Annotated in this window: 53 protein-coding genes (2 of these 53 cut by a window edge); 21 read left to right on the top strand and 32 right to left on the bottom strand. The window is 59.5% G+C overall.

The window, feature by feature from the left end:
* The 5 genes from choW to ACR0KL_RS11270 form a co-directional block, all read right to left on the bottom strand.
* Positions 1–786, bottom strand: the 5' portion of a protein-coding gene (gene choW / locus ACR0KL_RS11290; RefSeq protein ID WP_170378502.1) for a choline ABC transporter permease subunit. The gene continues 45 nt to the left of window position 1, outside the view; the window shows 786 of its 831 coding nt (coding positions 1–786); it begins with the start codon at positions 784–786; the stop codon falls past the left edge of the window.
* An 86-nt stretch (positions 787–872) separates the two neighbouring features.
* Positions 873–1,799: a choline ABC transporter substrate-binding protein gene (gene choX, locus ACR0KL_RS11285; protein WP_170675872.1), complete on the bottom strand. Its 927-nt coding sequence runs from the start codon at positions 1,797–1,799 to the stop codon at positions 873–875.
* A gap of 340 nt (positions 1,800–2,139) precedes the next feature.
* Positions 2,140–2,919: a carnitinyl-CoA dehydratase gene (locus tag ACR0KL_RS11280; RefSeq protein ID WP_480777036.1), complete on the bottom strand. Its 780-nt coding sequence runs from the start codon at positions 2,917–2,919 to the stop codon at positions 2,140–2,142.
* 3 nt (positions 2,920–2,922) lie between these two features.
* Positions 2,923–4,938 (bottom strand): acetate--CoA ligase family protein, encoded by a 2,016-nt coding sequence (locus ACR0KL_RS11275; protein WP_170675874.1) that lies wholly within the window; start codon positions 4,936–4,938, stop codon positions 2,923–2,925.
* Between the two features lie 2 nt (positions 4,939–4,940).
* On the bottom strand, positions 4,941–6,101 hold the full coding sequence (locus ACR0KL_RS11270; protein ID WP_170675875.1) for an acyl-CoA dehydrogenase family protein: 1,161 nt from the start codon (positions 6,099–6,101) through the stop codon (positions 4,941–4,943).
* A 99-nt stretch (positions 6,102–6,200) separates the two neighbouring features.
* Here ACR0KL_RS11270 and ACR0KL_RS11265 point away from each other — a divergent pair, with 99 nt between their 5' ends.
* Positions 6,201–7,118: a GlxA family transcriptional regulator gene (locus ACR0KL_RS11265; RefSeq protein WP_480777035.1), complete on the top strand. Its 918-nt coding sequence runs from the start codon at positions 6,201–6,203 to the stop codon at positions 7,116–7,118.
* Between the two features lie 45 nt (positions 7,119–7,163).
* Here ACR0KL_RS11265 and ACR0KL_RS11260 read toward each other — a convergent pair whose 3' ends face one another.
* Positions 7,164–8,213, bottom strand: a complete 1,050-nt coding sequence (locus ACR0KL_RS11260; protein ID WP_480554974.1) for a TauD/TfdA family dioxygenase — start codon at positions 8,211–8,213, stop codon at positions 7,164–7,166.
* Positions 8,214–8,685: 472 nt separating this feature from the next.
* On the opposite strand from ACR0KL_RS11260, the gene ACR0KL_RS11255 reads away from it, so the two are divergent.
* Positions 8,686–9,720 (top strand): MDR family NADP-dependent oxidoreductase, encoded by a 1,035-nt coding sequence (locus ACR0KL_RS11255; protein ID WP_170675878.1) that lies wholly within the window; start codon positions 8,686–8,688, stop codon positions 9,718–9,720.
* An 83-nt stretch (positions 9,721–9,803) separates the two neighbouring features.
* Here ACR0KL_RS11255 and ureG read toward each other — a convergent pair whose 3' ends face one another.
* The 8 genes from ureG to ACR0KL_RS11215 are packed head-to-tail and all read right to left on the bottom strand — an operon-like array spanning position 9,804 to position 14,846.
* On the bottom strand, positions 9,804–10,424 hold the full coding sequence (ureG, locus tag ACR0KL_RS11250) for an urease accessory protein UreG (RefSeq protein WP_170675879.1): 621 nt from the start codon (positions 10,422–10,424) through the stop codon (positions 9,804–9,806).
* A complete protein-coding gene (locus ACR0KL_RS11245; protein WP_170675880.1) occupies positions 10,421–11,074 on the bottom strand; it encodes an urease accessory UreF family protein in 654 nt (217 codons plus the stop codon). The genes ureG and ACR0KL_RS11245 overlap by 4 nt, the downstream gene beginning before the upstream one ends.
* Positions 11,058–11,510, bottom strand: coding sequence for an urease accessory protein UreE (gene ureE / locus ACR0KL_RS11240; RefSeq protein WP_170378524.1), 453 nt, complete (start codon positions 11,508–11,510; stop codon positions 11,058–11,060). Before ureE ends, ACR0KL_RS11245 begins: the two co-directional genes overlap by 17 nt.
* Positions 11,511–11,529: 19 nt before the next feature.
* Positions 11,530–13,290: an urease subunit alpha gene (ureC, locus tag ACR0KL_RS11235; RefSeq protein WP_170675881.1), complete on the bottom strand. Its 1,761-nt coding sequence runs from the start codon at positions 13,288–13,290 to the stop codon at positions 11,530–11,532.
* The gene (locus ACR0KL_RS11230; RefSeq protein WP_170643278.1) at positions 13,290–13,595 is read right to left on the bottom strand and encodes an urease subunit beta; all 306 of its coding nucleotides are present in this window, start codon (positions 13,593–13,595) and stop codon (positions 13,290–13,292) included. Before ACR0KL_RS11230 ends, ureC begins: the two co-directional genes overlap by 1 nt.
* Positions 13,592–13,753 (bottom strand): hypothetical protein, encoded by a 162-nt coding sequence (locus tag ACR0KL_RS11225; protein ID WP_480777034.1) that lies wholly within the window; start codon positions 13,751–13,753, stop codon positions 13,592–13,594. The genes ACR0KL_RS11230 and ACR0KL_RS11225 overlap by 4 nt, the downstream gene beginning before the upstream one ends.
* Positions 13,754–13,768: 15 nt before the next feature.
* Positions 13,769–14,071: an urease subunit gamma gene (locus ACR0KL_RS11220; RefSeq protein WP_170378531.1), complete on the bottom strand. Its 303-nt coding sequence runs from the start codon at positions 14,069–14,071 to the stop codon at positions 13,769–13,771.
* A gap of 1 nt (position 14,072) precedes the next feature.
* Positions 14,073–14,846 carry an urease accessory protein UreD gene (locus tag ACR0KL_RS11215; RefSeq protein ID WP_170675883.1) on the bottom strand — a complete coding sequence of 258 codons (774 nt, stop codon included), beginning with the start codon at positions 14,844–14,846 and terminating at the stop codon, positions 14,073–14,075.
* A 443-nt stretch (positions 14,847–15,289) separates the two neighbouring features.
* Here ACR0KL_RS11215 and urtA point away from each other — a divergent pair, with 443 nt between their 5' ends.
* The 5 genes from urtA (at position 15,290) to urtE (ending at position 21,253) form a co-directional block, all read left to right on the top strand.
* Positions 15,290–16,570 (top strand): urea ABC transporter substrate-binding protein, encoded by a 1,281-nt coding sequence (urtA, locus tag ACR0KL_RS11210; RefSeq protein WP_170675884.1) that lies wholly within the window; start codon positions 15,290–15,292, stop codon positions 16,568–16,570.
* 61 nt (positions 16,571–16,631) lie between these two features.
* Positions 16,632–18,584, top strand: a complete 1,953-nt coding sequence (gene urtB, locus ACR0KL_RS11205) for an urea ABC transporter permease subunit UrtB (protein ID WP_170675885.1) — start codon at positions 16,632–16,634, stop codon at positions 18,582–18,584.
* A 3-nt stretch (positions 18,585–18,587) separates the two neighbouring features.
* Positions 18,588–19,817 (top strand): urea ABC transporter permease subunit UrtC, encoded by a 1,230-nt coding sequence (gene urtC, locus ACR0KL_RS11200; RefSeq protein WP_170675886.1) that lies wholly within the window; start codon positions 18,588–18,590, stop codon positions 19,815–19,817.
* On the top strand, positions 19,814–20,554 hold the full coding sequence (gene urtD, locus ACR0KL_RS11195; protein ID WP_170675887.1) for an urea ABC transporter ATP-binding protein UrtD: 741 nt from the start codon (positions 19,814–19,816) through the stop codon (positions 20,552–20,554). Before urtC ends, urtD begins: the two co-directional genes overlap by 4 nt.
* Positions 20,555–20,557: 3 nt before the next feature.
* Complete coding sequence (urtE, locus tag ACR0KL_RS11190) at positions 20,558–21,253, top strand: urea ABC transporter ATP-binding subunit UrtE (RefSeq protein WP_170643272.1); 696 nt, start codon at positions 20,558–20,560, stop codon at positions 21,251–21,253.
* 15 nt (positions 21,254–21,268) lie between these two features.
* On the opposite strand, the gene ACR0KL_RS11185 is transcribed toward urtE, so the two are convergent.
* The 10 genes from ACR0KL_RS11185 to ACR0KL_RS11140 all read right to left on the bottom strand — a co-directional run bounded on the left by ACR0KL_RS11185 (position 21,269) and on the right by ACR0KL_RS11140 (position 30,715).
* Entirely contained in the window at positions 21,269–22,366 is a 1,098-nt protein-coding gene (locus ACR0KL_RS11185; RefSeq protein ID WP_480777033.1) for a M56 family metallopeptidase, read from the bottom strand.
* Positions 22,353–22,748 (bottom strand): BlaI/MecI/CopY family transcriptional regulator, encoded by a 396-nt coding sequence (locus ACR0KL_RS11180; protein WP_170378547.1) that lies wholly within the window; start codon positions 22,746–22,748, stop codon positions 22,353–22,355. The genes ACR0KL_RS11185 and ACR0KL_RS11180 overlap by 14 nt, the downstream gene beginning before the upstream one ends.
* A gap of 65 nt (positions 22,749–22,813) precedes the next feature.
* A complete protein-coding gene (locus tag ACR0KL_RS11175; RefSeq protein WP_480777032.1) occupies positions 22,814–23,215 on the bottom strand; it encodes a DUF2160 domain-containing protein in 402 nt (133 codons plus the stop codon).
* A gap of 8 nt (positions 23,216–23,223) precedes the next feature.
* Entirely contained in the window at positions 23,224–24,021 is a 798-nt protein-coding gene (locus tag ACR0KL_RS11170) for a carbohydrate ABC transporter permease (protein ID WP_480777031.1), read from the bottom strand.
* The gene (locus ACR0KL_RS11165; RefSeq protein ID WP_085807799.1) at positions 24,018–24,881 is read right to left on the bottom strand and encodes a carbohydrate ABC transporter permease; all 864 of its coding nucleotides are present in this window, start codon (positions 24,879–24,881) and stop codon (positions 24,018–24,020) included. Before ACR0KL_RS11165 ends, ACR0KL_RS11170 begins: the two co-directional genes overlap by 4 nt.
* Complete coding sequence (locus ACR0KL_RS11160) at positions 24,881–25,954, bottom strand: ABC transporter ATP-binding protein (RefSeq protein ID WP_480777030.1); 1,074 nt, start codon at positions 25,952–25,954, stop codon at positions 24,881–24,883. The genes ACR0KL_RS11165 and ACR0KL_RS11160 overlap by 1 nt, the downstream gene beginning before the upstream one ends.
* 1 nt (position 25,955) lies before the next feature.
* Complete coding sequence (locus ACR0KL_RS11155) at positions 25,956–27,005, bottom strand: ABC transporter ATP-binding protein (RefSeq protein ID WP_170461603.1); 1,050 nt, start codon at positions 27,003–27,005, stop codon at positions 25,956–25,958.
* Positions 27,006–27,091: 86 nt separating this feature from the next.
* Entirely contained in the window at positions 27,092–28,831 is a 1,740-nt protein-coding gene (locus ACR0KL_RS11150) for an ABC transporter substrate-binding protein (RefSeq protein ID WP_170378557.1), read from the bottom strand.
* 172 nt (positions 28,832–29,003) lie between these two features.
* Complete coding sequence (locus ACR0KL_RS11145) at positions 29,004–29,714, bottom strand: aspartate/glutamate racemase family protein (RefSeq protein WP_170675890.1); 711 nt, start codon at positions 29,712–29,714, stop codon at positions 29,004–29,006.
* Between the two features lie 74 nt (positions 29,715–29,788).
* Positions 29,789–30,715: a LysR family transcriptional regulator gene (locus ACR0KL_RS11140; RefSeq protein WP_170675891.1), complete on the bottom strand. Its 927-nt coding sequence runs from the start codon at positions 30,713–30,715 to the stop codon at positions 29,789–29,791.
* Positions 30,716–30,806: 91 nt separating this feature from the next.
* Here ACR0KL_RS11140 and ACR0KL_RS11135 point away from each other — a divergent pair, with 91 nt between their 5' ends.
* The 14 genes from ACR0KL_RS11135 to ACR0KL_RS11070 all read left to right on the top strand — a co-directional run bounded on the left by ACR0KL_RS11135 (position 30,807) and on the right by ACR0KL_RS11070 (position 48,862).
* Positions 30,807–31,940, top strand: a complete 1,134-nt coding sequence (locus tag ACR0KL_RS11135) for an enolase C-terminal domain-like protein (protein ID WP_480777029.1) — start codon at positions 30,807–30,809, stop codon at positions 31,938–31,940.
* Positions 31,937–33,187 (top strand): NAD(P)/FAD-dependent oxidoreductase, encoded by a 1,251-nt coding sequence (locus ACR0KL_RS11130; protein WP_170643265.1) that lies wholly within the window; start codon positions 31,937–31,939, stop codon positions 33,185–33,187. Before ACR0KL_RS11135 ends, ACR0KL_RS11130 begins: the two co-directional genes overlap by 4 nt.
* A 50-nt stretch (positions 33,188–33,237) precedes the next feature.
* The gene (locus tag ACR0KL_RS11125; protein ID WP_170378565.1) at positions 33,238–34,218 is read left to right on the top strand and encodes a TRAP transporter substrate-binding protein; all 981 of its coding nucleotides are present in this window, start codon (positions 33,238–33,240) and stop codon (positions 34,216–34,218) included.
* A 79-nt stretch (positions 34,219–34,297) separates the two neighbouring features.
* Positions 34,298–34,822 carry a TRAP transporter small permease gene (locus tag ACR0KL_RS11120; protein ID WP_419738744.1) on the top strand — a complete coding sequence of 175 codons (525 nt, stop codon included), beginning with the start codon at positions 34,298–34,300 and terminating at the stop codon, positions 34,820–34,822.
* Positions 34,823–34,826: 4 nt separating this feature from the next.
* Positions 34,827–36,140: a TRAP transporter large permease subunit gene (locus ACR0KL_RS11115; RefSeq protein ID WP_170549260.1), complete on the top strand. Its 1,314-nt coding sequence runs from the start codon at positions 34,827–34,829 to the stop codon at positions 36,138–36,140.
* 6 nt (positions 36,141–36,146) lie between these two features.
* Positions 36,147–37,079, top strand: coding sequence for a hypothetical protein (locus ACR0KL_RS11110; RefSeq protein WP_170675893.1), 933 nt, complete (start codon positions 36,147–36,149; stop codon positions 37,077–37,079).
* A gap of 148 nt (positions 37,080–37,227) precedes the next feature.
* On the top strand, positions 37,228–37,812 hold the full coding sequence (locus ACR0KL_RS11105; RefSeq protein WP_170467312.1) for an ANTAR domain-containing response regulator: 585 nt from the start codon (positions 37,228–37,230) through the stop codon (positions 37,810–37,812).
* The gene (locus ACR0KL_RS11100; protein ID WP_170675894.1) at positions 37,809–38,978 is read left to right on the top strand and encodes an ABC transporter substrate-binding protein; all 1,170 of its coding nucleotides are present in this window, start codon (positions 37,809–37,811) and stop codon (positions 38,976–38,978) included. Before ACR0KL_RS11105 ends, ACR0KL_RS11100 begins: the two co-directional genes overlap by 4 nt.
* A gap of 270 nt (positions 38,979–39,248) precedes the next feature.
* Positions 39,249–40,613 (top strand): CmpA/NrtA family ABC transporter substrate-binding protein, encoded by a 1,365-nt coding sequence (locus tag ACR0KL_RS11095; RefSeq protein WP_170675895.1) that lies wholly within the window; start codon positions 39,249–39,251, stop codon positions 40,611–40,613.
* Positions 40,614–40,686: 73 nt separating this feature from the next.
* Positions 40,687–41,769: an ABC transporter permease gene (locus ACR0KL_RS11090; protein WP_170675896.1), complete on the top strand. Its 1,083-nt coding sequence runs from the start codon at positions 40,687–40,689 to the stop codon at positions 41,767–41,769.
* A 5-nt stretch (positions 41,770–41,774) separates the two neighbouring features.
* A complete protein-coding gene (locus tag ACR0KL_RS11085; protein ID WP_480777028.1) occupies positions 41,775–43,454 on the top strand; it encodes an ABC transporter ATP-binding protein in 1,680 nt (559 codons plus the stop codon).
* Between the two features lie 4 nt (positions 43,455–43,458).
* Positions 43,459–45,894, top strand: coding sequence for a nitrite reductase large subunit NirB (nirB, locus tag ACR0KL_RS11080; protein ID WP_170675898.1), 2,436 nt, complete (start codon positions 43,459–43,461; stop codon positions 45,892–45,894).
* Positions 45,891–46,223, top strand: a complete 333-nt coding sequence (gene nirD / locus ACR0KL_RS11075) for a nitrite reductase small subunit NirD (protein WP_170675899.1) — start codon at positions 45,891–45,893, stop codon at positions 46,221–46,223. Before nirB ends, nirD begins: the two co-directional genes overlap by 4 nt.
* Positions 46,223–48,862 (top strand): nitrate reductase, encoded by a 2,640-nt coding sequence (locus ACR0KL_RS11070; RefSeq protein WP_170675900.1) that lies wholly within the window; start codon positions 46,223–46,225, stop codon positions 48,860–48,862. The genes nirD and ACR0KL_RS11070 overlap by 1 nt, the downstream gene beginning before the upstream one ends.
* 128 nt (positions 48,863–48,990) lie before the next feature.
* On the opposite strand, the gene glnT is transcribed toward ACR0KL_RS11070, so the two are convergent.
* From glnT to ACR0KL_RS11030, 8 genes are all read right to left on the bottom strand, one after another.
* Entirely contained in the window at positions 48,991–50,319 is a 1,329-nt protein-coding gene (gene glnT / locus ACR0KL_RS11065; RefSeq protein WP_170675901.1) for a type III glutamate--ammonia ligase, read from the bottom strand.
* Positions 50,320–50,400: 81 nt separating this feature from the next.
* Positions 50,401–51,729 (bottom strand): FMN-binding glutamate synthase family protein, encoded by a 1,329-nt coding sequence (locus ACR0KL_RS11060; protein ID WP_170676138.1) that lies wholly within the window; start codon positions 51,727–51,729, stop codon positions 50,401–50,403.
* Between the two features lie 20 nt (positions 51,730–51,749).
* Complete coding sequence (locus ACR0KL_RS11055; RefSeq protein WP_170675902.1) at positions 51,750–52,433, bottom strand: GltB/FmdC/FwdC-like GXGXG domain-containing protein; 684 nt, start codon at positions 52,431–52,433, stop codon at positions 51,750–51,752.
* Position 52,434: 1 nt separating this feature from the next.
* The gene (locus ACR0KL_RS11050) at positions 52,435–53,358 is read right to left on the bottom strand and encodes a class II glutamine amidotransferase (protein ID WP_480777027.1); all 924 of its coding nucleotides are present in this window, start codon (positions 53,356–53,358) and stop codon (positions 52,435–52,437) included.
* A 206-nt stretch (positions 53,359–53,564) separates the two neighbouring features.
* The gene (locus ACR0KL_RS11045) at positions 53,565–54,191 is read right to left on the bottom strand and encodes a helix-turn-helix domain-containing protein (RefSeq protein ID WP_480554933.1); all 627 of its coding nucleotides are present in this window, start codon (positions 54,189–54,191) and stop codon (positions 53,565–53,567) included.
* 257 nt (positions 54,192–54,448) lie between these two features.
* Complete coding sequence (mvaD, locus tag ACR0KL_RS11040; RefSeq protein ID WP_480554931.1) at positions 54,449–55,453, bottom strand: diphosphomevalonate decarboxylase; 1,005 nt, start codon at positions 55,451–55,453, stop codon at positions 54,449–54,451.
* The gene (locus ACR0KL_RS11035) at positions 55,446–56,348 is read right to left on the bottom strand and encodes a GHMP family kinase ATP-binding protein (RefSeq protein WP_170675905.1); all 903 of its coding nucleotides are present in this window, start codon (positions 56,346–56,348) and stop codon (positions 55,446–55,448) included. Before ACR0KL_RS11035 ends, mvaD begins: the two co-directional genes overlap by 8 nt.
* Positions 56,345–57,394 carry the 3' portion of a GHMP family kinase ATP-binding protein gene (locus ACR0KL_RS11030; RefSeq protein WP_170675906.1) on the bottom strand. 81 nt of this gene lie beyond the right edge of the window, so only the last 1,050 of its 1,131 coding nucleotides appear in the window; its start codon lies beyond the right edge, outside the window; it ends in the stop codon at positions 56,345–56,347. Before ACR0KL_RS11030 ends, ACR0KL_RS11035 begins: the two co-directional genes overlap by 4 nt.

Below are 57,394 nucleotides of genomic sequence, written 5' to 3'. Positions count from 1 at the left end.
AACGATGACAAAGCCGGATTCGAAACCAAGGGCCGTGTTCACCTGATTGAGCGCCCGCACGACCGGCACACCCAAGCCGTCAGCGCCAACCAGAGCGGCGATGACAACCATCGACAGCGACAACATGATGGTCTGGTTCAGCCCTGTCATGATCTGCGGCAGCGCGTAAGGCAGTTCGACCTTCCACAGGGTCTGGGATTTGGTCGCACCAAAGGCCTCGGCCGCTTCAAGCAGAGGGGTCGGGGTTGAGGACACACCCAGATGGGTCAGGCGGATCGGAGCGGGCAAAACGAAAATCACGGTCGCGATCAGGCCCGGCACCATGCCGATACCAAAGAACACGATCGCGGGGATCAGATAGACGAAGGTCGGCAGGGTTTGCATCAGGTCCAGCACCGGCCGCATCGCCACGTAAAGCTTGGGCCTGTGCGCCGCCGCGATGCCAATAGGCACGCCAATCGCCATACAGACCAGACAGGAGGATAGAACCAGAGTCAGGCTTTCCGTCGTTTCTTCCCAATAACCCTGATTGAGAATGAACAGGAACCCCAGCGCCACGAACAGGCAAACCTTCCAATTGCGCTGCAACAGCCACGTGATACCCACGAAGACGCCCACAACGATCAAAGGATGCGGGGTTTGCAGCACCCACAATATGCCATCAATCAGCGCCTCAAGAACCCAGGACAACCAATCGAAAAATGGCTCCCCTATCTCTTGGAGCCATTCAAAAACCGCTCGGGCCGTCTTGCCGACGGGTATCTTGTTGTCGGTCAGCCAATCCATCTGTCTGCCTTTCAGAGTATTCCGGGCCTGAGATCAGGCCACAAAAAAGCCCTCCGCCACAGACGCGCGGCGAAGGGCGTTTAAGGTTATTGACCCAGTGCTGCGCTTACTGCGGCGACTGCGTCACCACCGTCGCGGGTCGTGACACCGTCCAGCCATGGGGTATAGGCATCCGGGTTGGCTTTCAGCCATGCGCTGGCTGCGTCCGCCGGATCTTCGCCACCATCCAGAATCGCGGCCATGATCTCGTTTTCCATTGCCAGCGAGAATTCCAGGTTGTTCAGTAGCGCGCCAACATTCGGGCACTCTTCTGCATAGCCTTTGCGGGTGTTGGTGAACACGGTCGCGCCGCCGAAGTTGGGGCCAAAGAACTCATCGCCACCGGTCAGGTAGGACATCTCGAAATTGGCGTTCATTGGATGGGGTTCCCAACCCAGGAACACGATCGGATCGCCCTTGCGCGAAGCGCGGTCCACCTGCGCCAGCATGCCTTGCTCGGAGCTTTCAGCGACTTCGAAACCAGAGAGGCCAAACGAATCGCCATCGATCATGGATTGAATCAGACGGTTGCCGTCATTGCCCGGCTCGATTCCGAAGATTTTGCCGTCCAGAGCATCGGAGTGTGTTGAAATATCAGCGAAATCCTTGATGCCCAGCTCGGCGGCTGCAGCGTTGACGGCCAGAGTGTACTTGGCGCCTTCCAGGTTCGCGCGCACTGTTTCAACCGTTCCCGCCTCGCGATACGGCGCGATATCGCCTTCCATGGTCGGCATCCAGTTGCCCAGGAACACGTCGATATCGCCTTCAGCCATCGAAGTGTAAGTCACTGGAACGGAAAGGATCTTGATCTCGGTATCATAGCCCAGAGCGTCAAGAATCGTTGTCGTTGCGGCAGTGGTCGCCGTGATATCGGTCCAGCCGACATCCGAGAATACGACCTCGTCGCAATTGGCCAATGCCGCCCCGGCAGATGCCAGAATGGCAAGGGTTGAAATGGTTGTTAGGGCTTTCACTGGAGCCTCCCTGTTTTTTTGATTGACTGGTTAGTTAGGAAAAATAAATGGCACATAGTCAAGTCTAATTGTTCACATGCAGCCGGATTCAGGCAACAGTTTCTGTCGCACGCTGAACAATTCATGGATTAGGTGGCATGGATTTCGGTTTGGCTGCGTGCGGTTTGTGGCGCAGGTTTGAGTTGCAGACGCCCCATGGGGCAGGCGTGTCCTAATTCAATATGACACAAGCATGCAATCCGTTAGCAGGCCTACCCGGGAACCGTTGGGCGCAGCTACTTAGGTGTTGCGGCCCCATCAAAGACGGAGCCGCGGAGAGGCGTCAGACCCCCAGTTTTGCTTACTTGCCCTTCCAGACAGGATCACGCTTCTCCGCAAACGCGCGCGCGCCTTCCATCTGGTCCTCACTGGCATAGAGAGTATCGACGCTGCGCAGCTGCCTTTTGGTAATTCGGTTCATGGCGTCCTGAAACTTGCTGTCTTCAGCATCGCGAACAACCTCTTTGATCGCGGCATAAACCAGCGGTGGGCCCGAGGCCAACAGGCGGGCGAGTTCCCACGCGCGATCCATCAGTTGATCCGCGGCCACGATCTCATTCACCAAACCCCAGCGGTTGGCTTCCTCCGCGTCGAACCAGCGGCCCGTCAGCAGCAGCTCCATCGCGATGTGGTACGGGATGCGTTTTGGTAATTTGACGCTGGCCGCATCCGCCACGGTGCCCGAGCGGATTTCCGGCAGGGCAAAACTCGCATGGTTTGCGGCGAGGATCATGTCGGCCGACAGCGCAAGCTCCAACCCTCCCCCGCAGGCAATGCCGTTTACAGCTGCGATGACGGGTTTATTCATGTCGCGCAATTCCTGCAGACCGCCAAAACCGCCAACGCCATAGTCCCCATCGACCGCATCTCCATCGGCTGCGGCTTTCAGGTCCCATCCGGGGCAAAAGAACTTCTTTCCGGCACCTGTCAGGATCGCGACGCGCAGGTCCGGGTCGTCGCGGAACTCGGCAAAGACGTCGCCCATGATGCGGCTGGTGGCAAGATCAATGGCATTGGCCTTGGGCCGGTCCAATGTGACCTCAAGGATCGCGCCGTCGCGGCGGGTTTTGATCGGGTCCATATCTCAGGCCTTTCTGATGAGGGCATCCACGGCCACCGCCTTGTCGGGCGTGCAGAGGAGCGGGTTAATTTCGACCTCGCCAAGCGTGTCGGCGTTTCGCATGACATAGGCCTGAACGGCCTCAACAGCGGCCACGATGGCATCCATATCAGCCGCCGGTTGACCACGATAGCCTGCCAGAAGCGGTGCAATCTTCAATTTACCCAAGGCGTTGCGGATGTCATCAGCAGAACTGGGCGCCAGCAAGGAGGCGGTATCGCACAGCACTTCGGTCAGAACACCGCCTGCACCCAGGGTCAGGACAAACCCGTGTGCTGGATCGCGCACCACGCCTACAAGAAGCTCGGCCACTGTTCCGGTGATCATCTCTTCGATCAGAATTTCAGGGGTGCCGATATCTGCGGCGACGTCGGCCACGTCTTCGGCAAGAACACCCAATCGCACAGCCGCGTGTTCTGACTTATGAGCCAGCCCCACGCCCTTGACCGCAAATGGCGCGTCCATGTCCTGAGCGGCAGCGCGCGCCTGGTCGGCACCTGCGACTGTGCGGTTCTGCGGGATGCGCAGTCCACACTCGGCCAGAACGCGTTTGGACTCGCCTTCGGTGAGTGTCCTTTTGGCCTCAGCCGTTCCGGGCAATGTGACCGGTTTGTCCGAAGGGTCTGTGATCTGGCCTGCCGCTTCGGTTGCGGCAAGAGCTTCGCGCAGCCCCATGAAGGGCACCACGCCGCCGTCCATAAGCTCTTGCGCTACATCTTCGGGCATCAACTCGGGCAAAGTCGCGGCAACAGCAAATCGCGCGCCGGTCTCCGCACGCACTTTCATCGCAGCACGAGAGGCGTAGGCCCAGTCGCTCGCATCCGTGGTCGGATAGTCGAGGATCGAGAACGTCAGATCGATGTCGTCTCCCGTCATCCCAGCCCAGGCTTTCGCCATCGCCGCTTCATCGCGCCAGATATAAGTGTGGTAGTCCAGCGGATTATTCAGCGCCACCATCGGACCGAGTGCCTCTCGCAGGCGGGCTTTCTGACCGTCGCTTAGGCGGGGGAAGGACAACCCAGTTCCAACGGCCATGTCCGCGATCAGGCTGGCCTCACCCCCGGAACAGCTTATCGAGGCGATGTTGCTGCCTGAAAACGGGCCATAGCAATGCAGCAGTTTCAGCGTCTCCAGAAAATCAGGCAACGCCGATAGGCGTGGGATGCCGAGCCGCTCCAAAAGGGCCTGCGCACCTGCGTCGCTTCCCGCCAGAGAGGCGGTATGCGACACGGTCGCGGCCTGAGCCTGTTCGGACGCGCCGACCTTGAGCGACACCAGAGGGATACCTTTGGAGTGGGCCTTCTGGGCCAGAGCCTCCCATTCGCGGATGTCCTTGAAGCCTTCGATATGCAAACCAACGGCACTCACACGCGGATCGTCCAGCAAGGCCGAAGCGATCTGCGCCTGACTGGTTTGCGCCATGTTCCCACAGGTCACCATATAGGCGATGGGCAGCGCGCGTTTCTGCATGGTCAGGTTGATCGAAATATTCGAACTTTGCGTCAGGATCGCCACGCCAGAGTCGACCGGCTTGGCCCCGTGTTGGTCGGGCCATAGCAAAGCCCCGTCCAACGCGTTGATGAAACCATAGCAATTGGGTCCCAGAATGGGCATGTCGCCCGCAGCTGCGACCAGTTGTGCCTGCAGATCGCCGCCTGTGTCATCCTCGGCCACGGCCTCGGAAAAACCTGACGCAAAACACACCGCACCACCGGCGCCAGTGGCAGAAAGGATGCGAACCGCCTCAATCGTGGCATGGCGGTTGATGCCGATGAAAACGGCGTCAGGCGATGCTGGCAGGTCTTCGAGACTGGCATAGGCCCTATGGCCAGAGATCTCGGTCGCTTTGGGATGAACAGGCCAGATCTGTCCCGCATAGCCCATACGTTCAGACTGTAGAATGACCTGCTGACACCAAGCACCACCGCCGATCACAGCGATGGAGTTAGGGCGCAAAAGCCGGGTGAGGTCTTTGGTCATCGTCAGGCGCCCAACGGACGCAGAAGATCACGGCTGATGATATGGCGTTGGATTTCGCTGGTGCCATCCCAGATCCGCTCAACCCGTGCGTCGCGCCAGAAGCGTTCGATCGGGAAGTCGTCCATCAGACCCATGCCGCCATAGATTTGCAGCGTCGCGTCGGTGACCCGCGCCAACATTTCCGAGGCATAGAGCTTGGCCGAGGCGATTTCGCGGTTCGAAGGCAGGTTTTCGTCCAAGCGCCAGGCAGCCGACAGAGTTAACCAGTCCGCGGCATCAATCTCAGTGATCATATCGGCGATCTGGAACCCAATGCCCTGGAATTTACCGATGGGCTGGCCAAACTGTTTGCGCTCGGCAGCATAGTTAAGCGCATAGTCGAAACAACGCCGTGCCCGACCAACCGAGAAGGCCGCAACCGTCAAACGAGTCGCGTAGAGCCACTCGTTCATGACCTCGAAACCACCATCGACCTCGCCCAGAACCTGCGCGTCTGGCAGGCGGCAATTGTCGAAGTAGAGGATGTAGTTCTTGTAACCCTTGTGGCTGACCGAGTTATACCCCTCGCGCACCTCAAACCCGGGCGTTCCGCGATCCACCAGGAAGGTTGTGATACGCTTTTTAGGTCCTTTTGGTGTCTCATCCACGCCTGTCGCAATGAAGACGATGAAGAAATCCGCGTGTTCTGCGCCCGAGATGAAGTGTTTGGAACCGTTGATGACCCAATCGCCCCCATCCTTCACAGCCTGACACTTCATGCCCCTGACGTCCGAGCCCGCATCGGGTTCGGTCATCGCCAGCGCATCCATCCTTTCGCCACGCACAGCAGGCAGCAAATAGCGTTCGCGCTGTTCTTCGTTGCAGGCCATCAGAATGTTCTGCGGACGACCAAAGAAATGGGTCAGAGCCATCGATCCCCGGCCCAACTCGCGCTCGACCAGCGTAAAATCTAGATGCGAAAGGCCTGCGCCGCCAACCTCTTCGGGAAAGTTGCAGGCATAAAAACCCAGATCGATGCATTTCTGTTTGATCTCTTCGCCCAGCTCATGCGGCACCTGACCGGTGCGCTCAACCTCGGCCTCATGTGGGTAGATTTCGTTTTCGACAAAACTACGGACTGTCGATACGATCATGTCCTGTTCTTCGGTCAGACCAAACTGCATGGCGCGATATCCTTGGATAGGTGATTGACGCAGGAAACGAGATTCCTCATGGTCACGGCATGCAGTTTTCGCCTCCTGGCGTGCAGAGTTGGTAAAATTTTGAGTCACAGATTTAACATTCTGCTGTTCGATGGATTCTCGAACCACTGCCTCGCCAACATGGTCGAGCCTCTGCGGGCGGCCAACACTCTGTCCCGGCAGTCTTTGTATGAGTGGCGGTTCTGTTCCGTGGACGGCGAATCTGTCCACAGCTCCAGCGGGCTTGCGGTGACGCCGGATGCCGCCCTGACCGACCAGCGAGGAGATGCTCTGGTCGTGATGCCCTCCTACGGGTTCTTGCAATTGGGCACGCCCTCGACCCTGCGCGCCCTGCTGGCGGCTGCAAAAAGGCACGCGCAGGTGGCCGGACTGGATACCGGCAGCTGGTTGATGGCGCAGGCCGGGTTGCTGGATGGGTACCGCGCGACGATTCACTGGGACGAGCTTTCTCGATTTGAAGAAGCCTTTCCCGCCGTGGACGTGGTGCAAGAGCGCTACGTCGTTGATGGCGCGCGTCTGACCTGTTCCGGGGCGATGGCGGCGTTTGATCTAGCGCTTGCGCTTGTCCGCAAGGATCACGGCCCACTGTTGTCGATGGAGGTCGCCCATCTGTTTATGAGCCGCGGTCGAAGCGACCACTATGCCTTACCGATGCAAACCGAAGACACTCTGGTGAATCGCGCTCTGGCCATCATGCAGGCAAACCTTGAAACACCGCTGTCGATCACGCAGGTCGCGCGCAAAGCGGGCTGCACTCAGAAACGGCTGGAAATGCGCGTTCAGGCGGACCTGAAAACCACACCCCAAGCGCTCTATCGTCGGTTGCGTCTGAACCTTGCGCGCAGGCTGACCGAAGAGACCGAGCAATCCATCGCCGAAATCGCCGGCCGGTCGGGCTACGAAAATACCAGTGCTATGACTCGCGCCTTCAAGGCGGAGTTCGGGCAGACCCCCTCGGCCTTCCGCAACAGGGTGTAGTGGGACAGCGCCGCCCCAAGACGGCGCTGCTCTTTTGTCAGACGCTTAACGCGAGAGAACGCGCAGACGACTTTCAAATTCACCTCGATCCACATAGCAGCCGTGCAGGTGACGGTGACCTGTGTTGGGGTCGAAGGCCGACCGTCCATGCAGCACACGGCGGTTGTCAAAGACCACCATTTCGCCACCCCTCAGCTTGAGTTGAAGCAAGTATTTGGGGTCGCGTGTCATCGCCATGAACTTCTGATAGGCGCGGTAGTAACACGGCATCAGAGCGGGCTTGATATCAAGGAAATCCGCCAGATGCGCGTTGAAGCAGATCTCGATCACGTCGCCGTTTTCATCGCAGGTGATGACCCGTTTACGCGAGCGGATGTCCGTTTCTCCATCATGGAACCGGAACGGGATCGAGATGTCGCACAGGGCGTCAAAGGCATCGGGATCTTCTAGTTTCAGATCCTCTGCGACCGCATAGCCGTCGCAGAACAGTGACTCACCGCCCTCAGCCTCGTTGGCGAGACAATGCAGGAACTGGAACCCCGGAGGCAGTTCCTGATTGGTCAGGTCGGTGTGCAGCGGCAATGCAACCGGCGTATAGGCAAGGTTGTTCGGGTTGGGTTTAGACTTGACCTCGAAGGTCAGACCAAAATTGGTCTCGCGCAGAAACCCGATCCGGCGCGCGACGTCCATGCCAGCTTCGGTGGTATCGGCCAGATGGTCCACAATGCTCAGCCCGTATTGACGCGCTGCGATCAGCCAGTCCTTCAAAGCACTGTCTTGAGTCATAACCCCATCGGCATTCGCGCGCGGGATACCGGCGGGCAAAAGCTCGGCCCGCCATGTGACAAAACCGGTATCAGCCGGGTCAAAAGCAGGTTGGCCGGGGCGGCGATCGCGCAGCCAGTCCAGATCAAAACCGGTGGGTGCCTGATCCTCGGCCCAGACAACAAGCAGGCTGTTGTCGGACTGGAATGCCTGCACGGGTTTGATATCCAGCGCAATGGCGGTGAGGTCTGTGAGGCGCTCCTGCGTCTGCGGATGGAACCCTGCAGGGTCGTTTTCGCGCAGCCAGATGAACGGGAAATCCCCGGTCATATGGTCGGGCCAGGTGATACGCACATGTGTTTCGGCCAGTTCAACCTGAACCGGTTTCGAGAGAGTTTGAGTTGTCATGTTAATCTTTCGCGTTGAGTTGAAATTCGGGTTCAATCTCAGCGCTGGGATGGGGGCGGCCACCAATCATAGGCCTTCCTATAGGGATGCCCGGGTCGGCGGCCCAACGTCGCTGGTATTTCTAAGCTGGATGGCATGCGAACGTCTGGATTGGGGGCTATCTCTTTGCGAAGGCTTAAATTAATTTGCGGCGCAGTCAAACGGAAAACGTGCCGGCAAACTTAGAGCCTACGGCAAACTTCAACCCTGCTGTTTTGCTGAGCAAACCCTGCGGCACAAAGGTGTGAAAAGATTGACGCGCCGCCCGAAATACAGAACGGTATCACAAAATCCGACGCCCCGATCCTTGTGACGTGCCGGCGCGACAAACCAGCCTCAGTAGAGAGAGAAGACCATGCCCCAGACCGCAGACACAAACCGCCGCATCGTTCTGAACGAACGCCCCAAGGGGGAACCCGATGACAACACGCTGCGGCTTGAGACAACGGATATCCCTACTGCTGGTGCAGGAGAGATGTTGGTCCGCACCTGCTACCTGTCGCTGGACCCGTATATGCGCGGGCGGATGAATGACGCGAAGTCCTACGCCGAGCCAGTGGCGATTGGCGGGGTCATGACTGGACAGGTTGTGGGAGAGGTTGTGACCTCGAACCTCGACGGATTCGAAGCGGGTGACTATGTGCTGTCTGGTAGCGGTTGGCAGGATTATGCGATCTCGGACGGGACCGAGGTCATAAACATGGGCAAAGCACCGCAAAACCCGTCTTGGGCGTTAGGTATTCTGGGTATGCCCGGCTACACCGCTTATGCCGGGTTGCTACAGATCGGCGAACCCAAGCCCGGAGAAACCGTGGTCGTTGCCGCCGCATCCGGCCCGGTCGGAGCAACCGTGGGACAGATCGCTAAGATCAAAGGGTGCAGGGTCGTGGGCGTTGCGGGCGGAGCCGAAAAATGTGCGCATGTGGTGGAAAATCTGGGCTTCGACGCCTGTATCGACCACAAAGCTGCCGATTTCGCTGATCAATTGCGCGCCGCCTGCCCGGATGGGATTGACGTCTACTTCGAAAATGTTGGCGGCAAGGTGCTTTACGGTGTCCTGCCTTTGCTGAACGCTTTTGCGCGCATCCCGATCTGCGGCGTGGTCTCATGGTACAACCTGCCTGGCTTGCCGGACGGTCCGGATATGGGGCCTGCGATCATGGGCACGCTGCTGCGGATGAAGGTGAAGGCTCAGGGGTTCATCATCTTCGACAGCTTCCCGGCCTCACTCTACAAGGAGTTCGTCAGGGATATGACAGGCTGGATTCAGGACGGATCGGTCAAATATCGCGAGCACATGGTCGTGGGGCTGGAGGCCGCACCCGAAGCGCTAAACCAGCTGCTGCGCGGTGAGAATTTCGGCAAGATGGTGGTGAATGTCGGGGCCTGATTGCCCCGGCCAACATCCAGTTTTCACCCCACTCCGAATTAGAAATGACAGTCGCCGCGCCGAGCAGCGGCGACTGCTCTCCTTCAGGCCGTTTCAAGCCCACCAATCGCAGCAAGCGCGCTGACGATTTCAGGCACGCCCTGCCGTTGGCGCAGTGAGGCGAACAAGAACGGCCGACCCTTGCGCATGCGCGTGGCGTCTTCCTGCATCACCTCAAGCGACGCGCCTACATGCGGCGCGAGGTCGGTTTTATTGATGATCAACAGATCCGATTTCGTGATCGCGGGCCCCCCCTTGCGCGGGATTTCCTCACCCGCAGCCACATCAATCACGTAGAGCGTGACATCCGCCAATTCCGGGCTGAACGTAGCCGACAGGTTATCGCCGCCGCTTTCGATCAGCACGACGTCAATCTCCGGGTGGCGCGACTGCATCTCGGCCACAGCCGCAAGGTTGATCGAGGCGTCCTCTCGGATCGCGGTATGCGGGCAACCGCCGGTTTCAACGCCGATGATCCTGTCCTGAGGCAGGATCTGCATCCGCATCAGCGCCTCGGCGTCCTCTTGGGTGTAGATGTCGTTTGTGATCACGCCCACCGAACAGATATCGCGTAGCGCCTCAGACAGCGCGGCGGTCAGGGTGGTTTTGCCCGCGCCGACGGGGCCTCCGATGCCGACGCGAAGGGGGCCGTTCGTACTGCTCATGTTCGGAAAATCCTTGAATACTGTGTTTCATGCTTCATTGCCGCGATATCCGGCAGGAACGCCGTCGAACTGAGATCCTCCAGACCCGCGTCCCGCGCCTTTGCGGCAATCGTTGTGCAGAGGGGCGTTAGGTCCCGTATCAGCCGCTGCGCATCGGTTTGCCCCAAGGGGACAAGGCGCGTTGCGCAGGCGACCAGATTGCTCAGGAACGCCTGCAGGAACATCTCGGTAACCAATGGCAACGGCAAATTCTGCAATCGTGCCGCACGCCCTACCGCCACCGGATAAGTCAGGCGCTGCAAGTCCAAGCCCCAGACATCCCCGGTCACGGCTCCAAACGCCTGCCCGAGCAAACTGGTTTCCATCAACCGCTCAGATGAGGCGCTGAACGCGCGGGCTGTGGCGTCGATGTCGGTCAAGTCGACCGGGGTTTCGGCGGCGTAAGCCGCCCCCAGAAAAAGCGCGTCGTTCCAGCCAGAGCCATGCTCTAATACGTCCGACACCCAGGCGCCCGTATCCTGAGGGCAGGTAACCGAACCAAGTTCAATAGCGGCCTCCAACCCATGAGAATAGGCGAAGCCGCCAACCGGATAGGCCGGAGACAACCACTGCACCAAGGTTAGGATATCGGAATTAGTGAGCGTGGCCATGTGTCCTGCCATGACCATAAGCGCCGCCTTCGGGGGTGAAAGGCTCAACGACCTCTTGGATTTCTGCGCCCAGTTTCAAAAGCATATCTCGAATGACATGATCGCGTTGTATCAGAAGCCGGTCGGCTTCGATCTGACAGGGCGTGTGGCGATTGCCAATATGCCACGCAAGGTGCAGCAGATTGTCCCCGCTGATTTCCAGCAACTCTTCCGGTGCGGCGATGATTTCAATCTCGCGTCCATCCTCCAGCACCAGAACCCCACCATGGTCGAGGGATTTCGTGTGCGCCAGATCGACCAAAAAGGACTCACCATCATCGGTGGCCAGCATTTTACGGCGCAGGAAACGCCCGTCATAGTCCAGCGAGACCTGAGCGTGCGCCGGATCGTGGTGGTGATCGTGATAGATTCGGGCGGTTTTGATCGCAGTGGTCATCGTGGCCTCCTTCTTTAAATCAGAACATGAAATAGCGCTGCGCCATCGGCAGCACTTCGGCAGGTTGACAGGTGAGCAGCTCCCCATCGGCTCGGACCTCATAGGTTTCCGGGTCAACCTCGATCTGGGGCGTTGCATCATTCAGCAGCAAATCCTGCTTGCCGATATCGCGCGTGTTGCGCACGGCGACGGTTTGTTTCGCCAGTCCCAGTGTATCTCCGATCCCGCCCGCTTGCGCGGCCTCCGAGACAAATGTGATCGCCGAGTTTTCAACCGACCGGCCGTATGCTCCGAACATGGGGCGGCTATAGACCGGTTGCGGCGTAGGGATCGAGGCATTCGGGTCGCCCATCTGCGCACAGGCGATGGTGCCACCCAACAAGACCATCTCGGGCTTCACCCCGAAGAAAGCCGGGTTCCACAGGACCAGATCGGCGCGTTTGCCTTCCTCAATACTGCCGATCTGATGGCTCAGGCCATGCGCAATCGCCGGGTTGATGGTGTATTTCGCGATGTAGCGACGTACGCGCAAGTTGTCATTGTCACCTGTTTCCTCGGGCAGGCGGCCGCGTTGCTTTTTCATCTTGTCGGCGGTCTGCCATGTACGGATCAGAACCTCTCCGACCCGACCCATCGCCTGACTGTCCGAAGCGATGATGCTGAACGCGCCCATGTCGTGGAGGATGTCCTCGGCCGCGATCGTCTCACGCCGGATGCGGCTTTCGGCAAAGGCCACGTCCTCGGGGATGGATTTGTCGAGGTGGTGGCACACCATCAGCATATCCAGATGCTCTTCGACCGTATTCACAGTGAAGGGGCGCGTGGGGTTGGTCGAAGACGGCAAAACGTGGTTTTCGCCGCAGATCTTGATGATATCGGGGGCGTGGCCACCGCCTGCGCCTTCGGTGTGAAAGGCGTGGATCGTGCGGCCTTTCATTGCGCCCACGGTGTTCTCGACAAAACCGGATTCGTTCAGCGTGTCGGTATGGATCATGACTTGCACATCCATCGCGTCGGCCACCGAGAGGCAGCAATCGATGGCGGCGGGGGTCGTGCCCCAATCCTCATGCAGTTTCAGAGCGCAGGCACCTGCGTTGACCTGCTCCTCCAGCGCCGCAGGCAGAGAGGCATTGCCTTTACCCGCAAAGGCCAAGTTCATCGGAAACGCGTCGGCGGCCTGCAACATCCGCCCGATGTGCCAAGGCCCGGGTGTGCAGGTGGTGGCCAGAGTGCCATGCGCAGGGCCCGTCCCCCCTCCCAACATAGTGGTCAGGCCGGAATGCAGCGCATCTTCGATCTGCTGAGGGCAGATAAAGTGGATATGGCTGTCGAAGCCCCCTGCAGTCAGGATGCGCCCCTCGCCCGCGATGGCCTCGGTGCCGGGACCGATGATGATATCGACGCCGGGTTGAGTATCGGGATTCCCGGCCTTGCCGATTTTGGCGATGCGTCCGTCCTTCAGGCCCACATCCGCCTTGTAGATACCCGAGTGATCCACGATCAGCGCATTGGTGATAACCGTATCCACGGCCCCCTCGGCCCGCGTGGCCTGAGACTGCCCCATCCCATCGCGGATCACCTTGCCCCCACCGAACTTGACCTCTTCGCCATAGAGCAGCGCATTGTCGCCCGTCCCCCCGGTGGCGGCAGCGCCCGCGCGTTCTGCGGTCAGGTCGCGTTCGACCTCGATGACCAGATCGGTATCCGCCAGCCGCAGCCTGTCGCCAGTAGTGGGGCCGAACATCGCGGCATAGTCAGAACGTTTTATTGTTGCTGGCATCAGAGCGACCCCATGACCTTTTGATTGAACCCATAGACCTTGCGCGCTCCGCCGATCGGGATCAGCGAAACCTCTCGCGCCTGACCGGGCTCGAACCGAACAGCGGTGCCGGGGGCGATGTCCAAACGCAGCCCATGTGCCGCTGCACGGTCGAAGTCGAGCGCCGGGTTGGTTTCGGCGAAATGATAGTGCGAGCCGACCTGAACCGGGCGGTCGCCGGTATTGGCGACCATCAGAGTGATCGCCTTGGCACTTGCGTTCAGGGTGATCTCACCCTCGGCCGGGAACAGCTCTCCGGGGATCATTTGTTCAACTTCACCATCAGCGCGATTGCGGCCAGTGCGACAACCGCCAGGCCAACGCCAAGGGTCGCGTAGTCCATGCCGTGCGCATGGATATGCGTATCGGTGTGGGCGGCGGCAGGGCCTGCAACGATCAGGGCGGGGAAAAGCATACGGGTCATATCTTGGTTCCTTTGTTAGCGAATGGGGTTGTGGACGGTCACAAGCTTGGTGCCGTCGGGAAAGGTGGCTTCGACTTGAACCTCGTGGATCATCTCGGGCACGCCCTCCATGCATTGATCCCGGGTGATCACTTCGGCTCCGGCCTGCATCATGTCAGCCACAGAACGACCGTCGCGCGCACCTTCGACCACAGCGTCGGTGATCAGGGCGATGGCCTCGGGATGGTTCAGCCTGACCCCTCGGGCAAGGCGTTTGCGGGCAACTTCGGCGGCCATGGCGACCATCAGTTTATCTTTTTCGCGGGGGGTCAGGTTCATCTCAGATCATCCAGCATCGGGGAAGAGTGTTGTTGTTGAGTTGCCGCAGAACCGGCATCAGCTCACGGCGCAGGGCAAAGCTGTTTTCGGCCAGCATCCGGATCACCAGCAGATCACCATGTATCAGCGTTGCACCTGCCGTTTCGGGCAACATCTGGCGCACCGTGTCCAACTGCCCTTCGGCCGAACTGCAGGCAAAGACGACCAGCGCCATTGCACCCGCCCCGTCTGCAATATGGGGCTTCGCGAGATGGGCGTGCAGGTCGCCGGAAAATCGCATTGTATCCAAGAACAGAGGGGCTCCACCGCGCCGAATTTCGATCCGGTCCCGCAAACGGATATCCGTCAGGGTTTCGCCCATCGCCGCGCGTCCAAAGACTAAAGGCTCGACCATCAGCAAAGTCGCGTCCGGCTCCATTTCGACCAATAGTCGACGATCCAGAGCACTGCCGTTGAACAGGATTGTCTCTTGCGGCAGCCAGTTCATGCGCGCGCCAGACGCGACGGTCAGGTGATTGACGACCTGACCATAGGGGCCGGGCTGAGCCTTGTAGGCACGCTCACACGCCTGCGTCGTCATCGTCAGAGTGGTACCTTTGCCCGCTGTTCCGGTGAACCGAAACGCATCCCCACCGGTGACGCCGCCAGCAGTGTTCAGCAGAACCGCATCCAACGCGTGCGATTCAGCTCGTGGGAACAGGCACTTAAAGGAACCGGATTGGCGGAATACGTCCAGAACCGACCGCCTGCCCAACGGTTTGGTGCTGATTGACACGGCCCCCTTGGCACGGGGAGGGGTTTTGTCCGTGATGGGCGTTATATGGGCAAGTTGCGTAATTGGTCACCCCCGAGGCGTCAGTTCATGCCCTGTGTTTCGGGTCTCGGATGGCGGAAAACCATTCTCGGGTGTCGTAATCGAACACAAAACCGATGCAGGTGACCAAATTTTTGGCACACAGTCGGGCAATGGATTAAAAATTAATCAGATGCGGCTGATTTTTGCATTTACCTGACCGACAGGTTGCCAAGATTGCCGCGATGCAGAAACCGTATGGGTGCTCGTCGGGGGAAACATCTCGAAGGGTGTGTGACGGCTGCGCGAATTGGACCTCGGACACAACCGCCACACGATAACGCAACAACAGTTGCGGGGATCAGGTAGAAGAAGAGTGCGCCTTTGTGCAAGCCCTCTCTCCCGGCCCCGCCCAGGAGGATTACATGAAATCGCTCAAATCCACGCTCGCCGGATCACTGGTATTTGCTGCCATGGCCACCGCCGCACTGTCGGCTGAAGACACGATCAAGGTTGGCGTGCTGCATTCGCTGTCCGGCACGATGGCAATCTCCGAAACGACGCTGAAAGACACGATGCTGATGCTGATCGATCAGCAAAACGCCAAGGGCGGCCTGCTGGGCAAGCAGCTTGAGGCGGTTGTGGTCGACCCGGCCTCGGACTGGCCGCTATTTGCTGAAAAAGCGCGCGAGCTGCTGACCGTGCATGAAGTGGACGTGATCTTTGGCAATTGGACCTCGGTTAGCCGGAAATCGGTTCTGCCGGTGATCGAAGAGCTGAACGGCCTGCTGTTCTACCCGGTTCAGTATGAAGGCGAAGAATCCTCGAAAAACGTCTTTTACACCGGAGCCGCGCCGAACCAGCAGGCAATCCCTGCAACCGACTATTTTCTGGAGGAACTGGGGGTCGAGAAATTCGCTCTGCTCGGCACAGACTATGTCTACCCCAGGACCACCAACAATATTCTGGAAAGCTATCTGAAGGGTAAAGGCATCGCGGACGAGGATATCTTCGTCAACTACACCCCCTTTGGTCACTCTGACTGGTCAAAGATCGTGGCGGACGTTGTTGCGCTGGGTGCGGATGGTAAGAAGGTCGGCGTGATCTCGACCATCAATGGCGATGCAAACATTGGCTTCTACAAAGAGCTGGCGGCTGCGGGCGTTTCGGCGGATGACATCCCGGTCGTAGCCTTCTCAGTCGGTGAGGAAGAACTCTCGGGTCTGGATACCACCAACCTGGTCGGCCACCTGGCCGCGTGGAACTACTTCCAGTCGGCAGATACCGACGTGAACGCCGAATTCGTTGAGACGTGGAAAGCCGCCATGGGTGAAGACCGCGTGACCAATGACCCGATGGAGGCGCATTACATCGGCTTCAACATGTGGGTAAACGCCGCCACCGAGGCCGGATCGACCGAAGTCGACGATGTGCGCGCCGCGATGTACGGGCAGGAGTTCCCGAACCTGACTGGTGGCACTGCCGTGATGCTGCCGAACCACCACCTGGCCAAACCGGTTCTGATCGGTGAGATCCAGGAAGACGGTCAGTTCGATATCATCAGCGAAACCGACGTCGTTCCGGGTGATGCATGGACTGACTTCCTGCCGGAATCGGCGGTTCTGATCTCGGATTGGAAAGAGCTGGGTTGTGGTATGTACAACACCGAGACCAAGACCTGCGTTCAGACCCTGTCGAACTACTAATCTTCTCGCAAGGCGGGTGTCATCGCCCGCCTTGCCCTAAAGACACCTCGGGTTTCACCACATGTTACGACTATTCCTTGCGGGTCTCGCAATCCTGTGCGCCTGCCTAACGGCCAATGCGCAAGAGAGCGGTTTGCAACCGATCCTGCAAGAGCATCAGGAAATCATCGCCAAAAGCTCGCGCAAGACGATCAAACCGGCGATTGATGCGATTGCCAGCAGCGGTCTACCGCAAGCGCAGGTGATGCTTGAGACATGGGCCGCCAAAGACGTGTGGATGCGCAAGTCGGACGGCCTGTTCTTTTCGGGTAAAAAGGCCGAGGGCCGTTCGTATGAGCTGACCGATTTCGACACCGGAGAGGTCGTTGGAACGTTCGAGAAATCCGACCTGAAACAGTTAAAACCCAATAGCGGCATCCGCGCGATGATCGGGACGGCTTTGGTCCAGTTCCAACTGACCGACCCGGACCGGGCAAAACGTCTGGCCGCTTTGACATCTATCCAACGCGATCCCGAAGGCGCTCTGCTGGAGCCGCTGCGCGCCTCGATTGAGGACGAACCCGATGCCGATCTGAAAGCGCAGAAGCAACGTCTCGAGCGGTTGCTGACCATCGGGTATGACGAGGATACCGCAGCACGTGTTGCTGCGATTGAAGACATGTCCGACGATCTGGGGGTGGACGTCCGCGCGGCACTGAATCCTCTGGTCGTGACGAAGCGACAGACGGGCACTGATCTACCTGCTGACGCGAATACCGCCACAATTCTAGACCCCGGATCAGAAGCCCTGTCGCGGGATGAGGCATATGACATGTTGGTCGCCAATGACCTAGCCGCACCGCGCACGTCGCCCGATGACATACGCGCCGCACTGGCCGCCAATATCGACGGCGGCCGCGTTGGGGGCATTCCTGTCGCGCAACTGAACTCTGACACCACGCGTGCTCAGGCTTACGCTGTTCTAGCGGAAGCCGGCCTCGTGCCTGCTTTGATCACCGAGGCCAACATCAATTCTGCGTTGGAAACGCATGTCTTCTTTGAGACCTATGCCGAACCCTCACCCGAAGTCACAGCCGCCGCCGAAAAGGCGCTGGAACAAATCGAGCTTAAGGTTGGCCTAAACCAGACCCTCGACCTGACGCTGGACGCGATCTCATTGGCGTCAATCTATTTCCTTGCGGCCATCGGTCTGGCTATCACCTTTGGCGTGATGGGTGTGATCAACATGGCCCACGGTGAGTTCATCATGATGGGCGCCTACACCGGCTACGTCGTACAGCAGTTCATCCCCGACCATACGCTCTCAATCATCGTTGCCATCCCGATGGCCTTCGCGGTCACCTTCGCCATGGGCGTCGCGATGGAGCGGTTGGTGATCCGCTGGCTCTATTCGCGCCCGTTGGAGACGCTGCTGGCGACGTTCGGCATCTCGATTGCCCTCCAACAGCTGGCCAAGAACATCTTTGGTACGCAGGCCCGACCGCTGACCGCGCCCGGCTGGCTGGACGGGGCGTGGGTGCTAAACGATGTGGTATCGATCAGCTATATCCGCATCGCGATCTTCGTGCTGGCGATGATCTTTCTGGGACTTTTTCTCTACATCATGATGCGCACTCGACTGGGGCTTGAGATGCGCGGGGTGACACAGAACCCGCGCATGGCGGGGTCGATGGGAATCAATCCGGGGCGGGTGAACATGCTGACTTTCGGTCTTGGCTCCGGCATCGCAGGGATCGCAGGAGTTGCGATTGGTCTGTTCGCCAAGGTCACCTCGGATCTGGGCAGCGACTATATCGTGCAAAGCTTCATGACCGTGGTTGTGGGTGGTGTCGGCAATATCTGGGGTGCGCTCGCGGGCGCAGGCATGATCGGCTTCCTGCAAAAGGGCATCGAGTGGATGAACCCGTCCAACACCCTCGCGGCACAAACCTACATGATCATCTTCATCATCATTTTCATCCAGTTCCGGCCAAGGGGCATCATCGCCCTCAAAGGCCGCGCGGCGGGGGATTGAGCCATGGAACGTAGCTTTGTCGCCAAGAACCCCTCGGTCCTGGTCTTTCTGGCCATCCTGTCCCTGTTTACCTTAGGCGTGACCGTCCTGTCCGAAGGGTTTGGGATCGGAGTGATCTCAACCAGTTTCGTCAAGACGCTGGGCAAGACCCTGTGCCTGTGCCTGATTGCCGTGGCGATGGATTTGGTTTGGGGCTTCACCGGCATCCTCTCGCTGGGCCATTTCGCCTTCTTCGGGCTAGGAGGCTACATGATCGGCATGTGGCTGATGTACGAACGGACCCGTCTGATCGTGGTCGAGTCTCTGTCGCAAGCCGAAATCCCCCCTACCCCGTCCGAGGTCGTGGACGCCATCGGGACACAGATTTTTGGCGTGGTTGGTTCATCGGACTTTCCGCTGATCTGGGCCTTTTCCCATAGCCTGACCTTGCAACTGATACTGGTCGTTTTGGTGCCCGGACTTTTGGCGCTGATCTTCGGCTGGCTGGCCTTCCGCAGCCGGGTGACGGGCGTCTACCTCTCGATCCTGACCCAAGCTATGACGCTGGCGCTTGCACTGTACCTGTTCCAGAACGACAGCGGATTGCGCGGCAATAACGGCCTGTCTGGCTTGCAGAACCTGCCCGGTATCACCGCCTCGCAGGACGTGGTGTCGGTCTGGTTCCTTTGGGCCTCTGCGCTTGCGCTTGGCTTGGGCTACATGCTGGCCGCGTGGGTTGTATCGGGCAAGTTCGGCTCGGTCATCCGCGGCATCCGTGATAACGAGGCGCGGGTGCGGTTCCTTGGCTATTCTGTCGAGGTTTACAAACTGGCTGTCTTCACCCTGACTGCCTGTATCGCAGCCATCGCGGGGGCGCTCTACTACCCGCAGGCCGGGATCATCAACCCCGAGGAAATGGCCCCCATTGCTTCGATCTATCTGGCCGTCTGGGTTGCCATCGGTGGGCGGGGCCGCCTGTACGGCGCAGTCATCGGGGCGGCTTTCGTCAGCCTGCTCAGCACATGGTTCACCGGCGGACAGGCCCCGGATATCCCGCTGGGGTTCTACACGATCAAATGGGTCGACTGGTGGCAAGTGTTGCTGGGCGTCTCCTTCGTACTGGTAACTCTGTTCGCACCAAAGGGTATCGGTGGCCTGTTCGACCTCTGGACCAACCGCCGTGCGCCGCAGCGCCACGGTGCGCCACTTGGGCCTGACGACAGCGCCCTACGCGAAAAGGAGGCAACGGAATGAGCACTCTGTTAGAGGTTAGCGGCGTTTCGGTTACCTTCGACGGGTTCCGTGCCATCAACAATCTCTCCTTCCAGATCGGCGAGGCCGAACTGCGCGCAGTGATTGGCCCGAACGGGGCCGGAAAAACGACCTTCATGGATATCGTCACAGGCAAGACGCGGCCAGACGAAGGCCGCGTGATCTGGGGCGAGAAATCCGTCTCATTGCTGCGGATGAGCGAGGCGAAAATCGCGCAGGCCGGTGTCGGCCGGAAATTCCAGAAACCTACCGTGTTTGAGGACCAAAGCGTTAGAGAAAACCTGCTGATGGCCCTCAAGAACAAACGCGGTTGGCTGGGCGTCCTATTCTATCGCCCCACGAACAGCGACCTGGGAAAGGTCAAGGAACTGGCGGATGAGATCGGCCTGAAGGACGAACTTGACCGTAAATCCGGTGAACTCAGCCACGGGCAAAAACAATGGCTCGAGATCGGGATGTTGCTGGCACAGGAACCACGCCTTCTGCTGGTTGATGAGCCTGCCGCCGGGATGACCCCGCAGGAGCGCGAACACACAACTGATCTGCTGGTTCAAGCCGCCAAGACCCGCGCCGTTGTGGTCGTCGAACATGATATGGAGTTTGTCCGCCGCCTGAACTGCAAGGTCACCGTCCTACACGAAGGCTCGGTTCTGGCCGAGGGGTCTCTGGACCACGTGACATCAAATCAGGACGTCATCGACGTCTATCTGGGGCGCTGACCGATGCTGAAACTGAACGATCTGACCCTACATTACGGCCATTCACAAATCCTCAACGGTATCTCGATGGAGGCCGAGAGGGGTGAGGTGACCTGCGTGATGGGCACCAATGGGGTCGGCAAGACCAGCCTCATCAAGGCAATCTCGGGCACCCATCCCCGCTCTGGCGGGTCGCTGACACTGGACGGAGAAGACCTTGGCCCGCTGCCTGCGCATCAGATGGCCTGGAAAGGTGTCGCTTATGTCCCGCAAGGGCGCGAAATCTTTCCGCTGCTAACAGTGCGCGAGAACCTCGAAACCGGGTTCGCCTGCCTTCCCGCAGCTGAACATTTCGTGCCGGATGAGATCTTTGATTTGTTCCCGGTTCTGGCCCAGATGCAGCATCGGCGCGGTGGAGATCTATCCGGCGGCCAGCAACAACAGCTGGCGATTGCCCGGGCGCTGATCACAAAACCCCGGCTCTTGCTGCTGGATGAACCTACCGAGGGCATTCAACCCAACATCATCCAGCAGATTGGCGAAGTGATCCGCCACCTGCGCGATCAGGGCCAGATGGCGATCCTTCTGGTCGAGCAGTATTTCGACTTTGCCTACGACCTCGCCGACCGGTTTGTCGTCCTGCGTCGGGGAGAAATCTTGCTGGAAGGCCGCAAGCAGGATGTGTCACGGGATCAAGTCCTTCAAGGCGTCTCGGTCTGACCGAGACGACGCTTTTCAATTACCGCTGTTGCGACGTTCCAGCCGCTCAAGGTTGACAACGGTCGAAAGCATAAGCCGGTCTTGGCTCCACCCGTCGGTCTCGCGCAAACTGGCCGAGCCCCAGGCCAACACAATCGCAAAGATCAGGCTGAAAGACAGAACCATCGCATGCAGCGGATGACCCCCTTTGGGTCCGTCTGCCAAAGCGATCACACGCTGTCGCAGAACCCGCTTCGCCTTGTTCCCATTGACCAGCGCAACATTCAGGACCTGTGGACGCTCGCGCGAGACAGTGCGGGCGCAATAGTCCAACAGGCATTTGGCATAATCCACCGTATCCAGCCTGCGTCTGGCGACAATGGCCTGATCGCAACCAAGCTCGCGCAGCCGCTCAAACTGATAGCGCAGGATGTGATAGGCCGGATTCCAGAAGAACAGTGGGCGCAGAAACTCCAGCACCAACTCCCATTCGACGTCGCCGCTGCGCACATGCTGGAACTCATGCGCAATCGCGAACCGCAATTCGTGGCGATCGTTCAGCAGGTTGCTGGGAAGGATTACGTGGCGACGGCGCAGGCCCCGCACGGCAAAGGGAACTTTGATGTGATCCGACAGACGGACATCCACCTTGGCCGAACGTTTCCACAGGAAACTGTCCAGTACCGTCTGACGAATTTGCAGCGCCGCCCAGATCACGCGGAGAACCAGCATGGCCGAGACCAATGCCAAGGCCGCGAGTGCAGCAATGGCCCAGACGGAGCTACCATCCAAAGCGGCCTCGACCCAGCGCTGGCGCGTGTTCAGCAGCGTCTCAAACTGGGTTGCAGGCAGCGCGATCTCACCCCTCAGATAGGCCGCAACGGCCACGTCGCCGATGGCCATCGGCTGACCGGGCCAGATAAGTTCGAACAGATGCGCCACCCCAAAGGCCAGCACCGGGCTGAGCATAAGGCAAAGCACCAGCGCCCTGAGCAGGCGAAACTGATCGGAAAAGGACAGTCGCATCGAGGTTCGCGACAGAACAAATCGAGCTGCGAACCACAACACGACCGATAGGATCAGAACAAAATTCAGTTCGAGATAGGCATCGAGAACCGGCTTAACCGCTGTCATTTTGCAGTCTCCTTTCTACCAATGCCCGAATATCCTCAAGATCCGCCTCGCTCAGACCCGCATCATCGACCAAGCGCGCAACCAGCGAGGCTGGTGTGTTGTCAAACAACGTCCGCGAGAGATTCTGAAGCGAGCGGGCCTGGTACCGATCCTTGTCCAGAAGCGGGCTGTAGATCAGGGTCTTTCCGTCCTTGCGGCTTTCGACAAAACCTTTTTCGTCGAGAATACGCAGGATCGTTGCACCTGAAGTATAGGCCAGATTCCGTTCCGGTGGCAGGCGGTCCAATACATCACGCACCGAGCCTTCCCCTAGGGCCCAAAGCTCGTTCATGAACTCCAGTTCAACCTCGGTCAGCAGATTTGTCGTCTTTTTCTTACGCATTGCTCTTGGTGTCGTCATGATTGGTGTGCCTGTCAGACAAGCATCCTTTCGTGTTTTGTCAAAGCCTAAACTTTCCAGAAAACGAAGAAACCCCAGCCGATGGACAGAAACAGCGGTGTCCAGACCGGTTGACCCACGAAACCGAGCCAGGCCAGAAAGATATAGGCCGAGCCAAGCAGCGTGATGAACAGGCGGTCGCCCAGCGTTGTGGTCAGACCCAGCACGCCCTTGCGTTCAATGCCATCGCGGAATTTGAACCCTTCCAGCACGCCGATCAGCGCAATGGCCGAAAAGATGCCGACGAACAAAGCCAGCGTGGCTGGCGTCCAAGCCATCCAGAAATCAGGCCACAGCGGATCGGTCCATGAAAAGCCTTTTTCCTCTTGCTGGCCGACGCTGCCCCAACCCGCCTGCTGGGCAGATGCCGCAGAGGGCAGGAAGGGAAGGATGATAAGAAGTTTGCGCATATCGAACCTCATACACGTCCCATCGCGAAACCACGCGCGATGTAGTTGCGGACAAACCAGATGACGATGGCGCCGGGAATGATGGTCAGTGTTCCGGCGGCTGCCAGCAGGCCCAATTCATACCCCGCGCTGGATGCAGTACGAGTCATCACGGCGGCAATGGGCTTGGCCTCAACCGCCGTAAGCGTCTTGGCCAACAGCATCTCGACCCACGAGAACATGAAGCAGAAGAACGCCGCCACACCCACGCCCGCTTTGATGTTGGGCAGGAAGATCGTCACGAAGAAGCGCGGGAAGGAATAGCCGTCGACATAGGCGGTCTCGTCCAGCTCTTTCGGGATACCCCGCATGAACCCTTCCAAAATCCACACCGCCAGCGGCACGTTGAACAACGTATGCGCCAAAGCCACGGCCAAATGGGTGTCAAAGAGCCCTATCGAGGAATAGAGCTGGAAGAACGGCAGCGCGAACACCGCAGCCGGAGCCATCCGGTTGGTCAGCAGCCAGAAGAACAGCTGCTTGTCGCCCAGAAACCGATAGCGCGAGAACGCATAAGCCGCAGGCAAGGCCACACAGACCGACAGCACCGTGTTGATCGTCACATAGATGATCGAGTTGATATAGCCCCAGTACCACGTCGGATCGGTGAGGATGGTGGTGTAGTTCTCCAGCGTGAAGGTCTGGGGGAACAGGGAAAAGCCCGACAGGATCTCATTCGTGGTCTTGAAGGACATCGCCACCAGCCAATAGATCGGCAGCAGCAGAAACGCGATATAGAGGATCGGGATAAGAGACCGCTTCTTCATTGCGCGTCATCCTTTGTCATCAGAGTGTAGAAGACCCAGCTGACCAGCAGCGTGATAGCGAAGTAGATCAGGCTCATCGCGGCGGCAGGGCCGAGGTCGAACTGTCCCAGTGCGATCTTCACAAGGTCGATCGACAGTAAGGTGGTTGAGTTGCCGGGGCCACCGCCGGTCAGAACGAAGGGCTCGGTATAAATGTTAAAACTGTCCATGAAGCGCAGCAGAACGGCGATGGTCAGGACGGTTTTCATCTTGGGCAGTTGGATATATCGGAACACTGACCATGGGCTGGCGCCGTCGATCTTGGCCGCCTGATAGTAGGCATCCGGGATCGACACGAGGCCCGCATAACACAGCAGCACAACAAGAGAAGTCCAGTGCCAGACATCCATGACAACGACGGTGATCCAAGCCGACAGAGGCTGTTGCGTCATGTCATAGTTGATGCCCAGAACATCATTCAGGAAGTAGCCCAGCAGGCCGATCTTGGGCAGCGTGAAGATGTTCCACATGGAGCCGACCACGTTCCACGGGATCAGCATCGGCAGGGCCATCAGAACCAGACAGACCGGCACCCAGAACCCTTTGCGCGGCATCGACAGCGCGACGATGATGCCCAACGGCACCTCGATTAGAAGGATTAGGAAGGTGAACAGGAACTGCCGTCCCAGCGCGGCCTGAAAGCGGTCCGAACGCAAGATTTGCTCGAACCAGCCCAGCCCTTCCCAGAAGAACTGGTTGTTGCCGAAGGTTTCCTGCACCGAGTAGTTGACCACCGTCATCATCGGCACCAGCGCGTTGAACGCGACCAGTGCCAGCACCGGCAGGACAAAGAACCATGCTTTTTGGTTTTCTGTTCTCATCAGCTGCGCTCCTCGGTTGCGATCCAGCCGTCGCGGTAAACGCGGGATTGTTCTGGTTTGAATTGCAGGAACACTTGGGAACCCGTTTCAGGCACAGAGTGTTCGGTCACGGCCTTGAGGGCCGTATTGCCGACCATCGCGCTGACCACATAGTGGCGGCCGATATCGGACACTTTGGTCACATGCGCCGGAATGCCAGAATCGCCGAAGCCCACATATTCCGGGCGGATACCCAGATCGGTGCGTCCTCCGTCGCCATGAGTAGGGCCTTCTAGCACCACTTCATGGCCCTCAAACACGGCCCGGTCGCCCTTGGCCTCGCAGGGCAGAACATTCATGCCGGGGGAGCCGATAAAGTGGCCAACGAAGGTGTGCTGAGGGCGCTCGAACAGCTCAACAGGGGTACCGATCTGAACGACCTCGCCGTCTTGCATCACGACCACCTCATCCGCGAAGGTCAGCGCCTCGGTCTGGTCGTGGGTCACGTAGATCATAGTTGCCTGCACTTTCTGGTGCAGCTCTTTCAGCTTCGAGCGCAGCTTCCATTTCAGATGCGGGTCGATCACGGTCAGCGGCTCATCAAACATCACCGCGTTCACATCATCGCGCACCAGCCCGCGCCCCATCGAGATTTTCTGCTTGTTGTCCGGGCTGAGGCCGCTGGCGCGGGTGTTCAGCATATCCGTAACATCAAGCATCTCGGCGATCTCATCGACGCGCCGCTTGATTTTGGCGGGGTCGACGCCTCGGTTTTTCAGGGGAAAGGCCAGGTTTTCGCCCACGGTCATCGTGTCGTAGATCACCGGAAACTGGAACACCTGCGCAATGTTGCGCTGATCGGGTGGCAGGGCCGTAACATCTTGACCGTCAAACAGAATCTGACCCTTAGACGGTGTCAGCAGCCCCGAGATGATATTCAGCAGAGTGGACTTGCCGCAGCCAGACGGCCCCAGCAGCGCATAGGCACCGCCGTCGCGCCACGTGACATCGACTTCTTTCAGCGCATAGTCCTCGGGGCCTTTCGGCGCGGGCATGTAGCTGTGTCGCAAATTGGAAAGCTTGATCTGTGCCATGTCAGGCCACCCTTTGGCCGTCTTGGCCGAAATACCGGCAATGCGCCGGGTTCATGTAGAAACTGTGATCCTCGCCGACCTGATAGGGGTGAACCCCTGCCGCCAAAGACACCCAGTCGTCCGAGCCATGCCGGAAATGTGCACTGGAGTCCGATCCCGAAAGTTCGGTCACGATCACGCGGCCTGTTAGCTCCACGTCGGCCTCGGACGTCCGGATCGGGGTGACGCGATGCGGACGCACGGCGACCATGTATTCGCCATCGGCCATGTTCTGAACCGCCCAACCGCCGCCTCCGGCAAGCTGTGCTTGGGCGCCGGAAACCGTGATGCGGGCGACGTTGATCGGCGGGTCCGAGAATACGCGTGCCGCGGCCAGATTTTCGGGATTCCGGTAAATATCAGCCGTCGGGCCGAACTGCGTCACATACCCGTCTTCCATCAATGCGGTATGTCCACCCAGCAAGAGCGCCTCTTCGGGTTCCGAGGTCGCATAGACCACCACGGCGCCACGCCCGGCAAACAGATCCGGCAACTGCTCACGCAGTTCTTCGCGCAGCTTGTAGTCGAGGTTGGCAAGCGGCTCATCCAGGAACACGGCGCGGCTTTCTTTCGCAATCGCACGCGCCAAGGCGGTACGTTGTTGCTGGCCACCGGACAGCTCATGCGGGCGGCGATGTAGCATCGGGCGCAGTTGAAGCAGATCGGCAGCCTCTTCCACGCGGCCTTCGATTTCGGATTTCGCCATGCCAGCCACGCGCAAGGGAGAGGCGATGTTGTCGAAAACGGTCATATGCGGGTAGTTCACAAAGAACTGGTGGACTAGGCTGATCTGCCGCTTCTGCGTGTTCAGCTTCGTCACATCCTGCCCATCCATGAAGACCTTGCCAGAGGCAATTGGGTCCAACCCGGCCATCATCTTGATCAGAGAGGTCTTGCCCGATCCCGTCGCGCCCAGCAGCACATTGAAATGGCCGGTCTGCAGTGTCAGGGATGTGGGTTTGATATGGATGACGTTCCCGACCCGTTTGGTCGCGTCTTTAAGTTCGATCATGTCCGTGAATTCCGATCCCGCAGCGCGATGCGCTGTCTTGGTCTTGGGATGGGGATGCCGCAATCGGCACCCCCGGTTTCAATCGCTTACTGAGACTGCCAGCGCTGAACCAGTTCGTCATAGTTGACGGTTTGGCCTTGCGGCTTTTCGTTCTCAAGCTTGGCCTTGGGCGAGCCCTCTTTCTCCAGCCAGAAGGCAGGATCCTGCGGCTCGTTCAGACGTGGACCACAGCCGCCGTAGACGCCGGCGCTTTCATCCGCGGCCTGCATCCGGGCCATGGTGATGTCCATTTCTTCGGCCAGACGATCCATCGCCTCTTGCGGGGTGAAGGCGCCCGAGTTCACGTCACCGATTTGCTGCCACCAGATCTGGGCCAGCTTCGGATAATCCGGCACGTTGATGCCGGTCGGCGACCATGCCACACGGTCAGGCGAGCGGTAGAACTCGACCAGACCACCCAGCTTGGGTGCGCGTTCGGTGAACGACTCGTGGTTAACCGAGCTGTCGCGGATGAAGGTCAGCCCCACATGGGACTTCTTCACGTCAACAGTCTTCGACGTCACGAACTGAGCATAGAGCCAGGCCGCCTGAGCACGATCCTCGGGGGTCGACTTAAGGAACGTCCAGGAACCCACGTCTTGGTAGCCGACCTTCTGGCCTTCTTCCCAATAGGGGCCGTGCGGGCTGGGCGCCATCCGCCACAGCGGCGTGCCTTCGTCATCCACGGTGTTGTTGCCTTCGGACTTCGGCTTCACCATGTCGGCGGTAAAGGCGGTGTACCAGAAGATCTGCTGGGCCACGTTGCCTTGGCTAAGCGCTGGCAGCGACTGGTAGAAGTCATAAGACGCCGCACCCGGAGGAGCGTATGCCCGCAGCCACTCATCCCACTTGCGGATCGCGTAGACCGCAGCTGGACCGTTGGCCGCACCGCCGCGCGAGACGGAGGCCCCGACAGGGTTACAGGTGCCCGCTTCCATGCGGATGCCCCATTCGTCAACGGGGATACCGTTTGGCTCACCCACGTCACCGGCACCGGCCATCGACAGCCACGCGTCGGTCATACGCCAACCCAGGTCAGGTGCGCGTTTGCCGTAGTCCATGTGACCGTAGATTGTCACACCGTCGATCTCTTTCACGTCGTTGGTGAAGAATTCGGCAATGTCTTCGTAAGCGGACCAATTGACTGGAACGCCAAGGTCATAGCCATACTTCTCTTTGAAGGCGGCCTTGTTGGCCTCGTCATCGAACCAGTCCTTGCGGAACCAGTAGAGGTTCGCAAACTGCTGGTCGGGTAGCTGATACAGCTTGCCATCCGGACCTGTGGTGAACTGAATGCCCATGAAGTCATCCAGATCCAGCGTTGGCGAGGTCGTCGCCGCCCAGTCGCCCGCCATCATGTCGGTCAGCGGATAGGCCAGTTGCAGGCGAGAGTGCGTTCCGATCAGGTCACTGTCATTGACGTAGCCGTCATAGAGGTTCCGGCCCGTCTGCAGCTGAGTCTGAACGGCCTGAACCACTTCGCCCTCGCCGAGGATCTGGTGGTTGACCTTGATCCCGGTGATCTCTTCGAACGCCTTGGTCAGCACCTCGGATTCGTACGAGTGCGTCGGAATGCCTTCTGACAGAACGTTGATTTCCATGCCGGCATAAGGCTGTGCAGCTTCGATGAACCACTTCATCTCGCCCATCTGCTCGTCTTTCGACAGAGTCGATGGCTGGAATTCGTCGTCGATCCAACGTTGTGCTGCGGCTTCGTCGGCCCAAACGGGACCGTGCCCCGCAATGACGGCAGCCGCCGCCACTGCGGAAAGTAGATGTCTCCGCATCTGTTTCCTCCCAAAAACTATGGATTCCGGCGCGAACCGGATGGCAACCAACATCAGCGATTTACCGCGCATCTGTCAAACTAAATTTTTAGTAATTGACGCGAGGGCAGAGATATTTCTCCTTAACCTCTGTTATCGTTGAGTTTTCCCAACATATCGAAGTATCCTGATTTCAGAACCTTGGCGGCAAAAGACCGGATTGGAACCACGTCACAAAGCTGACAATCGAGAAAACAGGCAACCCCGTCGCGCTTTGGATATCGGCCGCATAGGGGCACATATTGGTGCATTCCAGAACGATTGCGCCAAGCTCAGGATGGTTCTCTTGCAACTGCAGAGCCGCCTCGACATTGTCAGCGCGCGCCTTTTCGACATCCAGAGACTCTTCACTACCTAGAATTGCGCGCGTGAATTCCTGCCCTCCTTCCGTCGTTCCGATCGGCGTTCCTTCGGGCACCAGTGCTTTCCGCAAATGGTCTTCGGTCAGCGTCGAGGCCGAGATGGTCAGGACCCCAGCACGCTTTCCAGCTGGCAGAATGCGATTAACCATCTCGACCTGCATCAGCGATGAGGTCATGACCGGAACCGGAACGGCCTCGGACAATTCTTGCTGGAACAAGGACAGAAAACCGCAATTCGTGGTGATGCCGTCCGCGCCATCACGAACAAGGTCACGGGCTGCATCGACAAACGCGCTCAACATGCCCTCGGCGCCGTGCCGCACAACAAGGTCAGGCGAGGCATCGCGCACGATCCGATACAACACCGGAAACGGCCAGGTCGTTGCGTTACCCATGTCGCCCGGAATGCGCGGAAACCGCGCGTCGAGCATCAAGATACCCACCGACGCCCCGTAGATGGATTTCCCCCCTTGTGCGATCATCTGCCCCTCCTCCTGCGTTCTGAGCGTCGAATTCGCCCGACAGTTTCACATCCTCATGCGACTTGCCAACAGCGTTATCCGATCGCCTGCCTTTCGTCTGGTACAGCGCCCTCGGCAAAGATCTCAATCGAGGTCATTAACTGCGCCAGAAACGCCTGCCCGATGGCGGAGAGCGGGCGGCCTTTGGCGGTGATGACCGCAAGATCCAGCATCACGGGCGGCTGAAACGGCCGGGTTTGATAGCCGGCCTCGCCATCGAATGAGACGGTAAACGGGTCGATTAGGGCTACACCCATGCCCTCCTTGACGAAGCTGAGCAGGTTTTCCGACAAATGCGTGTGGATCTTGGTCCGCCAATCGCACCCGGCCTTCTGGAACACCTCGCGAGTCCGACGGTGCGTTTGATGTTCCGGCCCCATCACGATGAACGGCTCCTGTTCAAGCAGTTCAGGGGTCAGGACCTCATGCGCAGCCAGAGGGCTGTTTTCGGGGAATGTCGCCAGCGTCTCAAACCGGAAAACCCGCGCGTTCAGGGTGTCGTGCAGAATGGGCATCTCGACAATGCCGATCTCGAAAAGGCCCGACGTCACCCATTCCTGAATTTTCGACGAATATTGCGATTGAAAGCTGACCGACAGATTGGGGCGGGATTGCGAGAACCGCGCAATCTCACGCGGCATGAAGCCGAAAGACAACATGTGCGGGGCGGCGACTTGCAATTGGCCCGGGTGTTTGTTCTGCAAATCCGTAACCGCCTGCGCCACGTGATCGAGCCCGCGCACCACGGTATCGACCTCACGATATAGAAGCTCGGCCTCGGGTGTGGGCAGCAAGCGTCCTTTGGTGCGTTCGAACAAGGGCAAACGCGCCTCGCGCTCTAGCTGAGACAGAAGGTTGCTGATGCCCGGCTGTGAAATGCCAAGCACTGACGCGGCGCCAGTGACTGTCCCGGTCTCCATGATCGCATGAAAAGCCTGTAACTGACGAAATCTGAGGGACATTAGATCATCATTTTTTCTGATAGTATAAGCAAGATATAGTATTTGAAATGATATTCTGGTCAAGGCAGGCTGCGTCCTGACCGGAGGTGGGATGTCTGATCTACAACAGAAAATTACTGGCTATGATCTGTGGCACCTTGCGCTGCCGGTGACATCGCGTCGGGATCACGGCATCGGCTCCGTCGAAGGCGCGTGCGAGGTCGTCATCCTCAGATTGACCACTGAGGACGGCACGCAAGGGTTTGGTGAGGCCTCACCCTGGTCGGTTTTTACCGGCACGCCCGAGGCCACGTTTGCCGCGCTGGACCGCTATCTGCGCCCGCTGGTTTTAGGCGCGCGCCTGTCCGACCGGGCCGCGATCATGGCCCAGGCCGCTTATGCAGTCGCCCATTGTACCGAAGCCAAGGCCGCGTTGGAGGCCGCTCTACTGGACCTGACTGGCCGCATCTCCTCACTTCCGGTTTGGGCCTTGCTGGGCGGCAAGTGCCGTGATGCGATCCCGCTGAGCTGCTCCATCGCCAATCCTGACTTCGCACAGGACATCGACCTGTTGGCGCGGTTGCGCGACGACGGCGTTCGGATCGTGAAACTCAAGACAGGGTTCAAGGATCATGCCTTCGACATCATGCGGCTTGAATATCTGGCCCGGAACCACCCCGAAATGGCCGTCCGCGTGGACTATAATCAGGGGCTGAGCATCGAGGACGCCCCGGCGCAGGTGCGCGACGTGGCCCAGTTTCAACCCGACTTCATCGAACAGCCCGTTCGGGCGCATCACTTAGGCATGATGGCCCAACTGAAGCAGATGATCGACGTCCCTCTGCTGGCCGATGAAAGTGTCTTTGGCCCCGAAGACATGGAGCGCGCCGCGCGCGAGGGGATTTGCGATGGTGTTTCGGTCAAGATCATGAAATCCGGTGGTCTGACGCGGGGCCAGACGGTCGCCCGCATCGCCGCCACCCATGGGCTGAGCGCCTATGGCGGCGACATGTTTGAAGCAGGCTTGGCCCATCTCGCCGGAACCCACATGATCGCGGCAACGCCCGAGATCACGCTAGGCTGCGAATTCTATCAGGCCAGCTATTTTCTGACGCAAGATATCCTGGAATCCCCTTTCGAGGTGCGGGACGGTCAAGTCATCGTGCCAGACGCCCCCGGACTGGGCGGGAGGCCGGATCTGGCAAAGCTCAACCACTATGCGGTTGCGAAATCGGGGGCAGCATGAGCGACAAGAAAACCATTGCCATCATAGGCGCCGGGATTGTCGGCGTCTCGGCCGCTGTCTGGCTGCAGCGGGATGGGCATGACGTAATCCTGATTGATAAAGCAGGACCTGCCGAGGGGACGTCTCATGGCAATGGTGGGGTTCTAGCGTCCTGCTCGATCGTGCCTGTGACGGTGCCGGGCCTGCTACGCAAAGCCCCCCGCATGCTGTTCAGCCCATCCGAGCCGCTGTTCATGAAATGGGGTTACTTCCCCAAGCTTGTGCCTTGGCTGACCCGCTACCTGAGCCACGCAAAAGCCGACGAGGTAGACCGGATCGCCGCCGCCCTGACCCCGATCATTGGCGACAGTTTGAACGACCACAAGGCCTTGGCTGAAGGGACCGGGGCGGAGAAATGGCTGGTCCCGTCGGACTATCTGTTCCTCTATCGCGACCGGGCTCATTTCGAAGGGGACGCCTTTGGGTGGGGCATCCGGCGCAAGCATGGGTTTCACTGGGATGAGCTCGAAGGGCAGGCCTTGCATGACTATGACCCAGTCTTCAGTCGCGACATCTCATTTGCGACACGGCTGGCGGATCACGGCCACATCACTGATCCGGGCCGCTATGTGAAAGACCTTGCAGCCCATGTCGAGGCCAATGGCGGGCGCATTCTGCGCACCGAGGTCGAGGATGTCACCCGAGATGCGGGCAAGGTAACCGGCGTGCGCGCGGGGGGCGAGACCATCGCCTGCGACACGGCCATCGTCAGCGCGGGCGTCTGGTCCGGGCCTTTGGCCAAACGGCTGGGCATCTCGGTCCCGCTCGAAAGCGAGCGCGGCTACCATCTGGAACTGGTCGAACCATCGGCCATGCCCCGCAGCCCGGTCATGGTGGCCTCCGGTAAATTTGTTGCAACACCGATGGATGGGCGAATACGGTTGGCGGGTATTGTCGAATTTGGCGGGCTAGATGCTCCGCCCTCACGTGCGCCGTTTGAATTGCTGCGCAAGAACGCCCGCGCAGCCTTGCCCGGCGTGACATGGAAGGAGGAAATAGAATGGATGGGGCACCGACCGGCCCCGGCGGACTCGATCCCGATCATCGGTGAGGTTCCCGGTATTTCCGGAGCCTATATGGGCTTTGGCCACCACCATATCGGCCTGACCGGCGGCCCAAAAACCGGCCGTTTGCTGGCTCAGATGATTGCAGGACGCACGCCAAACACAGATACCAGCGTTTACGCGCCAGCACGGTTCGCAACATGAATAATTCGGCTCAAGAAGCCAGTCCAACGCATAACAATAGGGAGACTATCATGAAGAAACTCACCAGCCTTCTCGCGGCAACCGCATTGACCGCCGCTGCGGCCGCCCCCGCCATGGCCGAGAAATGGGACATGCCGATGGCCTATTCGGCCTCGAATTTCCATTCGGCCACGGGTGCTGAATTCGCCAAATGTGTAACCACCGGAACCGGCGGCGAGATCGAGATCGTGACCCACCCCTCGGGCTCTCTGTTCAAAGGCGCCGATATCAAACGCGCGATCCAGACCGGGCAGGCCCCGATTGGCGAGCGCCTGTTGTCCGGACACCAGAACGAAAACGCACTGTTCGGCTTCGACTCGATCCCCTTCCTTGCCACGTCCTTCGATGACAGCGCCAAGCTGTGGGAAGCGGCCAAGCCTTCGATCGAGAGCCTGCTGGCCGAGCAAAACCTGACGCTGCTTTACGCCGTGCCTTGGCCGCCGCAGGGGCTGTACTTCAAGAATGAGGTGAACTCGGTCGCCGATATGAAGGGCATCAAGTTCCGCTCGTACAACAACGCCACCTCACGTCTGGCTGAACTGACGGGCATGCTGCCGGTGACGATTGAAGCCGCAGAGATCAGCCAGGCCTTTGCAACGGGCGTGGCGGACTCGATGGTGTCCTCCGGGTCGACTGGCTATGACCGCAAGGTCTGGGAAAGCCTGAACTACTTCTACGAAGTCGACGCCTGGCTGCCGCGCAACTACGTGATGGTCAACTCGGACGTCTGGTCGGGTGTGTCTGACGCCAACAAGAACGTCATCAAAGCCTGTGCGGAACTGGCCGAATATGCCGGCAACTGGCGCGCCAAGGAATATACCGGCTTCACACTGCAGGGTCTGCGCGATGGTGGCATGACGGTTGGCCCGGCCTCTGACCAGATGGTGGGTGAGCTGAAAGAAATCGGCGTCACCATGACCAACGAATGGCTTGAGGCTGCAGGCGACGAGGGCAAAGCCATCGTCGATGCGTTCAACGCCGCGCAGCAATAACGCCAAATCGGGCGGCAGGTCCTTCTGCCGCCCGCACCATCTCAAAAAAGACAAACCAAGCGGGGACAGTATGGCGGTTATGCGTGGGCTTCGGTCCGTTCTGGATTTCATTTATCAGGCCGCAGGCGTTCTGGCCGCGCTGAGCCTGATCGCCATTTTGCTGCTGATCGTGGTGCAGATGCTGGCCCGCTGGACCGGAGAGGTCTTTCCCGGCGCGCCCGACTATGCGGGTTACGCCATGGCCGCCGCGTCCTTTCTGGCCTTTGCCAATGCGCTGAACCGAGGCAGTCATATCCGTGTGTCCATTCTGTTGAATGCTGTTCCAGACGGGTTCAGGCGTGTTCTGGAAATCTGGTGTTTCGCCATCGGCACAGCGGTTATGTGGTATTTCTGCTGGTACGCCTACCGCTTTGTTTATTGGAGTTGGAAGTTCAACGATGTCAGTCAGGGACAGGACAGAACCGCCCTGTGGATTCCTCAATCCGCCATGTTGATTGGCGCCGTGATCCTTGCCATCGCCCTAACCGACCATCTGCTCCACGTGCTGTTTAAGGGGGATCACCGCATCACCCCCGATCTGGCCGACCAAAGTCAGGGGGAATGAGCGTATGGAAAACCTTTCGATCATCATCCTCTTCATCTTCGTCCTCTTCACCCTGCTGGGCACTGGCGTTTGGGTCGGCCTTGCCCTGATGGGCGTCGCCTGGGTCGGGATGGAGTTGTTCACAACCCGCCCCGTCGGCGACGTCATGATCACCACGATCTGGTCCGCGTCCTCGTCCTGGACCCTGACCGCGCTGCCGATGTTCATCTGGATGGGGGAAATCCTGTACCGAACGCGATTATCCGAGGATATGTTCAAAGGGCTTTCGCCATGGATGGCCCCTCTGCCCGGCGGGTTAGTGCATACCAATATCGTCGGCTGCACGGTCTTCGCTGCGGTATCTGGCTCATCCGCTGCCACACTGACCACCGTAGGCAAGATGTCGATCCCGGAACTGCGCAAGCGCAACTACCCCGAACGCATGATCATCGGCACCCTGACCGGAGCAGCTACATTGGGCCTGATGATCCCGCCCTCGCTGACGCTGATCGTCTATGGTGTCACCATCAATGAATCGATCACCAAGCTGTTCTTTGCCGGCATCCTGCCCGGCCTCGTTTTGGCCGCGATGTTCATGGGCTATGTCGCGATCTATTCGAAACTCGGCAAGGACTGGCAGCCCAACGTCGAAGCCAAGCTGAGCTTCCGCGAGAAAATCCACAACTCTCGCTTCCTGCTGCCGGTGATCCTGCTGATCACGGTGGTGATCGGCTCGATGTATCTGGGCTATGCCACTGCAACCGAAGCCGCCGCCTTTGGCGTGATCGGAGGGCTGTTGCTGGCCGCCGGTCAAGGTTCGCTCAACTGGAAGACCTTCACCGAAAGCTTGATGGGCGCAACGCGCACCAGCGCGATGATTGCCCTGATCCTTGCAGGCGCGGCCTTCCTGTCGTTGTCGATGGGCTTCACTGGCCTGCCTCGAGGCCTCGCCGACCTCATTGCCGGGTGGGAACTGACACGGTTCGAGCTGCTGATGGTGCTGCTGGTCTTCTACATCATTCTGGGGTGCTTTCTGGACGGCATCTCGTCGGTCGTGTTGACCATGGCCGTGGTCGAGCCGATGATCCGCGATGCGGGCATTGACTTGATCTGGTTCGGTATCTTCATCGTTGTTGTCGTCGAAATGGCGCAAATCACGCCACCCATCGGCTTCAATCTGTTCGTGATGCAGGGCATGACCAACCACGAGATGAGCTACATCGCCCGCGCAGCCATTCCGATGTTCCTGATCATGGTGCTGATGGTCTTTGTTCTGATCTGGTTCCCTGAGTTGGCCACCTGGTTGCCTGATAACCTGCGCCAGAGCCCCGGCGGGTAGCGCCGTTTGAACCCGCTGCATCTGGCGGCCCGCAATGGCCCCATTGTACTGGTCGCGGGGCTGGTTGCCGGTCTGCTCTTGCCTAGCCTCGCCGAGCCGATGCGCCCGCTGTTGCCGCCACTCGTCATGTTGCTGCTGTTCGTGACAGTCCTGCGGATGGTGCCGAACACCCTCATCGGCTCGCTGTCGGATCTGCGTAGCGTGATCCGCACGATTGCAGCACTGCAACTTGCCGTGCCGCTGACCCTATTGGCCATCGGATACACTGCGGGCTGGATGAGTTCGCCGATCTTCCTGTCGCTGCTCATCGTCGCCGCAGCGCCCTCGATTTCCGGCAGCCCGAACATGTGCCTGATGATGGGTCACCCGGCGGAACACGCCGTGCGGCTAGTGGTGGTGGGAACCGCGCTTTTGCCCCTGACGGCGCTGCCCGTCTTCTGGCTCATGCCAGAGCTGGAGGATATTCGCGCCGTCACCGGTGCCTCGGCCCGCCTGTTCCTGACCATCGCCGTTGCGGCCTCCGCCGCGATCGTCTTGCGCCTGACTGTCCTCAGAAACCCGTCCGCGTCCACGCTCAGCAGTCTTGAAGGGTTGGGCGCGATCACCCTGGCGGTCTTTGTCATCGGCCTGATGCCATCACTCAGCGCGACAGCACTGGAGGCGCCCGGCATCGCGCTGTTCTGGGTCGCTTTTGCCTGCGTGATCAACTTTGGCGCTCAGGCCGTGATGTTCAGCCTGTTGCGCAGGCGCGGCCCACCAGCACAAGCGACGGCTATTTCTTTGATCGCAGGCAATCGCAATATTGCCCTGTTCTTTGTCGCTTTGCCGCCTGAGGTCATCGCCCCGATCATGGTCTTTATCGGGGCCTACCAGATTCCGATGTACCTGACGCCGACCCTGATGCGGCGACTGTATCGAACGAACGCGACTGACCCCTAGGCAATCCCAATAGCTGCGCCCTGTGATTGCCTGAAGAATACGCACTCAGACGTTGTTCGCCCAAAAATTGATCTACACTTGTGGTCGCTTTGCAAGCGCAGCAATCGATCTGTTGCCAACCCCATGCGGCGCGCCCAACTGACTCCGTATGAGCCAGAACCTGACAGTTGTTGTCGTAGAACAAAACCAAGACCGGGCCTTTGCCATCGTGGATGCGCTGAAGGAGTCCGGCGATGTCGATGTGTTCGTGATCGGCAATGCCTCGGGATTGGCGCGCAAGATTGCCACCCACAGCCCCGATATCGTCCTGATTGATATCGACAACCCCTCGCGTGACATGCTCGAGGAATTGACGGTCGCGTCCGGCCCACTGGAGCGTCCCGTCGCCATGTTTGTGTCCGGCGCAGCCGGAGGGTTGGCGAAAGCCGCTGTTGAGGCGGGTGTCTCGGCCTATGTGGTCGATGGCCTGCAGGCCGAACGGATCAAGCCGGTGATCGACACGGCCATCGCTCGGTTTCAGGTCCTGCGCCAGATGCGGACGGAACTGGCTGAAACCCGCCGCGCATTGGAAGAACGCAAGGTGATCGACCGCGCCAAAGGCTTGTTGATGAAAGCCAAAGGCGTGCCCGAGGATGAGGCCTATGCCCTGCTCCGCAAAACCGCGATGAATCAGAACCGCAGGGTGGCCGAGGTCGCCGAGGCGTTGGTTACGGCCTCGGGGTTGTTGTCATGAGGACCGTCACCCTTCCCGTGGCTTACATACCTCTGGTCGATGCCGCACCGTTGATTGTCGCGCGCGAAATGGGGTTCGACCATGCAGAGGGTGTCTCGCTGGATCTGCGCCCTGCCCCATCCTGGTCGTCCCTGCGCGACATGCTGGCCTTTGGACATGTTGATGCGGCGCATCTGCTGTCTCCGGTGCCGGTTGCCATGGCCTTGGGTCTGGGCGGTATCGCAACGCCGCTGTCGGCGGTGTCCGTGCTGTCGATGAATGGAACCGTGATTGGCGTTGGCACTCAACTGGCCGGGCGGCTAGCACATCAGGGATATGGTTTTGATTTCGTCGATGCCGCCAAAGCCGGCGCAGCATTGGCAAAAGCCGCCGGAGACGTTCTCGTCTTTGGCGTCCCCTTCCCTTTCTCGATGCATGTCGAACTGTTGCGCTACTGGGTGGCGGGAACCCCGCTGGCCTCAAAAAAGGTGGAAATCCGCACCGTACCTCCGCCATTGATGGCACAGGCCCTCGCAGGAGGCGAGATCGACGCCTTCTGCGTGGGTGAGCCCTGGGGATCCTTCGCGGTCGACGACAATGTCGGTACCCTACTTCTACCGGGCCAGGCGATCTGGACCTGCGCACCGGAAAAGGTGCTGGCCGTGCGCAACGACTGGGCTGAGACCGAGCCGCATCTGCTTGGCAGCCTGATGCGGGCCGTCTGGCGCGCCGGGCGTTGGCTATCAAGTGAAGACAGCCGCACAACCGCGTCTGAAATGCTGTCGCGCAAATCCTACCTAAACGTCTCGCCCGAACTTATCGACCGCGCGCTGATGGGAGAGTTCACGATCTCCGCCCGCGGCGAACAGCGCCATGTTGACGGGTTCGTCGAATTTTTTGATGGGGCCGCCACCTTCCCTTGGCGCAGTCAGGCGAAATGGATGGCGCACCAATTGGCGTTGCGAAATGGGTTGGATGTCGCAACCGCCGAGCGTCAGGCCGCCAAGGTCTTTCGCACCGATCTTTATCGTCGTGAACTGCAGGGTTTGGGCGTGGAATCACCGGGCGCCTCGGAAAAGCTGGAGGGAGCGCTGCCCAATTCGACCGCTGTGGCCTCAACCCATGGCAGCCTGATTCTGCCCCCTAATGTCTTTTTCGACCGGCGCATTTTCGAGCCGACCGGTTAAGATTGCCTATTTTTTTTGCAGTGCAGCATTCGACAGTGCTGCATTGCAGAAAAAGTACCTCTGAAATGCCAAAAAAGGATGACGACCCAAACCCGACAAGGCTTAATCGGGTCAACGGCAGGCAACGACGCCCACCGTAAGAATTCGCCCGCCGAAATGGGCATCCACTAAGAGCAGAGCCGCTCGACCACCCGCCAATCCTCCCGGCGGTGTGTGTCGGCGGCTTTTTTGTTTGCCCAAAGCGATTGGGCTGAACCGAAAGGGATCGAGATGAAAAAGCTACTTCTGGGCCTTGTTGCGTCTACCGCGCTTGTCTCTCCGGCATTGGCCGAGCTGGAACTGGAAAAAGACGAGCTGACCTTTGGCTTTATCAAGCTGACGGATATGGCCCCGTTGGCCGTCGCCTACGAACAGGGCTACTTCCTGGAAGAGGGTCTGTTCGTGACGCTGGAAGCGCAAGCCAACTGGAAAGTGCTGCTGGACGGCGTGATCGGCGGGCAACTTGACGGCGCGCATATGCTGGCAGGCCAGCCTTTGGCGGCGACCATCGGATACGGGACCGAAGCCCATATCATCACGCCTTTCTCGATGGACCTGAACGGCAATGGCATCACCGTCTCGAACGAGATTTGGAAAGAAATGAAGCCCAATATCCCAAAGATGGATGACGGTCGCCCGCAGCACCCGATCAGCGCCGAGGCATTGGCACCGGTCGTTGAGAAATACAAGTCCGAAGGCAAGCCGTTCAACATGGGCATGGTTTTCCCGGTTTCGACCCATAACTACGAGTTGCGCTACTGGCTGGCCGCTGGCGGTCTGCATCCGGGGTACTACAGCCCCGAAAACGTGACAGGTCAGATTGGCGCGGATGTTTTCCTGTCCGTAACCCCTCCGCCGCAGATGCCCGCCACGTTGGAAGCCGGTACGATCTACGGCTATTGCGTGGGTGAGCCGTGGAACCAGCAGGCCGTTTTCAAAGGCATCGGTGTTCCGGTCATCACCGATTATGAGCTGTGGAAGAACAACCCTGAAAAGGTCTTCGGCATCACAGCCGAGTTCGCCGAAGAGTATCCGAACACCACTCTGGCCGTGACCAAGGCGCTGATCCGCGCGGCACAGTGGCTGGATGAAAACGACAACGCCAACCGCCCCGAGGCGGTCGAGATCCTGAGCCGCCCGGAATATGTGGGCGCGGATTATGACGTCATCGCCAACTCGATGACCGGCACGTTCGAATATGAAAAAGGCGACAAGCGCGAGGTTCCGGATTTCAACGTGTTCTTCCGCTACAATGCGACCTACCCATTCTACTCGGACGCCGTCTGGTACCTGACTCAAATGCGCCGTTGGGGTCAGATCGCCGAGGCCAAGCCCGACAGCTGGTATGACGAAGTCGCCAAGTCGGTCTACAAGCCCGAGATCTACCTTGAGGCCGCGCGCCTGCTGGTCGACGAAGGCCTGGCGAACGAGGCTGACTTCCCCTGGGACAGCGACGGCTACAAAGCCCCGACCCCGGCCGAAGATATCATCGACGGTATCGCCTATGACGGCCGCACCCCCAACGCCTATCTCGAAAGCCTGTCCATCGGTCTGAAGGGCGAGCAGAAGATCGTCGGTTCCGACGTACAAGGCTAATTCCCCAAACGCCGCGCCCGGCCCTCGTCGGGCGCGGACCCCAAAGTGCCCCGCCATCGCAAGGACACATCAGATGACAACGGTCGATCCCGAATTCAACGCAGACGCTGCCCGCGAGGAACGTCGCGCCCGCCTTTTCACCCGCATCAACGCAGCTGACAAATGGTTTCAGGTGTTGGGCCTCAGCTGGGCCACGCCCGTCCTGAAGGCCGCCGCAGGAGACAACCCACGCGCCCAGATGACCGAGATTTGGCGGTTGTTGATCGTTCCCGTTCTGTCGATCTGTGCCTTCCTGCTGCTCTGGGCCACACTGGCCCCCAAGGTACAAACCTCGCTTGGTGCGGTCCCCGGACCTGCGCAGGTTTGGAGCGAGATGGTCAGCCTGAACGAAGATGCGCAGGCCAAGGCCGCCAAGCGCGCCAAATTCGAAGCGATGGTCGAAAAGCGCAATCAGAAGTTCATTGATGCTGGGCAACCCGAAAAGGTGAAAGAAGTCGCCTTTACCGGGGCGCCATCCTACTACCAGCAAATCTGGACCTCAATCAAAACGGTGTTCTTCGGCTTTCTGATCGCCACAGTGGTCGCCGTGCCGCTTGGCATTGCCGCTGGTCTGTCGCCGACAGCCAATGCCGCGCTGAACCCGCTGATCCAGATCTTCAAACCGGTATCTCCGCTGGCCTGGCTGCCGATCGTCACCATGATCGTCTCGGCCGTTTATGTCACAAATGATGGCTGGTTCGCCAAGTCTTTCCTGATCTCGGCCATCACCGTCACCCTGTGTTCGCTGTGGCCCACGCTGATCAATACATCGCTGGGTGTAGCCTCGATCGACAAGGACCTGGTGAACGTCTCCAAGGTGTTGAAAATGAACACCTATACCAAGATCACAAAATTGGTGCTGCCCTCTGCACTGCCGCTGATCTTCACCGGCCTGCGCCTCTCGCTTGGTGTTGGCTGGATGGTTCTGATCGCGGCGGAGATGCTGGCGCAGAACCCCGGTTTGGGCAAGTTCGTCTGGGATGAGTTCCAGAACGGCTCGTCCAGCTCGCTCGCCAAGATCATGGTTGCGGTCTTCACCATCGGTATCATCGGCTTCCTGCTGGATCGGGTGATGTACGCGCTGCAATCCCTCTTCACCTTCACAAACAACCGGTGAGCGCGATGAGCATTCTGAGCTTCAAAAACGCCTCGAAGTCCTTCGGAGAAGGCACTGCACGAACCGATGTGCTGAAAGGTATCGACCTTAACGTAGAAGAGGGTGAGTTTCTGGTGATCCTCGGCTTCTCAGGCACCGGCAAGACGACCCTGATCAACCTGATGGCCGGTCTGGATACGCCAACCAAGGGCGAGGTCACATTCAAAGGTACTCCGATCAAGGGTCCGGGCCCTGAGCGTGGCGTGATTTTCCAGAACTACTCTCTGATGCCATGGCTGACGGTCAGCGGCAATGTGGGGCTGGCGGTGGATACGGTCTTTCCCGGCCTCAGCAAGGCCGAGAAAGCAGAGAAAGTCGCACACTATGTGAAGATGGTTGGACTCAGCCATGCCGCATCGCGCCGCCCGGCGGAGTTGTCCGGCGGGATGCGCCAGCGGGTCAACGTGGCGCGTGCCTTGTCGATGAACCCCGAAGTTCTGCTGCTGGATGAGCCTCTGTCGGCGCTTGACGCGCTGACCCGCGCCAATCTGGCGGATGAGATCGAACATATTTGGGAGGCCGACAAGAAGACCTGCGTGCTGATCACCAACGATGTCGACGAGGCGATCATTCTGGCCGACCGGATTGTCGCTCTGAACCCCGATGGGACTCTGGGGCAGGAGTTCCGCGTGTCGATTCCCCGCCCTCGCGAACGCGGTGCCATGAACAACGATGAGACCTTCAAACGCCTCCGCGCTGACGTCACCAAGTACCTGATGGATGTGGGGATCGAAGCCAAGGTCGAAGGCTCTCGTATCCTGCCGGATGTCACCCCGATCCACGGGGTTCCAACGGCAGTGGCCGAGGCGCAGAAGGGGATGATCGAGAACCGCTTCCTCGACTTCTCGCAGCTGCACAAGGTGTATCCGACGCCCAAAGGCCCTCTGACCGTGGTCGAGGATTTCGACCTGAAGATCGACAAGGGTGAGTTCATCTCTCTGATCGGCCATTCGGGTTGTGGCAAGTCCACGGTTTTAACCATGGCGGCAGGGCTGAACGACATCTCGAAAGGTGCGATTAAGCTGGACGGCCGTCACGTCGAAGGCGCCGATCCCGAACGCGCCGTAGTGTTCCAATCGCCCAACCTGTTCCCATGGCTCAGCGCCAAAGAAAACGTCGCGATCGGCGTCGACAAGGTCTATCCCAAGGCCAGCATGGCCGAGCGGCAGGACGTGGTGGAGTACTATCTGGAACGCGTCGGACTGGCCGATGCGATGGACAAATCTGCCTCAGATCTCTCGAACGGTATGAAGCAACGCGTCGGCATCGCCCGCGCCTTCGCCCTGTCCCCCAAGCTGCTGCTGCTGGACGAACCCTTCGGGATGCTCGACAGCCTCACACGCTGGGAATTGCAAGAGGTCCTGATGGAGGTCTGGTCCCGCACCAAAGTGACCGCGATCTGCGTCACCCACGACGTGGACGAGGCAATCCTGTTGGCCGACCGTGTCGTGATGATGACCAACGGCCCGCATGCCACAATCGGCAAGATCACCAAGGTCGACCTGCCGCGTCCGCGGACGCGCAAAGCGCTGCTCGAGCACCCGGATTACTACGCCTACCGGCAGGAGGTCCTCGATTTCCTCGAAGAATACGAACACGGCGCCAAGCCTAAAACACCCGCCCCCAAGGCGATTGCAGCGGAGTGAAACTATGAAGCAAAGACTTGTTGTCATTGGCGCAGGGATGGCCTCGGGCCGGGTGCTGGAGCACCTGACCGACGCCGCGCCGGATGCGTTCGACATCACCCTGTTCAACGCCGAGCCGCGCGGGAACTACAACCGCATCATGCTCAGCCCGGTCCTTTCGGGCGAGAAAACCTATGAAGAGATCGTCACCCATGACGACGCCTGGTATGCCCAACGCGGCATCTCCTGCCGCTTTGGCGAGCAGGTTGCCAAGATCGACCGTGAGATGAAGGTGGTCGAGGGCGTCAACGGACATGTGCCCTACGACAAGCTGATTGTTGCGACGGGGTCAAATCCATTCATCATCCCTCTGCCCGGTCATGATCTGGAAGGTGTGATCGCCTATCGCGATCTGGAAGATACCCAGCGGATGATGGGCATGGGTTCGGGCAACAAGGTTGTCGTCATCGGCGGCGGCCTGCTGGGGCTTGAGGCCGCTGCGGGCATGGCCGCGCATGGGGTCGACGTGACCGTCGTTCACATCATGGGCCACCTGATGGAACGTCAGCTGGACGAAGCCGCAGGGTATCTGCTGAAGAAGTCGCTGGAAGACAAAGGCATCAAGATTTGCCTGCAGGCGAACTCGAAAGAAATCCTCGGGCAAGATGGCAAAGTCCGCGCGCTGCTTCTGGACGACGGGACCGAATTGCCCTGTGATCTGCTGGTCATGGCCGTGGGAATCCGCCCGAACACGGCGCTGGCGCAACAGGCAGGTCTGGCCACCGGGCGCGGTATCCATGTGGACGACCAGATGTTGACCTCGGACCCGGATGTCTACGCCGTGGGTGAATGCGTCGAACATGACGGGGCTGTCTTTGGCCTTGTCGCGCCGCTTTACGATCAGGCGAAGGTGGTGGCGCAGGCGCTATTGGGCGAAGAGGCTGCGTTTGTTCAGAAAACCCTCTCGACCAAGTTGAAAGTCACCGGCTGCGATCTGTTCAGTGCGGGCGATTTCGCGGATGGGCCTGGACGCGAGGATATCGTGTTTCGCGACCCCTCGCGCGGGGTCTACAAACGCCTTGTGATCGAAGAGGATAGCCTGATTGGCGCTGTCATGTATGGCGACACTGACGATGGCAGCTGGTTCTTCGGGCTGATCAAGGACGGCACCAGTATCGAAGACATGCGCGAGACGCTGATCTTCGGACCCGCCTATCAGGGGGGCGACACTGCGGACCCTCTTTCAGCCGTTGCAGCATTGCCGCCTGAGGCGGAGATTTGCGGCTGCAACGGCGTATGCAAAGGTGACATTGTCGAGGCGATTAACGCGGGTGCCAGCGATCTGGGCGCAGTGCGTGCAAGCACCAAGGCCAGCGCATCCTGCGGGACATGCACGGGGCTGGTTGAACAGGTGTTGCAAGTCACTCTGGGCGATGAGTTCCAAATGCCAACGGCGCAACCGATCTGCGGATGCACCGATCTGACCCATGAAGATGTGCGCCGTCTGATCAAGGGGCAGGAACTAAAAAGCCAGGCCGCCGTTTGGCAAGAACTAAGCTGGACAACGCCGAATGGCTGCCATGTCTGCCGTCCGGCGATCAATTATTACCTGCTGGCCGACTGGCCTCTGGAATATCAAGACGACCCGCAAAGCCGCTTCGTCAACGAACGCAAGCACGCCAACATCCAAAAGGACGGCACTTTCAGCGTTGTCCCGCGCATGTGGGGAGGCATCACCACCCCCGAAGAATTGCGCGCCATCGCGGATGCGGCGGACAAATACGACGTGCCCACGGTGAAAGTCACCGGCGGTCAGCGCATCGACTTGTTGGGCGTGAAGGGTGAAGATCTGCCCGCCATCTGGTCTGATCTGAACCAGGCCGGTCTGGTCTCGGGGCATGCTTATTCCAAGGGGCTGCGTACCGTCAAAACCTGCGTCGGCACCGATCATTGCCGCTTTGGCACGCAAGACAGCACGGGTCTAGGCATCAAGCTTGAGAAAATCCTGTGGGGCTCCTGGACCCCGCACAAGCTGAAATTGGCGGTGTCAGGTTGCCCGCGCAACTGCGCCGAGGCGACCTGCAAGGATATCGGTGTGGTCTGCGTGGAATCAGGGTACCAGATCAGCATCGGCGGGGCCGCCGGTATGGACGTCAAAGAGACCGAGCTCCTGTGTCAGGTTCCAACTGAAGACGAAGCGATCGAGGTCGTGATGGCCGTCACTCAGGCCTATCGCGAAGGCGGCAAGTATCTGGACCGCTTGTATAAATGGCTGGGCAAGGTGGGCATGGACTGGGTCAAGGCTCAGGTCGTCGAGGACCGGGAGAACCGTGCCGCTCTGGTCGAACGGTTCGAACTGTCCCAAAGCATCTACCGCAAGGATCCGTGGGCGGAACACGTCAAAGACAAGGCGCAGACCTATGCGCCGATCGCAGATTTCACACTGGAGGCCGCGGAATGAGCTGGATTGACATCGGACATATCGAAGACATCCCACGACGTGGCGCGCGTTTGGTGAAAACGCATATCGGCTGTATCGCGGTCTTCCGCACCGCCGAGGCCGAGGTCTTCGCCGCCACCAACAGCTGCCCCCACAAAGGCGGGCCGCTGTCCGAGGGGATCGTGCATGGGCATTCGGTCACCTGCCCTCTGCACAACTGGGTCTTCGACCTGAACACAGGTCAGGCGCAGGGCGCTGACGAGGGGCAGATCGCCACCTATCCGGTGCGTCTCGAAGGCGGGCGCATCCTGTTGGATGCCAGCACAGTCTCTCACCGGAGCGCCGCCTGATGGACGGCACTGGCCTGCCCGAGGTCCGCTCGACCTGCGCTTATTGCGGGGTCGGCTGTGGCGTCCTGCTGCGCCCCGACGGGGCCGGAGGGCTGGCCGTACGCGGCGACCCGGACCACCCGGCAAACCATGGCCGGCTCTGTTCGAAGGGCTTGGCTTTGGGTGAGACCCTCGGCCTCGACCACCGCCTGCGAAACCCGCGCGCATTTGGTGAGGATGTCAGCTGGGATGACGCCCTTGAACTGGTTGCGGATCGGTTCTCATCGGCGATCAAGGCGCACGGGCCGGACAGTGTTGCCTTCTACGTCTCGGGGCAATTGCTGACCGAGGACTACTATGTCGCCAACAAGCTGATGAAGGGGTTCATCGGGTCGGCGAATATCGACACCAATTCGCGGCTCTGCATGGCATCCACCGTGGCCGGGCACAAACGCGCTTTTGGCACAGATACCGTGCCCGGAACCTATGAGGATCTGGATCAGGCCGATTTGGTTATTCTGGTCGGCTCAAACCTCGCGTGGTGCCATCCGGTTCTCTATCAACGGCTCATGGCGGCACGTAAGGCGCGTGGGACCCGGATCGTTGTGATCGACCCGCGCAGAACGGCAAGTTGCGATCAGGCGGATCTACACCTGCCTCTGGCACCGGGCAGCGATGTGGCCCTATTCAACTATCTGCTTGGCCGCATTCACGAATCCGGAAAGGTCGACGCGGGTTTTCTGAGCCATACGAAAGGGTTCACCGACGCATTGGCCGCCGCGCAAAAGGACAACCCGGCGGCGACCGATCTGGATCAAAAAGACCTCGACACCTTCTGCGACATGTGGATCAGGACCGAGCGCGTGGTCACGATCTTTAGCCAAGGTGTCAATCAGTCTTCCAGCGGGACGGACAAGGTCAACGCGATCCTGAATTGCCATTTGGCTGCGGGCCGGATCGGTCGACCCGGCATGGGGCCGTTTTCCGTCACCGGGCAGCCGAACGCCATGGGCGGGAGAGAAGTCGGTGGGTTGGCCAATATGCTCGCCTGCCATCTGGATATCGAAAACGAAAACCACCGCGCGGCGGTTCAGCGGTTCTGGGCTGCACCAAACATGCCCAAGAAACCGGGGCTGAAAGCCGTCGACCTGTTTCGAGAGATCGAAAAAGGGCAGATCAAGGCTCTCTGGGTGATCCATACCAACCCCGCCGTCACCATGCCCGAGGCCGACCGGGTGCAGGCCGCCATCAAAGCCTGTCCCTTCACGGTTGTCAGCGACCTGACCGAACATACAGACACCGCCCGCGTCGCAGATGTGGTGTTGCCAGCAGCAGGATGGGCCGAGAAAAGCGGCACCGTAACCAACTCGGACCGCACGATCAGCCGCCAGCGCGCCGTACTGACCCCTCCGGGCCATGCTCGGGCCGATTGGGATATCCTCGCCGAAGTGGGCCGCCGTATGGGGTGGCAAGAGGCATTCGATTATACCTCGCCAGTGCAGATTTTCCGCGAATACGCTGCCCTGTCATTGGTGGCCAAACCCTTTGGGCGCGATTTCGACATCTCTGGATATGCGGACCTGTCGGAAGACGACTATGCCGAGCTGCAACCAACCCGCTGGCCGGTGACGCCTGACGGCACTGGAGGGAGGTTCTTTGGCGGCGGGCAGTTCTTCCACCCTGACGGCAAAGCCCGCCTGATCCCGGTCAGCCACAGACCGCCCGAGGCGAAGGCCTCGGACCGCTACCCGTTCCTTCTGAACACCGGGCGCACACGGGACCAATGGCACACCATGACCCGCACTGGCCTGTCACCACGCCTGTCGTCGCACCTTGCTGAGCCTTTCATTGAGGTTCACCCGGATGATGCGGATCGTCTCGGGCTAGACCCCGACAGCTTGGTCGAGGTCAAAAGCGCGGTCGGGGCATGTATCTTCCGACTAAAGACATCCGATGCCGTCGCGCCCGGACAGGTGTTCGCGCCGATCCACTGGACGGGTGAAACAGCCCCCTCGGCCCGTGTCGATGCATTGATACCCGGCGTTACTGACCCGGTATCAGGCCAACCCGAAAGCAAAGCCGCCGCTGTGTCCCTGCAACCCATGAAGGCGGGTTGGTACGGTTTTGCAGTCTCCGCGACACCTCCATCACCGTCGGCAGAATATCGGGCAACGGCGAAAACCGAAAACGGCTATAGAACCGAGCTGGCGGGCTCTGAGATGCCCTCTGACTGGGAGGAAACGGCCCGAGACTGGTTCCAACTGCCGGACGCCCTGTCCACATCGGTCGAAGACCCCAAACGCGGGTCATTCAGGATCGCCCTGTCAGACGGTCCGCGCGTTCTTGCCGTTCTCTTTGTCTCTCGGGACCCTGTGACCTTGATGCGGGAGTATCTTGCAACCCTGCCCGATGCTGCGCCTCATCAGCTCCTCTCCGGTCGTTCCGCAAACGGTGTCGAGGATGGCGGGCCGATTGTCTGTTCGTGTTTCGGGGTTGGGTTGAATACGATCGTCCGGGCCATCGGTTCCCGGAACATCGCTGATGTCGATGACATCGGCAGGCTTTTGCAGGCGGGTACGAACTGCGGCTCTTGCCGCCCGGAACTGTCAGGATTGCTTGCAAAGCATTCAGTTCCGATCTTGCAGGACGTCGAACCCTAGGCGCAGGACCATTTCAGGGTTCTGCAACGCCGCCAAAGTCGGAACACGCAGATCGGCAGTATTGGCGAATGGCCCTGTGCGCCAAAAAGACCAAGGCCGCAGCTTTTGCTGCGGCCTCTTTTTTGCTCTCAGATATCAAGAGTATGCTGTTTTTCCCAGTTCGAGAAGTGGGACACGAACGAGTTCCACTCCTGATGCTTCATCTTCAGGAAAGCGCCAGAGAACTCCTGCCCCATCATCTCTTTCAACTCGGCATCCTTGTCGTATTCGCGCAACCCATCCAGCATGTTCAGCGGCAGTTTGGGCGCGTCAGTGACAGTGTGGCCTTCGGCGTACATGTCGATGTCGTAGCGCGGTCCCGGATCAGCCTTGCTGCGGATGCCCGACAGACCGGCGGCGATGATCACCGCCTGCAGCAGATACGGATTCGCCGCCCCATCGGGCAGGCGCAGTTCGAACCGCCCCGGGCCGGGGACGCGCACCATATGAGTGCGGTTGTTGCCGGTCCATGTCACTGTGTTGGGCGCCCATGTGGCGCCTGACATGGTGCGCGGGGCGTTGATGCGCTTGTAGCTGTTGACCGTCGGGTTGGTGATCGCCGCCAACGCGCTGGCGTGTTTCATGATGCCGCCGAGAAAGTATTTGCCCTGCTCGCCTAGCCCAACCTCTCCGGTAGGGCCGTCGCCGTCGCCCGCAAACACGTTGGTCTTCGCATCCGCGCCCGGCGCGTCCCAAACCGAGATATGGGCGTGGCAGCCATTGCCCGTCAGCCCTTCGACCGGCTTGGGCATAAAAGTGGCGCGCAGCCCATGCTTCTCGGCCACAGATTTGGTCATGAACTTGAAGAAGGAATGCTTGTCGGCGGTTCTCAGAACATCATCGAATTCCCAATTCATCTCGAACTGGCCATTGGCGTCCTCGTGGTCGTTCTGATACGGGCCCCAGCCAAGGTCCAACATGTAGTCGCAGATCTCGCGCACCACGTCATAGCGGCGCATCACGGCCTGCTGATCATAACAGGGCTTTTCGGCAGTATCGAACGGGTCGCTGATCTGTTCGCCATCGGGGGTCAGCAGGAAGAACTCGGCTTCGATGCCGGTTTTTACATGCAGGCCCATCTCGGCGGCCTCGTCGATCAGACGGCGTAGCACGTTGCGTGGGGCTTGGGCCACATCCTGCCCCTCCATCACGCAATTACCGGCAACCCAAGCGACTTCGGGCTTCCATGGCAGTTGAATCACCGAGGACGGGTCCGGCACCGCCAGCATGTCGGGATGCGCGGGGGTCATATCCAGCCAAGTGGCGAACCCGGCAAAACCGGCGCCCTCTTTCTGCATGTCGGCAATGGCTTGTGCGGGAACCAGTTTGGCCCGCTGTCCACCGAACAGGTCGGTGAACGAAATCATGAAATATTTGACGCCTTTTTCTTTGGCGAAAGCTGCCAGATCTGTCGTCATGGTCGGCCTTCCTTTCCCTGTTTATCAATCCCAATAGAAGAAAGACGCAGCCTCGTGGGACCGCGCCTTCCGAATGTCAGATCAGAACCCGGCCTTGCCCGGATACCAGTCGGTGCCTGCCAGGGGCACTTTTGCCATCGCAGCCGCCTCCATCGTCAGGGCACACAAGTCCTCGGGTTCAAGATTGTGCAAGTGATTGTGGCCGCAGGCCCGCGCGATGGTCTGCGCCTCAAGCGTCATGACCTTCAGGTAGTTGCGCAGCCGTCGCCCGGCATCAACCGGGTCAAGACGCGCGGCAAGCTCGGGGTCCTGAGTGGTGATGCCCGCGGGGTCCTTCCCTTCATGCCAGTCGTCATAGGCCCCGGTTGTGGTGCCCAGCTTCTGATACTCAGCTTCCCATTTCGGGTCGTTGTCGCCAAGGGCAATTAGAGCCGCCGTGCCTATCGCCACCGCATCCGCGCCAAGCGCCATCGCCTTGGCCACGTCTGCCCCGGTGCGGATACCGCCCGAGATCACAAGCTGCACCTCGCGATGCACCCCCAAATCCTGCAGCGCCTGCACTGCGGGTCGGATACAGGCCAGCGTCGGAATGCCCACATGTTCGATGAACACATCCTGCGTGGCCGCCGTGCCGCCCTGCATGCCGTCCATGACAACCACATCGGCTCCGGCTTTTACCGCCAGTGCGGTGTCATAGTAAGGCCGCGTCGCGCCGACCTTGACGTAGATTGGCACCTGCCAGTTGGTGATCTCACGCAATTCGAGGATCTTGATCTCAAGATCATCCGGCCCGGTCCAGTCCGGGTGGCGACAGGCCGAGCGCTGGTCGATCCCCTTGGGCAAGGTCCGCATCTCGGCCACGCGGTCGCTGATCTTCTGGCCCAGAAGCATGCCGCCGCCGCCGGGTTTGGCCCCCTGCCCCACCACGATCTCAATCGCGTCAGCCTTGCGCAGGTCGTTGGGGTTCATGCCATAGCGCGAGGGCAGATACTGATAGACCAGCTTGGTCGAGTGGCCGCGTTCCTCGGGCGTCATACCGCCATCGCCAGTCGTGGTCGAAGTGCCGGCCGCTGAAGCGCCGCGGCCCAAGGCCTCTTTGGCCGGTCCCGAAAGCGCGCCAAAGCTCATACCTGCGATGGTGATCGGGATATCCAACTGGATCGGGTTCTTGGCAAAACGCGTGCCCAGCGTCACCGAGGTATCACAGCGTTCGCGATAGCCCTCCAGCGGATAGCGTGAGACGGAGGCCCCCAGAAACAGCAGGTCATCGAAATGCGGTACCTTGCGTTTGGCGCCTCCACCCCGGATATCATAGATACCGGTGGCCGCCGCGCGGCGGATCTCGGCGTTGATCGGGTTGGAAAAAGTCGCCGACTGGATCGGCACGGTGCGGGGGGTCTGATCGTCCATATCTTTCATACCCTTCATCCTTAATAAGCGGCCGAGTTGTCGACGTCGAAGTTATACAGCTGACGCGCCGAGCCATAGCGTTTGAACTCTTCCGGCTTGGCATCGCTGCCAGCGCGGTCAAGCAGATCCTTCAGGATCTCGAGATGCTCTGGGCGCATCTCTTTCTCGATACAATCCGCGCCGAGGCTTTTAACCGAGCCGCGCACGAACAGCCGCGCCTCGTAGAGGGAATCCCCCAGCGCGTCGCCAGCATCACCGCAAACCACCAGATTGCCCGCCTGCGCCATGAATGCCGACATATGGCCGATGTTGCCGTGCACCACGATGTCGATCCCCTTCATCGAGATCCCGCAGCGCGAGCTGGCATTGCCCTTGATCACCAACAATCCACCGTGGCCCGTGGCCCCAGCGTATTGGCTGGCATCGCCATCGACGATGACCTGACCCGACATCATGTTTTCGGCCACGCCCGGCCCGACCGAGCCTTCGACCCGAATGGTGGCCTGCTGGTTCATGCCCGCGCAGTAATAACCGGTCGAACCTTTCACGGTCACCTCGATCGGCGCGTCCAACCCGACCGCGATGGCGTGGCTGCCCTTGGGGTTCACCACCTGCCAGCTGGTCTGGTTGGTCTCTTTGCTCTGGTCCTGCAGGGCGGCGTTCAACCCGCGCAGGCAGTCAGCCTCAAGATCATAGGTCTGCATCTTACGCGGCCTTTTTGTTAGGAGTGTTTGTGTGGGACCAGAAGTAGACCGTCGCCGGCTCCGGCTCCCACACGCGGGCTTCTTCGATGCCGGGCAGGTTCACCAGGGCGCGGTATTCACTGCCGAAAGCCACATATTGATCGGTTTCCGCCATGACGGCCGGTTTGCAGGCTATCGGGTCGCGGACCACGCCGAACCCGTCCTTGGTGCCAACGACAAAGGTAAAGAACCCATCCAGATCCTCAAGACTGCTTTCCAGCGCCTCGCCCAGAGACGCGCCATTCATCATTTTCCACGTCAGATAGGCCGCGCCCACCTCGGTGTCATTCTCGGTCTGGATATGGACGCCCTCACGACGCAGCTTGCGCCGCAGCGAGTTGTGGTTGGACAGCGATCCGTTATGCACCAGACACTGGTCATCCCCGGTGTTGAACGGGTGCGCACCCATTGTGGTCACCGCCGATTCCGTGGCCATACGCGTGTGGCCGATGCCATGCGTGCCGGTCATGCCGCTGAGGTTGAAGCGCGCGGCAACATCTTTGGGCAGACCGACCTCCTTGTAGATCTCAAGGCTTTCTCCGCGGCTCATGATCCGGACCGAGGGGCGGATTTCGGCTAGCGCAGCGCGCGCGGCCTCGAACTGATCGCCGGGGATATCCAGCACCGCATGTGTGTCGTTGATCGTCTGGGTCACGGACGTGTTCAGGCGTTGACCCAGCTCATCCGCCAGACCGGCGAAGTCCTGTTCGGGGTTTACAGACTGAACGGTGACTTTTGTAGTGCCCTGAGATGGTTCGCCATAGATCGCGATACCAGCGCTGTCGGGTCCACGGTCGGTCATGGTGATCAGCATATCCGTCAGCATCTCACCCAGCTTGGGCGACAGTGACTGGTCTTTAAGGAATAGTCCGACAATTCCGCACATGGCAGACAGCTCTCCTTGCGTGTTTCGTTGCGCGTGTACGCTAGCAACAAAACATCGGACCCTCAATAACTAGAGGAAATGTTTTTTCCTAACAGGCAAATTATGCCCAATTTCTGGGCGCACAGAAATACGCCGTCCCAAGAAAGCCCGGACGACACGCCTTTAGGCTAGGCTAGCTGATTATCAGCACTCTGATAAAAGGCGGATCAGCTTGTCTGAGGGTAACTGATCACCGACAGATACCGCGCTGGCAGGCTGACCAGACGCTCCGGCCCATGCGGCGCATCCGCGTCGAAAAACAGAGTATCACCGGGTTTCAACGGATAAACCTGATCACCATGGCGATAGTCGACCTCACCCTCCAGCACATAGATCGTTTCGATCCCGCCATGCTGGAACGTTGGGAAAACATCCGATTCCGCGGTCAGAGTGATCAGATAAGGCTCGACAATCACGCCCGAACCATTGGCGCCTAAATGGCCGAGAAGGTTGTATTGGTGATGCGCCCGCGTGCCTTCGCGCTCTAGCTCGACGCCTTCACCGGCCTTGGTGTGGACAGCATCGCGACGCTCTTCAAAACGGCGAAAGAAGCTGGTCAGCGGAACCGACAACGCATCGGCCAGCAGTTGCAGCGTGGTCAGCGATGGCGACGTGTTGCCGTTTTCGATCTTGGACAGCATCCCGATCGACAGGCCGGTAACCTGCGCCAGCTCGGCGACCGTTGTGTTCTGTTGCTTGCGAAAGGCCCGAACCTCGCGACCGATAGCCACTTCCAGAACCTTTTCCCGGTCACCAGACCGGATCGAATGAGGATCCTGCGTGAGTTTCGTCATTGAGGCTCTGTCGTTAGGGTTGGCCGTCATATCCACTGCCCTTGCTACAAGTGTTTGAGCCTGTTCGGCAAGGCGCTGAGCCTGCAAGTTGGATAGCGAAGCCTTTGGCGAAAGTCTATTGCCCGCCAAAGGGTAGGAAGACTTGAGGGCATTGCCAACCTCCAACGCCTGGTGAGCGTGCATTGGATCGCGCGCGGTCACCTTCCAAAGCGTGACACGTTCGGCAGCGGCGACCACTCAATCTTGTGTCGTGGCTTCTATGCGTTTGACCATTCGAACGGAGATATCACGCGGGCGTCAGGAAACGCTTGCAGGACATCTGCCTCGGCTTCTTTCAGGAAAACCAGCTTGATATTCGCCCCCGCATCCATCGTGGCATAGGTTGCAAGACCATCTTTGCGGGCCTGCCACAAACGATGCAGGATCACCCAGCTTTGATCTGAAAGGTAGGTCAGCGAAGGGCGCGCAGCTTGCATGGTCGCGTGCATGGCCAACGCATTTGCCTCGGCCGTTTGGCCTAGGGTTTCAAAGTCTCTCTCATTGATCGCTTGCTCGATGGTCTTGCAGTCCCGATCGGCCATCTCGGGCCAGCTGGAAAACAGAGGGCTTGTATCGACTGTGTGGTTCATTCCATCGCGGGACGAGTGCAGTTTCGGGCCTGTGTCCACCTCGACAATGGCAATGCGGAACTCCGGCCATACCGGCTCAAGCGGCACGCCGTGGCTGTCACCGCCGTCAGCGCGCATGCCCTTGTCCCAACGCACAAAGCCGTGCCAGAGCGAACGGGTTGCGCTGCCGCTGCCCAATCGGGCGATCAGGCTCATGTCCTGTGCTTGCAGGTCCAACCCGAAACTGCCACATAGCGCGCGGGTCAACGCAGCAAAGCCCGAGGCGGAGGATGCCAAACCGGCCGCCGTCGGAATTGTGTTTCTGGTCGAAATCATCAGTGGCACATCGCGGCCACCGCGAAACAAATCCGCAAACGCAAGCGCCTTGCGCGCGAACTCTGAGGTCGGCGGCAGAGGCTGACCGTCCAGCAAAACCTGATCCGACCCGCTCTGGGATGGCTCGACAGTTGTATGAGACCCCCATTCCGCCAAAGAGATCGACAAGGAACTGTTGAGCGGCAGATTCAACGCTCTGTCCCGCTTGCCCCAGTATTTCGACAACGCAATATTGCTTGGGGCATAGGCGCTGAAGCTTTGAACCTCGTCCGCGTCTCGCATCGCTTGCTGAATGAGGGTCTGAACGGCGTCAGTCATGTATGATCAGTCCTTCGCTGGCCAGTGTCACCGGAGTGAACGCGTCAGGCGGCGCTCCCAGGGCCAGAACGCAATCGCCCAAGCCAGAGCCCGAGATCTTGGCCGCCATGACTCCTTCGGCCTGTCGGGCCGATGTGATGATCCGGTTCAAGGTTTCGTCGCTCACACCCAAATCCTCCATCCGGTTTTGATAGTTCATCAGGGCGTCCGCGAAGGCCACCCAATCGCGGTCCTTTGCTGCATTGATGGCATGATCGGCCAAGTCACCCATATCGGCATAAAGCGTTTTGAACTCGGCCTCTCTTACGATCATCCGTTCAGCAACCTTTTGCAACACAACCGAGGTGGGGGTCTTGTATCCACAGTATCGCAGGCTGATCGTCGGAGGGTGAGGCAGTGCCACCATCTCTGGGTTTGGTGGAGCGCGGTAAGCCAGCATACCGCCCTGCAAGCTGGCGGCCAAATCGGCGCCACTGCCGCGGCCCTGAATGTCCTGAATGATCTGATAGGCCTTGGAGTGAATACCGTTCAACGGCTGACCCGTGACCGTGAGAACGGCCCCCAGAGCGGCAATGGCCACGGCGGCGGACGACCCCAGCCCAAGCGTCGGGTCAATCTCCGACGTAATCGAGATATCCATCCCGACGTCAATCGCATCCCTGTGCATGGCGATTGCAGCAAGGACAAACTTGTAGGGCCCTGCAGCTTGCACCTGATCCAAATCGACCGTTTGCGTTTCGGCAATCTCGGAGGAGAGACGCACCAGTTGATCGGTGCGCGGTCGCAGCGTCACCGTTAGTCTTTGTTCAATCGCGGCCACGATGGCTCTGGAGCCATAAACGACTGCATGTTCTCCGGTCATCATGACCGATCCCGGTGCGCTGGCCCGTATCATGAATTGGCCCCGTCTGAGCTGCGGCTAGGGGCCTTGCCCATCGCTGCACCTGCCGAGGCCAGACGCAGCGCGGACCATTGCATCTGAGGATAGCCCAACATGAAATCGGCCATTTTGTCATGGTCCTCCATGTGCACCAGAACCACCCCGCCGAAATCACCGCGTACAGACCCCCCACCGCAGATTTTAGCCGCACCGCTAATGCCTTCGATCTGTCTGACAAACGTTTGGCAAGGGTCTGGCACGACACCGATCATTTCCAGCAATCGCTGGTTTTCGGAAATCGCATCGTCCGGGTCATGCCCCGAGGCAATCGCGGTCAAAAACGCGGTCGTACAGTCGCCGAAACGTTGCCAAAGGGCGTCGTTCTGCGCGTGTTCGGCCTTGACCGCACTGACGCATTCGCCGGTGCTGCTTTCAGGCCGGCCGTGCAGGACCCAATACCACCCGTTCCCCGTCAGTAAACCATGATCCAGCGGCAATTCCGGCGCCGCGATACCCGTTTCGCCTGCACGCACAAGGCCGCCTCGGACAACTGCGGCGGCATCTATCGGCCCTGCACGCCCATGCTTGAGACGCTCGCAAAACCGGACCCGCTCATACCTCTCTTCAAGCGTCTTAGGCCGCTCCAACAGGTTTTCGAACAACACCGTTGTTGCCGCGACGATGGCGGCAGACGACCCCATACCCGCGCCGATCGGTAGCTCTGATCGACTGGCCAGCTGTCCCGGGGCCAGTTTGCTGTTCATCGCACCAATGCCGGGGATCACGGATCCGGGCGCTGCGAGGCTGTCATGCAACAAAGAGGCCAGAGTATAGACCGCCAGATCATCCGGACGCGTGAGGATCTTGTGGACATCCAACTCGCCGCGCGTGAATTGATCAAAGCGCTGATCCAGTGACGACTTGAACTGAGACAACAGTTTCAAGGGGTAGTATTCGCCTGACGACAGGTTCTCGAACGCGGTCTTCAGGCCTTCACCCAAGCCCAGCGGCTGAAACGACACTTCGGTATAGCGGGCCACAGCCATTGCCAGCGCGGGCAT

The organism is Ruegeria sp. C8 (assembly GCF_056537565.1).
The sequence above is the reverse complement of the archived record's forward strand: the minus strand, read 5'-3'. Positions and strand labels throughout refer to the sequence as shown.

Coding starts and splice junctions, on each gene's coding strand:
- ACR0KL_RS11280 (WP_480777036.1), bottom strand. CDS start 2,919: ATGGACCCGATCAAAACCCGCCGCGACGGCGCGATCCTTGAGGTCACA.
- ACR0KL_RS11275 (WP_170675874.1), bottom strand. CDS start 4,938: ATGACCAAAGACCTCACCCGGCTTTTGCGCCCTAACTCCATCGCTGTG.
- ACR0KL_RS11270 (WP_170675875.1), bottom strand. CDS start 6,101: ATGCAGTTTGGTCTGACCGAAGAACAGGACATGATCGTATCGACAGTC.
- ACR0KL_RS11260 (WP_480554974.1), bottom strand. CDS start 8,213: ATGACCGGGGATTTCCCGTTCATCTGGCTGCGCGAAAACGACCCTGCA.
- ACR0KL_RS11255 (WP_170675878.1), top strand. CDS start 8,686: ATGCCCCAGACCGCAGACACAAACCGCCGCATCGTTCTGAACGAACGC.
- ureG (WP_170675879.1), bottom strand. CDS start 10,424: ATGAGCAGTACGAACGGCCCCCTTCGCGTCGGCATCGGAGGCCCCGTC.
- ACR0KL_RS11245 (WP_170675880.1), bottom strand. CDS start 11,074: ATGGCCACGCTCACTAATTCCGATATCCTAACCTTGGTGCAGTGGTTG.
- ureE (WP_170378524.1), bottom strand. CDS start 11,510: ATGACCACTGCGATCAAAACCGCCCGAATCTATCACGATCACCACCAC.
- ureC (WP_170675881.1), bottom strand. CDS start 13,290: ATGCCAGCAACAATAAAACGTTCTGACTATGCCGCGATGTTCGGCCCC.
- ACR0KL_RS11230 (WP_170643278.1), bottom strand. CDS start 13,595: ATGATCCCCGGAGAGCTGTTCCCGGCCGAGGGTGAGATCACCCTGAAC.
- ACR0KL_RS11225 (WP_480777034.1), bottom strand. CDS start 13,753: ATGACCCGTATGCTTTTCCCCGCCCTGATCGTTGCAGGCCCTGCCGCC.
- ACR0KL_RS11220 (WP_170378531.1), bottom strand. CDS start 14,071: ATGAACCTGACCCCCCGCGAAAAAGATAAACTGATGGTCGCCATGGCC.
- urtA (WP_170675884.1), top strand. CDS start 15,290: ATGAAATCGCTCAAATCCACGCTCGCCGGATCACTGGTATTTGCTGCC.
- urtB (WP_170675885.1), top strand. CDS start 16,632: ATGTTACGACTATTCCTTGCGGGTCTCGCAATCCTGTGCGCCTGCCTA.
- urtC (WP_170675886.1), top strand. CDS start 18,588: ATGGAACGTAGCTTTGTCGCCAAGAACCCCTCGGTCCTGGTCTTTCTG.
- urtD (WP_170675887.1), top strand. CDS start 19,814: ATGAGCACTCTGTTAGAGGTTAGCGGCGTTTCGGTTACCTTCGACGGG.
- urtE (WP_170643272.1), top strand. CDS start 20,558: ATGCTGAAACTGAACGATCTGACCCTACATTACGGCCATTCACAAATC.
- ACR0KL_RS11185 (WP_480777033.1), bottom strand. CDS start 22,366: ATGACAGCGGTTAAGCCGGTTCTCGATGCCTATCTCGAACTGAATTTT.
- ACR0KL_RS11180 (WP_170378547.1), bottom strand. CDS start 22,748: ATGCGTAAGAAAAAGACGACAAATCTGCTGACCGAGGTTGAACTGGAG.
- ACR0KL_RS11175 (WP_480777032.1), bottom strand. CDS start 23,215: ATGCGCAAACTTCTTATCATCCTTCCCTTCCTGCCCTCTGCGGCATCT.
- ACR0KL_RS11170 (WP_480777031.1), bottom strand. CDS start 24,021: ATGAAGAAGCGGTCTCTTATCCCGATCCTCTATATCGCGTTTCTGCTG.
- ACR0KL_RS11165 (WP_085807799.1), bottom strand. CDS start 24,881: ATGAGAACAGAAAACCAAAAAGCATGGTTCTTTGTCCTGCCGGTGCTG.
- ACR0KL_RS11160 (WP_480777030.1), bottom strand. CDS start 25,954: ATGGCACAGATCAAGCTTTCCAATTTGCGACACAGCTACATGCCCGCG.
- ACR0KL_RS11155 (WP_170461603.1), bottom strand. CDS start 27,005: ATGATCGAACTTAAAGACGCGACCAAACGGGTCGGGAACGTCATCCAT.
- ACR0KL_RS11150 (WP_170378557.1), bottom strand. CDS start 28,831: ATGCGGAGACATCTACTTTCCGCAGTGGCGGCGGCTGCCGTCATTGCG.
- ACR0KL_RS11145 (WP_170675890.1), bottom strand. CDS start 29,714: ATGATCGCACAAGGGGGGAAATCCATCTACGGGGCGTCGGTGGGTATC.
- ACR0KL_RS11140 (WP_170675891.1), bottom strand. CDS start 30,715: ATGTCCCTCAGATTTCGTCAGTTACAGGCTTTTCATGCGATCATGGAG.
- ACR0KL_RS11135 (WP_480777029.1), top strand. CDS start 30,807: ATGTCTGATCTACAACAGAAAATTACTGGCTATGATCTGTGGCACCTT.
- ACR0KL_RS11130 (WP_170643265.1), top strand. CDS start 31,937: ATGAGCGACAAGAAAACCATTGCCATCATAGGCGCCGGGATTGTCGGC.
- ACR0KL_RS11125 (WP_170378565.1), top strand. CDS start 33,238: ATGAAGAAACTCACCAGCCTTCTCGCGGCAACCGCATTGACCGCCGCT.
- ACR0KL_RS11120 (WP_419738744.1), top strand. CDS start 34,298: ATGCGTGGGCTTCGGTCCGTTCTGGATTTCATTTATCAGGCCGCAGGC.
- ACR0KL_RS11115 (WP_170549260.1), top strand. CDS start 34,827: ATGGAAAACCTTTCGATCATCATCCTCTTCATCTTCGTCCTCTTCACC.
- ACR0KL_RS11105 (WP_170467312.1), top strand. CDS start 37,228: ATGAGCCAGAACCTGACAGTTGTTGTCGTAGAACAAAACCAAGACCGG.
- ACR0KL_RS11100 (WP_170675894.1), top strand. CDS start 37,809: ATGAGGACCGTCACCCTTCCCGTGGCTTACATACCTCTGGTCGATGCC.
- ACR0KL_RS11095 (WP_170675895.1), top strand. CDS start 39,249: ATGAAAAAGCTACTTCTGGGCCTTGTTGCGTCTACCGCGCTTGTCTCT.
- ACR0KL_RS11090 (WP_170675896.1), top strand. CDS start 40,687: ATGACAACGGTCGATCCCGAATTCAACGCAGACGCTGCCCGCGAGGAA.
- ACR0KL_RS11085 (WP_480777028.1), top strand. CDS start 41,775: ATGAGCATTCTGAGCTTCAAAAACGCCTCGAAGTCCTTCGGAGAAGGC.
- nirB (WP_170675898.1), top strand. CDS start 43,459: ATGAAGCAAAGACTTGTTGTCATTGGCGCAGGGATGGCCTCGGGCCGG.
- nirD (WP_170675899.1), top strand. CDS start 45,891: ATGAGCTGGATTGACATCGGACATATCGAAGACATCCCACGACGTGGC.
- ACR0KL_RS11070 (WP_170675900.1), top strand. CDS start 46,223: ATGGACGGCACTGGCCTGCCCGAGGTCCGCTCGACCTGCGCTTATTGC.
- glnT (WP_170675901.1), bottom strand. CDS start 50,319: ATGACGACAGATCTGGCAGCTTTCGCCAAAGAAAAAGGCGTCAAATAT.
- ACR0KL_RS11060 (WP_170676138.1), bottom strand. CDS start 51,729: ATGGACGATCAGACCCCCCGCACCGTGCCGATCCAGTCGGCGACTTTT.
- ACR0KL_RS11055 (WP_170675902.1), bottom strand. CDS start 52,433: ATGCAGACCTATGATCTTGAGGCTGACTGCCTGCGCGGGTTGAACGCC.
- ACR0KL_RS11050 (WP_480777027.1), bottom strand. CDS start 53,358: ATGTGCGGAATTGTCGGACTATTCCTTAAAGACCAGTCACTGTCGCCC.
- ACR0KL_RS11045 (WP_480554933.1), bottom strand. CDS start 54,191: ATGACGAAACTCACGCAGGATCCTCATTCGATCCGGTCTGGTGACCGG.
- mvaD (WP_480554931.1), bottom strand. CDS start 55,453: ATGACTGACGCCGTTCAGACCCTCATTCAGCAAGCGATGCGAGACGCG.
- ACR0KL_RS11035 (WP_170675905.1), bottom strand. CDS start 56,348: ATGATACGGGCCAGCGCACCGGGATCGGTCATGATGACCGGAGAACAT.